We start from the raw sequence: 57,671 nt of genomic DNA, 5'->3' as shown, positions 1-57,671 counted from the left end.
AAAAGCCCAGGACCAGAATGCCGATCCGCAGCAGTTGGCCGAAGCGCAAGGCAAGCTCGACGCCGCGCAGCGCCAGGTGGACGCCCATGGTGGCCGCTGACCCGCAACACGCCCTGCAGCGTGTATTGCTGGCGACCCTGCCAGGCGTGGCGACACTGTGCTGGTTCTACGGCTGGGGCGTGCTGATCAATCTGGCGCTGGCCGGCGTATGTGCAGTGCTGGTGGATGCAGGTGCACAGCGCTTGCGGGGACGTCGCGTGAATGACCTGAGCAGCCTGGTCACGGCGACACTGCTGGCCCTGGCGCTGCCGCCGTATTGCCCCTGGTGGCTGTGCGTGGCGGCCGTTGCCAGTGGGCTGCTGCTGGGCAAGCACCTGTATGGTGGCAATCGCAACCCGTTCAACCCGGCGATGGTCGGCTATGCCTTGATGCTGATTGCCTTTCCGCAATCCATGAGCCACTGGCCCGCTGCCCATGGCCTGGACCTGCTGGCTGGCGTGCAGCAGGTGTTGGGATTGCAGGGCACTGCGCCCGACGCCTGGGCCCAGGCCACCGCGCTGGATACCCTGCGCACCAATAACAGCCTGACCATCGACGAGTTGTTCGCGCGCAGCCCGGCGTTTGGCGTGTGGGGAGCCAAGGGCAGTGAGTGGGTAGGCCTGGCCTACCTGGCAGGCGGGCTTCTGCTACTGCAACAACGGGTAATCAGTTGGCATGCCCCGGTGGGCATGCTGGCGGGCCTGTTTGTGAGCAGCATGCTGTTCTGGAACGGCTCGGGGTCTGACTCCCAGGGCTCGCCCCTGTTTCATCTGTTGAGCGGCGCCACCCTGCTCGGCGCATTTTTTATCGTCACCGAGCCGGTGTCCGGCCCTCGCCACCCAAGGGCGCGCCTGCTGTTCGGCGCGGGTGTTGGGGTGCTGACTTATCTGATTCGCACGTGGGGCGGTTACCCGGACGGTGTGGCCTTTGCGGTGCTGCTGATGAATTTGGCCGTGCCGGCCCTGGAGCGTTGGGTGGCGTCGACATCGTCGGCGGTGGACGCATGAACGCCGCCAAAGGCTGGGCATGGGCCGCGCTGATCGCCACGTTGGGGGTCGCGCTGCCTCTGGGCCTTCAACACCTCACCGGCGAGCAGGCCGCCCGCCAGGCCCAAACGCAACAAGGCCGGGCGTTGCTCGACCTGCTCCCCGATGCACACTACGACAATGCCCCGCTCGCTCACCCCTTGGCGATCGCCGTGCAGCCACTGGCCAACAGCCAGTTGCAGGGTGGCTACCTCGCGACGCTGTCCGGCCACCCCAGCGCGCTGCTGCTGCGGCTGCGCGCCGACGGCTATGTCGGGCCGATCGAGTTACTGGTCGCCATCGACCGCGACGGTCAGTTGCTGGGGGTCAAAACCCTGGTGCAGTCAGAAACCCCGAACATTGGCGGCCTTATCAGTGAGCACGGCAACCTATGGATGGCGGCGTTCAAAGGTCATTCACGTGATAACCCGCCGCCATTCGATCACATGGCCAGCGCGACCGTGACGTCCCGCGCCGTGACCCATGCGGTTCAGGACGCATTGCGCTATTTCGATGAGCATCGATCGTCATTGCTGGAGCGCGACGCCCATGAGTAAAACCGTTGGCCTGGCCCATGCGCTGATGCTCGTTCCGCTGCTCGGGGTGACGGACACACTGGCCAACGCCTTGAGTTTCCTCGGGGTGTACGCACTGATCGTAGCGCTTTACGCAGTGGCCATGGGCGCGGTGCGTACGCGCCTTGGCGCACCAGCGCGATGGGTTGCCAGCCTGATGCTGGCGGCCTCCCTGGTCAGCAGTGCGCAGGTGCTGCTGCAGGCATTCGCGCTGCCCGTGTATCTGCAATTGAGTGCCTACCTTGCGCTGATCAGCGTGCAGTGCATCGTGCTGGAATATTCAGGCTTTTTCACAGCAGGCCAGCGCAAGGCCCAATGGCGCTTGTTCGGCCTGTTTGGCGTGTTGATGGTCAGCATGGGCTTGTTACGTGCGAGCACCGTCACCACATTGATGCCCGCCGGGTTTATCCTGCTCGGGCTATTGCTCGCCGGGTATCAAGCCTGGGCCCATTATTCGAAACCGCGCTGACCGCCTGCAAGGAACCGACCGCCCCATGAATGCCGCAAAACGCCTGGAAATTTTCCGCAGGCTTCACGAAGACAATCCGGAACCCAAGACCGAACTGGCCTACACCACCCCGTTCGAGTTGCTGATTGCGGTGATCCTGTCGGCCCAATCCACAGACGTTGGCGTCAACAAGGCGACGGCAAAGCTATACCCCGTAGCGAACACACCCGAGGCGATCCATGCCCTGGGGGTGGAAGGGTTATCCGAATACATCAAGACCATCGGCCTGTATAACAGCAAGGCCAAAAACGTTATCGAAACCTGCCGTCTGCTGGTCGAGTTGCATGGCAGCCAGGTGCCGCAAACCCGCGAAGCCCTCGAAGCGCTGCCGGGGGTTGGCCGTAAAACCGCCAATGTGGTGCTCAACACCGCGTTCAGGCAACTAACGATGGCGGTAGATACGCATATTTTCCGCGTCAGCAACCGTACCGGCATTGCACGCGGGAAGAACGTGGTGGAGGTGGAAAAGCAGTTGATGAAGTTCGTACCCAAGCCGTACCTGCTCGATTCCCACCACTGGTTGATCCTTCACGGACGCTACGTCTGCCAGGCCCGCAAGCCTCGTTGCGGCAGCTGTCGCATTGAGGACCTGTGCGAATACAAGGAAAAAACCTCTGACGATTGAGGGATCATTGGTTTTCTCGATCAGGCGATTGAAAAAATCTTTTTTACCCGCCCATGGATTATCGTTATAAGGAGCGCCAACGGCAGTCTTAGCCCGGAGTTAACCTTATGAGCACTGGCAAAGAACAACTGGAAGTGGAAGACGACCTCGTTGAGTCGGATGAGGACGGGGCTGAAGCACCTGTGGCAGAGGTGGCCAAGACCAATTTGAGCAAACGCCGCACTATCGACAATCTTCTGGAAGAGCGACGCTTGCAAAAACAGCTGGCCGACTACGACTTCGACCTCTGACAGAGCCTGTAACGGCCGGAAGCCTCCCTGACGGAGGCTTTTTTGTGCCGGTTCACTTGAATCTCGCCCTCCTCCTATACCAGGCCGTTGCGTTGGGCCAACTCGATCAGGTCCACCAGCGAACGCGCATTGAGCTTGAGCAGCAAGCGTGTCTTATAAGTGCTGACGGTCTTGTTACTGAGGAACATGCCATCCGCGATCTCCTTGTTGGTTTTGCCCCGGGCCAGCTGTTGCAACACCATCATCTCCCGACCCGAAAGACGCTCGACCATATCGGCCTCGCTGGCGTTGCCCATGGTGGAGCGCACCGAATTGAGCGCCTGGTTCGGGAAGTAGCTGTAGCCGGAGAGCACCGCTTTTATGGCGCTCAACAACTCGGTCAGGTCCTGTTGCTTGCACACATAGCCGGCGGCGCCCGCTTGCATGCACCGCATGGAGAAATGGCCCGGTGCCTGGGACGTGAGCACCAACACCTTGAACGGTGCCGGCTGTTTGGCAGAAGACAGTCGGCAGATAACTTCCAGGCCATCGAGCTTGGGAATTCCAATATCCAGTATGACAATGTCCGGCATATGCTCCCGCGCAAGTTGCAACGCATCGACACCGTTATCGGTCTCGGCAACGACCTCATAACCATGACGCTCCATTAGCATACGCACAGCAAGACGAATGACGGGATGATCATCCACGATCAGCACTTTATTCATGAGAAAGTCCAATTTCGCTGTTCGAATTATTCAGAGCAAACACAATAGCCTAGTCGTTTCCTAGTTGGCATAGCATTCCCCCCCCAAGTATGAGTAAGCAGAGACGCAACCCACAACCAGCTAGGAATTAGCCTACAAAAAAAACGCTAACTCAGGTGTATCGAGTTTTATAGAGCCTTTCAGATCTTTCCGGGGCTGCACACGTTTTGAGTGAAATATCCAATGGATAAGGGGAAGGTGGTAAACGTAGCGCACACAAGTTTCAGGAAACGTCCCTTGCTTGCAGCGTCCTCGGTGACGAGCCGGCAAAAAAGGCCCACGTATTTCAGTTCCATTAGACACATTCATTAACACTCCTGATTTCCTACAGAACTTTCTATTTTTTATATTCACAAAACACTTTCTTGTGTGAATTTTCTGTAAGACATAGTTCCTATCCAGGTGTAAATAATTCATTCACACAGGCAAAACCCGACCATCATTCGCATTCAACTCTTTTTGCGCCCCCGGGCATCAGCAAACTTAAACATTTATAAACAAGAGGGTTTCCATTTATATACAGCCAAAAAAAAATGGCCCCTGAACAAGGGGCCATTTTTCACATCATTTGGAACATTCAGAACAACTTACGGCCCTTGTTGGCCGCAATGCGCATGCGCAGTGCGTTCAACTTGATAAAGCCTGCTGCGTCCGCCTGGTTGTAAGCGCCGCCATCTTCTTCGAAGGTGGCGATGTTGGCATCGAACAGCGACTCATCGGACTTGCGACCGGTCACGATCACATTGCCCTTGTACAGCTTGAGGCGCACAACGCCGTTCACGTGGGCCTGGGACGCGTCGATCATCTGTTGCAGCATCACACGCTCAGGGCTCCACCAGTAGCCGGTGTAGATCAGGCTGGCGTACTTGGGCATCAACTCGTCTTTGAGGTGAGCCACTTCACGGTCCAGGGTGATGGACTCGATGGCGCGGTGAGCGCGCAACATGATGGTGCCGCCCGGGGTTTCGTAGCAGCCACGGGACTTCATGCCCACGTAACGGTTTTCGACGATGTCGAGACGGCCGATACCGTGTTCGCCACCGATACGGTTCAGGGTCGCCAGCACGGTGGCCGGGGTCATTTCGACGCCGTCCAGCGCGACGATGTCGCCGTTGCGGTAGGTCAGTTCCAGGTACTGTGGCTTGTCTGGCGCGTTCTCCGGGGAGACGGTCCATTTCCACATGTCTTCTTCGTGCTCGGTCCAGGTGTCTTCCAGCACGCCGCCTTCATAGGAGATGTGCAGCAGGTTGGCGTCCATCGAGTACGGGGACTTCTTCTTGCCGTGGCGCTCGATCGGGATGGCGTGCTTTTCAGCGTAATCCATCAGTTTTTCACGGGACAGCAGGTCCCATTCACGCCAAGGAGCAATCACTTTCACGCCAGGCTTGAGCGCGTAGGCACCCAGCTCGAAACGCACCTGGTCGTTGCCCTTGCCGGTAGCGCCATGGGAAATGGCGTCGGCGCCGGTTTCGTTGGCGATTTCGATAAGGCGCTTGGCGATCAGCGGACGTGCGATGGAGGTACCCAGCAGGTACTCGCCTTCGTAGACGGTGTTGGCGCGAAACATCGGGAAGACGAAATCGCGGACGAACTCTTCGCGCAGGTCGTCAATGTAGATCTCTTTCACGCCCATGGCTTGCGCCTTGGCACGTGCAGGTTCGACCTCTTCGCCCTGACCCAGGTCAGCGGTGAAGGTCACCACTTCACAGTTATAAGTATCCTGCAGCCACTTGAGGATCACCGAAGTGTCCAGGCCGCCGGAATACGCGAGAACGACCTTGTTTACGTCGGCCATGCCATCACTCCACGGGGTTGTACGGAAAGCCGTCGATTCTACCGACCAAAACCGTGAATTTACAGGGGCGCGACAGCAAATGAAGATAAAGCGACAGATTATGTCGAGCGGGCGACCGATGGCCGCACGTTACGACGTATGGGCCGGGTTGCTTGGACCAACGGCCTGAGGCGCCGGTTTTTCGGGGGTTGCCACGCGCTCAAGCTGGATATTCACGCGACGGTTGCGTGCCCGATTGGCAGCATTGGTGTTGGGTGCCAGGGGGTAACTTTCGCCGTGGAAGCGCATGGTGATCTGCGATTCCTGGATACCGTTGGCCTTCAGGTAGTCCATCACCGCCAGCGCACGGCGGCGTGAGACGTCACGGTTGGTCAGGCGGTTGCCACTGTTGTCCGAATGGCCGTTCAATTCGACATGGTTAACCGTCGGGTCGGCTTTCATGTACGCAAGAATCACGTCCAGTTTCTTTTTGGCTGCCGCGTCCAGCTCGATACCGCCACCGGGGAAGCCGACTTCGGTCTGTTTCACTTGGTCGTAATTCATCGGCAACAGCTTGGTGGTGCACAACTGATAGTCGTTGTAGGCCTTGTTGAACTTCACCGGCAGCAGGCGGATTTCCGAATAACCGCCTTCGCGCCCGTAATGCCGCACCGTCGGGCTGCGCCCTTCCAGCAAGCCCGTAAACAGCCGGCCAGCCTGGGCTTGCGAGCTGTTAAAGAGTACATCGCCACTGCCAGCACGCACGGCGCCGAGGTTGATATCGCCCCGGCCCGGCTGCCAAGGGGCTGCCGCCGCCAACAACGTGGCCGAGCCCGCGCCCAGCGAACCGTTATAGGCTTTGAGGCGAAACGTCGCCTGCTCGCCGGCCCGACGCACGAACTCGCCCGAACCGAAATCGGTGATCGGCTGGGTAAGGCGGCACTCGAACTGGTCGCCGTCCACCTTCCACTCAATATTCTCCAGACGTGTCTGGAACGTGAGGGCCATCGCAGGCAGGCTGGCGAACACACTGAGCAGGGCTAGATAATGCTGGCGCACGGGAGGCTCCACTGGTTTCTACAACACTTCAAAGCGTCATACATCGATAAGGCATACGAAAGGCTATCGGATGCATCCGGCAAAACTTGATAGCGAGTGCCTGCAAGAGTCTTTTCCGGTAGCATTCCCACCAGATTGACCCGCCTGGAATCCCCAATGTCCGACCGCCTGACCCTGCTGCGTCCCGACGACTGGCATATTCATCTTCGCGATGGTGCTGCGTTACCCCAAACCGTGGCCGATGTAGCGCGCACATTTGGCCGCGCCATCATCATGCCCAATCTGGTACCTCCGGTGCGTAACGCCGCTGAAGCCGACGCCTATCGCCAGCGCATCCTCGCTGCACGACCGGCCGGCAGCCGTTTCGAACCGTTGATGGTGCTCTACCTCACCGACCGTACCCAGCCTGAAGAAATTCGCGCTGCCAAGGCGACCGGTTTTGTGCACGCCGCCAAGCTATACCCGGCTGGCGCGACCACCAACTCCGATTCCGGTGTGACCAGCATCGACAAGATCCTGCCGGCCATCGAAGCCATGGCTGAAGTCGGCATGCCGCTGCTGATCCACGGTGAAGTCACCCGTGGCGATGTCGACGTGTTTGATCGCGAGAAGATCTTCATCGACGAGCATATGCGCCGTGTGGTCGAGCTGTTCCCGACCCTCAAGGTGGTGTTCGAGCACATCACCACCGCCGATGCCGTGCAGTTCGTCAGCGAGGCCTCGGCCAACGTGGGCGCGACCATCACCGCGCATCACCTGCTGTACAACCGCAACCACATGCTGGTGGGCGGGATTCGGCCGCATTTTTATTGCCTGCCGATCCTCAAGCGCAACACCCACCAGGTGGCCTTGCTCGACGCCGCCACCAGCGGCAGCCCCAAGTTCTTCCTTGGCACCGACTCGGCGCCCCATGCCCAACACGCCAAGGAAGCCGCGTGCGGCTGTGCCGGTTGCTACACCGCGTATGCCGCCATCGAGCTGTACGCCGAAGCATTCGAACAGCGCAACGCCCTGGACAAACTCGAAGGCTTCGCCAGCCTTAATGGCCCGCGTTTCTACGGCCTGCCGGCGAATACCGACCGCATTACCCTGGTTCGTGAAGACTGGACCGCCCCTGCCAGCCTGCCGTTTGGCGAGCTGACTGTTATCCCGCTGCGCGCCGGTGAAACACTGCGCTGGCGCCTGCTGGAGGAAAGCAAGTGAGTGAAGACCATTACGATGACGACCAGGAACACAGCGGTGGCGGTGGTTCGCGCCACCCGATGGCTGAGCGTTTCCGTGGCTACCTGCCTGTCGTTATCGACGTAGAAACCGGCGGCTTCAACTGCGCCACCGATGCCCTGCTGGAAATCGCCGCAACCACCATCGGCATGGATGAGCAGGGTTTCGTGTACCCGGAACACACCCACTTCTTCCGCGTCGAGCCGTTTGAAGGCGCCAATATCGAAGCGGCGGCCCTGGAATTTACCGGGATCAAGCTCGATCACCCGCTGCGCATGGCCGTGAGTGAAGAAGCGGCGCTGACCGATATCTTCCGTGGTGTGCGCAAGGCGTTGAAGGCCAATGGCTGCAAACGCGCGATCCTGGTGGGCCACAACAGCAGCTTCGACCTGGGTTTCCTGAACGCTGCCGTGACGCGCCTGGACATGAAGCGCAACCCGTTCCACCCGTTCTCCAGCTTCGACACCGCCACCCTCGCCGGCCTGGCTTATGGCCAGACCGTGCTGGCCAAAGCCTGCCAGGCAGCCGGCATCGACTTCGACGGCCGCGAGGCCCACTCGGCTCGCTACGACACCGAGAAGACCGCCGAGCTGTTCTGCGGCATCGTCAACCGCTGGAAGCAGATGGGCGGCTGGGAAGACTTCAACGACTGATACTGGCCCGAACAAGCGGGCTTCTGTGGCTAGCTGGCTTGTTGTGGCAAGCAGGCCTCTGTGAAAAGCAGGCTTGGTGTGGCTAGCAGGCCTCTGTGAAAAGCAGGCTTGGTGTGGCTAGCAGGCCTCTGTGAAAAGCAGGCTTGGTGTGGCTAGCAGGCCTCTGTGAAAAGCAGGTTTGTTGTGGCGAGCGGGCTTGCCCGCGTTGGGCTGCGTAGCGGCCCCAGTAAGGCCGCCACGGTTTAACTGTTGAACCGCGGTATCAGGTTTTGGGGCTGCTTCGCACCCCAACGCGGGCAAGCCCGCTCGCCACAAGAGCCCGCTAGCCAAAAAAAACCAGCTGGCCACCACAAGCCAGCTCGCCTCCGAGTCAAACGCAGCGCATAAAAAAACCGGCCTTCTCAGGCCGGTTTTTTTGTACCTCGACGCGGGCTTACAGCTTGCCGGCGTTCTCGGTCAGGTAAGCCGCAACGCCTTCTGGCGAAGCGTTCATGCCTTTGTCGCCTTTTTTCCAGTTGGCAGGGCAGACTTCGCCGTGCTCTTCGTGAAATTGCAGCGCGTCGACCAGACGGATCAGCTCTTCCATGTTACGGCCCAGCGGCAGGTCGTTGATGATCTGCGAACGGACAACGCCCTTGTCGTCGATCAGGAACGCGCCACGGAACGCCACGCCGCCTTCAGACTCAACGTCGTAGGCCTTGGCGATGTCGTGCTTCATGTCGGCAGCCATGGTGTATTTGACTTTGCCGATGCCGCCATCATTGATGGCAGTGTTACGCCAGGCGTTGTGGGTGAAATGGGAGTCGATGGAAACGGCGACCACTTCAACGTTGCGCGCCTTGAAATCGTCCATGCGGTGGTCCAGAGCGATCAGCTCCGAAGGGCAGACGAAGGTGAAGTCCAGCGGGTAGAAGAATACCAGGCCGTATTTGCCTTTGATGGCTTCAGACAGTTTGAAGCTGTCTACGATTTCGCCATTGCCGAGGACGGCAGGTACGTCGAAATCCGGGGCTTGTTTGCCGACGAGTACGCTCATTGGATATCTCCTGATGTAAGGGTGACGATTGAAGTAAAACGACCGGCCTTGAGTCTGCCGCACGCAAGCGACAGCCCTGTGACGCAGTCACGCTTCGTGATGACCGACCATCATACACTGAAAAAACCGTTCGTCAGTGGGAGGGCCCTGAAGGTGAATGCCCTACGAATCTACTTTGACAATCATTCTCGTTAACATTAAGATCCAACGCACTCAAGCCTTAACCCGCGACGGTTCTCCCTTATGTATGTGTGCCTCTGTACTGGCGTCACCGACGGACAAATCCGCGAAGCAATCTATGAAGGTTGCTGCAGCTACAAGGAAGTGCGCGAAACCACCGGCGTTGCCAGCCAGTGTGGTAAATGTGCCTGCCTCGCCAAGCAAGTGGTACGGGAAACCCTGACGCAGCTGCAGACAGCCCAGGCCGCGCTCCCCTACTCAGCAGAATTTACACACGCTTAAATTGGCGTGTTTTAAAGAACCGGACTTAGTGTCCGGTTTTTTTATGCCCGTAATTCAATTAGTTAGCGCCAAGACGCGGAACACAAACATTCTTATTCCGATTAATTTTCATTTATTATTCAATAACTTAGGTTTGACACTAGAGAATTCGCCGCTCAAACTCCGCCTATATACAGCTATTACAGGGCAGGACCCCAGTCATGAAAGGCGACATCTCAGTCATCCAGCAACTCAACAAAATCCTTGCCAATGAACTGGTCGCGATCAATCAGTACTTTCTGCATGCGCGCATGTACGACGATTGGGGCCTGGAAAAGCTCGGCAAGCGTGAATACAAAGAATCCATCAAAGCCATGAAAGACGCGGACGCGCTGATCAAGCGCATCCTGTTCCTGGAAGGCCTGCCGAACGTACAGGACCTGGGCAAGCTGAACATCGGCGAGCACACCCAGGAAATGATCAGCAGCGACCTGGGCTTTGAACGCAAGAGCCACAGTGACCTCAAGGCCGCCATTGCTCACTGCGAAACCAAGGGCGACTTCGGCAGCCGTGAGCTGTTGGAAGATATCCTGGAAGATCAGGAAGAGCATATCGACTGGCTGGAAACCCAGCTTGGCTTGATCGACAAGGTCAGCCTGGAGAACTACCTGCAATCGCAAATGGGTGAATAACCCTTAGGCGACAGGTACAAAAAAGCCCCGCTCTCTTGGAGAAGCGGGGCTTTTTATTGCAAGCGAATTACGCGTCAGTCTTGGCTGCCGCGTTGGCCGCTGCGTCTTTGATCAGCGCTTGCAACGAACCATCAGCTGCCATTTCAGTGATGATGTCGCTACCGCCGACCAGCTCACCGGCCACCCACAGTTGTGGGAAAGTAGGCCAGTTGGCGTACTTGGGCAGGTTGGCGCGGATTTCCGGGTTTTGCAGGATATCCACATAAGCGAATTTCTCGCCGCACGCCATGATGGCCTGGGACGCCTTCGCGGAGAAACCGCACTGAGGAGCATTCGGAGCGCCCTTCATGTAAAGCAGAATGGTGTTGTTGGCAATCTGCTCTTTGATCGTTTCGATGATATCCATGGAACACCTCGGCTGGAACTTTGCGACTCACAGGTCGGCACGGTGGCGCATTGTAACGCAAAATCCCAGCGTGGTGCTCGGGCACCTTACGCAGCCGCCACCTGCACCGGCACCCCATTCAACGCCGCGTTGCCCGACAATTCGTCCAACTGCCGCTCGTCGGTCAAGTCATTCGCGCTCGCGCCCGGCTGCCCGCTGGCAATAGCCATCTGCACCCCCGGGCGGCCGTGCCCCCAGCCATGCGGCAGGCTGACTACGCCAGGCATCATGTCCAGGCTGGCCACCACCTCCACCTCGATCATGCCGATACGTGAACTCACGCGCACCCGCTGGCCATCGCTCAACTGCCGGTGGCTCAGGTCGTCGGGATGCATCAGCAACTGGTGCCTCGGCTTGCCCTTCACCAACCGGTGATAGTTATGCATCCAGGAATTATTGCTGCGCACATGACGACGGCCGATCAACAGCAGTTCGTCGGCCACCGGCAAGGGCTGCGCGGCAAACCGTGCCAAGTCCGCGAGGATCACCGCCGGTGCGGCCTGCACTTTGCCGTCTGCGGTTTTCAAACGGGCAGCCAAGTTGGGCCTGAGCGGTCCCAGGTCCATGCCATGCGGGTGATCCGCGAGCCTCTCGACCGACAGCTTATGCGCGGACGCATCACCGTACACACCCGCGCGCAGCCCCAAGTCGATCATCTGCGCCGGAGGCAGGGTCGGTTTGAGCGCGGCGCCGGTCTGAGCGGCAAACGCCTTGGCCAGACCGACGAAAATCTCCCAGTCGTGCAGCGCCCCAGCGGGCTTGGGCAGGATTGCGCGGTTGAAACGCGTCACGTTGCGCACCGCGAACATGTTGAACGTAGTGTCGTAGTGATCGTTTTCCAAGGCAGAAGTAGACGGCAGAATCAGGTCGGCGTATCGCGTCGTCTCGTTGATATACAGGTCGATGCTGACCATGAACTCCAGCCCGTCCAGCGCCTGTTCCAACTGGCGACCATTGGGCGTCGACAACACCGGGTTGCCCGCCACCGTCACCAAGGCGCGGATCTGCCCCTCGCCTGCGGTGAGCATTTCTTCGGCCAACGCCGACACCGGTAACTCGCCACCGTATTCCGGGCGCGCCGAAACCCGGCTCTGCCAGCGATTGAAATGCCCGCCGCCGGTAGACGCCACCAGGTCTACCGCCGGTGTAGTGCACACCGCGCCACCGACGCGGTCGAGGTTGCCGGTCACCAGGTTGATCAGCTGCACCAACCAATGACACAAGGTACCGAACGCCTGGGTCGAGACGCCCATGCGCCCATAACACACGGCCTTGTCAGCGGCGGCAAAGTCCCGCGCCAGCTGGCGGATCTGCTCGGCGGGCACTGCACACTGGCGGCTCATGGCGTCGGCGGTAAACCCGGCAATCGCCGCGCGCACATCGTCCAGGCCCTCGATCGGCAAGTGGCTGTCGCGGGTCAGGTGCTCGGCAAACAAGGTGTTTAGCACGCCGAACAACAGCGCCGCATCGCCACCGGGCCGCACGAACAGATGCTGATCGGCCATCGCCGCCGTCTCGCTGCGCCGTGGGTCGACCACCACCACTTTGCCGCCCCGCGCCTGGATGGCCTTGAGGCGCTTCTCCACGTCGGGCACGGTCATGATGCTGCCGTTGGACGCCAACGGGTTACCCCCCAGGATCAGCATGAAGTCGGTGTGGTCGATGTCCGGGATCGGCAGCAACATCCCGTGCCCGTACATCAGGTGGCTGGTGAGGTGATGGGGCAACTGGTCCACCGACGTGGCGGAGAACCGGTTGCGCGTCTTGAGCTGGCCGAGAAAGTAGTTGCTGTGGGTCATCAGCCCATAATTGTGCACGCTGGGGTTGCCCTGATACACCGCCACCGCATTCTGCCCATGGCGCGCCTGAATGCCCGACAGGCGTTCGGCTACCAGCGCAAAGGCGTCTTCCCACGCAATCGGCTGCCATTCGCTGCCCACACGCAACATGGGCTGGTGCAGGCGGTCCGGGTCATTCTGGATGTCCTGCAGGGCCACGGCCTTGGGGCAGATATGCCCGCGACTGAAAGTATCCAGCGTATCGCCCTTGATCGAGGTGATCGCCAGGCTGCCGTCGTCGGCTTGGGTGGTTTCCAGGGTCAGGCCGCAGATGGCTTCACACAGATGGCAGGCACGGTGGTGGAGAGTCTTGGTCATGGCCAGTCTCTTTATAGGGGCTTTGACTTCACTATGGGCCGCGACCCGCTCGGGCACCAGTAACGTTCGCCCCGTGAATCGACGGGCATCAGGCCAGGCCATGGCCAAGCGTGAGCAAATGTTTCAGAAACTTCACGTGCAGCCGCTGAAACCGACATAACCTGGCCTGGCCCCGCCCCCGCGCATTGCAAAAGGTTGCAACGCCAGTGTACAAATGGCCCGCTGCTGTCAGGAAATCGTCTTCAAAAGCGCTTTGGCGCCCTGCTTGAACGCCCTTAAAAACCGTAGCCCTATTGGTAAGACGCGACATTTAATTATAAGATCGCGCCTTCCCCTATTTCGTCGCCCCGTGCGGCTTTCGCCGCAGGTCTCGCCCGTTGTCACAATAAACAAGGCTTTGAGTATCTGCGGTCTGTTGCAAAAAGGTAGTTAATGATGAGCGCAAGGCACTTTCTCTCCCTGATGGATTGCACGCCCCAAGAGCTGGTCAGCGTGATCCGTCGAGGCATTGAGCTTAAAGACCTGCGTAACCGCGGCGTACTGTTCGAGCCTTTGAAAAACCGCGTACTCGGGATGATTTTCGAGAAGTCGTCGACCCGCACGCGTCTGTCCTTCGAAGCCGGCATGATTCAACTGGGTGGCCAGGCCATCTTCCTGTCACCGCGCGACACCCAACTGGGCCGTGGCGAGCCGATCAGCGACTGCGCCATTGTGATGTCGCGCATGCTCGACGCAGTGATGATCCGCACCTTTGCCCACAGCATCCTCACCGAATTTTCCGCCAACTCGCGCGTGCCGGTGATCAACGGCCTGTCCGATGACCTGCACCCCTGCCAGTTGCTGGCCGACATGCAAACCTTCCTGGAGCACCGTGGTTCGATCCAGGGCAAGACCGTGGCCTGGATCGGCGACGGCAACAACATGTGCAACAGCTATATAGAAGCGGCGATCCAGTTCGACTTCCAACTGCGCATCGCATGCCCGGAAGGCTATGAGCCCGACGCGCGCTTCCTCGAACAAGCCGGTGACCGTGTGACGCTGGTGCGCGACCCGCGTGACGCCGTGATCGGCGCTCACCTGGTCAGTACCGACGTCTGGACCTCCATGGGCCAGGAAGACGAAACCGCCAAGCGCCTGGCCCTGTTTGCGCCCTACCAGGTCACCCGTGCCCTGCTCGACACGGCCGCACCGGACGTGCTGTTCATGCACTGCCTGCCGGCCCACCGTGGCGAAGAAATCAGCCTCGACCTGCTCGACGACCCACGCTCCGTAGCCTGGGACCAGGCGGAAAACCGTCTGCACGCACAAAAGGCCCTGCTGGAATTCCTGGTCGAGCCGGCGTACCACCACGCATGAGCCAGCCATTACTGCTGAACCTGCGCAATCTGGCATGCGGCTATCAAGATCAACGGGTGGTACAGAACCTCAACCTGCACCTCAATGCCGGCGACATCGGTTGCCTGCTGGGCTCCTCGGGCTGCGGTAAAACCACCACCCTGCGCGCGATCGCCGGGTTTGAGCCGGTGCATGAAGGCGAAATCAGCCTGGCCGGTGAAGTCATCTCCAGCGCCGGTTTCACCCTGGCCCCGGAGAAACGTCGGATCGGCATGGTGTTCCAGGACTACGCGCTATTTCCCCACCTGAGTGTGGCCGACAACATCGCATTCGGTATCCGCAAGCATCCGCAAAAGGATCGCGTGGTCGCCGAGCTGCTGGAGCTGGTCAACCTCAAGAACCTGGGCAAGCGCTTCCCCCACGAGCTTTCCGGCGGCCAGCAGCAACGCGTCGCCCTGGCTCGTGCTCTGGCGCCCGAGCCCCAGTTGCTGTTGCTGGATGAGCCGTTCTCCAACCTTGACGGCGAACTGCGCCGCAAGCTCAGCCACGAGGTGCGCGACATCCTCAAGGCTCGCGGCACCAGTGCGATTCTGGTCACCCATGACCAGGAAGAAGCGTTCGCCGTGAGCGATCAGGTCGGTGTTTTCAAGGAAGGTCGGCTTGAGCAGTGGGACACGCCCTACAACCTTTACCACGAACCGCAGACGCCTTACGTCGCCAGCTTTATCGGCCAGGGCTACTTCATCCGTGGTCAACTGAGTTCACCGGAGTCGGTGCATACCGAGCTGGGCGACCTGCGCGGCAACCGCGCCTACACCTGGCCAACGGGTGGCGCGGTGGATGTGCTGCTACGCCCGGATGACATCGTCTACGCGCCGGACAGCGCGCTCAAAGCGCGGATCGTCGGCAAGACTTTCCTTGGCGCCTCGACCCTGTACCGCCTGCAACTGCCGACGGGCGCGCAGCTGGAGTCGATTTTCCCCAGCCATGCCGACCATCAAGTGGGCGCGGACGTGGGGATTCGTGTGGCCGCCGAGCATTTAGTCCTGTTCCAGGCCTGCGGCAGTACTGCCGCGCAAATTCCTCAGGCCGAATCCGGCGTGCGCCGCTACAGCCCGGCCAACTGATTATCTGAAAACACAAAGAACCAATGTGGGAGGGGGCTTGCCCCCGATAGCGCTGGGTCAGTTAGAGATAAGCTGACTGATACACCGCCATCGGGGGCAAGCCCCCTCCTACATTGGGGCTCATGCATTTCAAAGTCGATGTCAGGCCCGGCCAATCGGCGCGAATTTGGCCTGGGTATGCTCCGCCAGCACCGCCGCCGGCAGCTCCACTTCCAGGCCCCTCCTGCCGGCACTCACAAAAATCGTCGCGAACGGTTGGGCCGTCACATCGATAAACGTGCGCAGACGCTTCTTCTGCCCCAAGGGGCTGATACCGCCCAGCAGGTAACCGGTGGAACGCTGCGCCGCTGCCGGGTCGGCCATCTCGACTTTTTTCACGCCGGCCGCTTGAGCCAGGGCCTTGAGGTCCAGACTTCCGACGACCGGCACCACCGCCACCAATAATTCACCCTTTTCACTGCTGGCCAACAAGGTCTTGAACACCTGCGCCGGGTCGAGGCTCAATTTTTCCGCGGCCTCCAGGCCATACGAGGCCGCCTTGGGGTCGTGCTCGTAACTGTGGATGCGATGTTCGGCGCGAACTTTTTTCAACAAATCCAAAGCGGGGGTCATGGCCTCTCCGGGCGTGGCAAACGGACGGCCAATTCTAGGCCAAGCCCGCGCAAAACGCTCTAGTACGCCCCCTCTCCCGCCACACAGGCAGCGGCGCAAGTGTGATCATTCACCAGACCAATAGTTAGAAAGTGACCGGCAGTTCACTTTCGACCTTTGACAGCCGTGATTCTTGTCTATATTTTTTCGTTTCCGAATACTGTAGGAATAGAACTACAGTAATCGAGCAGTAAGCCGTGTCGCAGATGGGGATCTGCGTCACGGTGAAAATCGCGCATGGCCCGTTGAGGCCAATCGCCAGACAAGAACAACAATTGAGGTTTTCCATGACAACTGCTCTTCAACAGCCTTCACTTTCGAGCCAATGCATGGCCGAATTCCTGGGGACTGCGCTGCTGATCTTCTTCGGTACAGGATGTGTTGCTGCCCTCAAGGTCGCGGGTGCCAGCTTTGGCTTATGGGAAATCAGCATCATCTGGGGGCTCGGCGTCAGCATGGCGATCTACCTGAGCGCCGGTATTTCCGGGGCCCACCTCAATCCGGCGGTCAGTATCGCCCTGTGTATTTTTGCCGACTTCGACAAGCGCAAACTGCCCTTCTATATCCTCGCCCAAGTCGCCGGCGCGTTCTGCTCGGCGGCCTTGGTGTACACGCTCTACAGCAATCTGTTTTTCGATTACGAACAAACTCACCATCTGGTCCGCGGCACGCAAGCCAGCCTGGAATTGGCCTCGGTGTTCTCCACCTACCCCCATGCACTGTTGAGCACCGCCCAGGCGTTCCTGGTGGAAATGGTCATCACCGCGATCCTGATGGGCGTGATCATGGCCCTCACCGATGACAACAACGGCTTGCCACGCGGCCCGCTGGCTCCCCTGCTGATCGGCCTGCTGATCGCCGTGATCGGCAGCGCCATGGGCCCTTTGACCGGCTTTGCGATGAACCCGGCGCGGGATTTCGGCCCCAAACTGATGACCTTTTTCGCCGGCTGGGGTGAAATGGCCTTTACCGGCGGTCGCGATATTCCTTACTTCCTGATTCCAGTTTTCGCGCCAATTGTCGGCGCATGCCTCGGTGCTGCGGCGTATCGCGGGCTGATTGCCCGCCATCTGCCAAGCTCCGAACCTGCTATAGCTGAAATACCTGACACGGCTGTCAACGGCAAGACTCGTATTTCCTGAAAGCGCCAGCCTGGTCCCCTGCCCTTCGCGGCCCAGGCTGATTTCTGACTTCCTTATTTCTTCCAAGGCAATTCACATGACCGATATCGAGAATAAGAACTACATCATTGCCCTCGATCAGGGCACCACCAGTTCCCGCGCGATCATCTTCGATCGTGACGCCAACGTGGTCTGCACCGCTCAGCGTGAATTCACTCAGCACTACCCGCAGGCGGGCTGGGTCGAACACGACCCGATGGAAATCTTCGCCACTCAGAGCGCGGTGATGGTCGAGGCCCTGGCACAAGCCGGCCTGCACCATGACCAGGTCGCCGCCATCGGTATTACTAACCAGCGTGAAACCACGGTGGTATGGGACAAAATCACCGGCCGCCCGATCTACAACGCGATCGTCTGGCAGTGCCGCCGCAGCACCGAGATTTGCCAGCAGCTCAAGCGCGACGGCCATGAGCAATACATCAACGACGCCACGGGCCTGGTTACCGACCCGTACTTCTCCGGCACCAAGCTCAAGTGGATCCTCGACAACGTCGAAGGCAGCCGCGAGCGTGCGCGCAACGGCGAACTGCTGTTCGGCACCATCGACAGCTGGCTGATCTGGAAATTTACCGGCGGCAAGACCCACGTTACCGACTACACCAACGCCTCGCGCACCATGCTCTTCAACATCCACACCCTGGAGTGGGATGCGAAGATGCTGGAGATTCTCGACGTGCCGCGTGAAATGCTGCCGGAAGTGAAGTCCTCCTCGGAAATCTACGGCCGTACCAAAAGCGGCATCGCCATCGGCGGTATCGCCGGTGACCAGCAAGCGGCACTGTTCGGCCAGATGTGCGTTGAAGCCGGCCAGGCCAAGAACACCTACGGCACCGGCTGCTTCCTGCTGATGAACACCGGCGACAAGGCGGTTAAATCCAAGCACGGCATGCTCACCACCATCGCCTGCGGGCCGCGCGGCGAAGTGGCCTACGCGCTGGAAGGCGCCGTATTCAACGGCGGCTCCACCGTGCAGTGGCTGCGTGACGAGCTGAAAATCATCGCCGACGCCACCGACACCGAGTACTTTGCCGGCAAGGTCAAGGACAGCAACGGCGTGTACCTGGTCCCGGCCTTCACCGGCCTGGGCGCTCCCTACTGGGACCCGTATGCCCGTGGCGCGCTGTTCGGCCTGACCCGTGGCGTACGCGTGGATCACATTATTCGCGCAGCACTGGAGTCGATCGCCTACCAGACCCGCGACGTACTTGACGCGATGCAGCAGGATTCCGGCGAACGCCTCAAGGCCCTGCGTGTGGACGGCGGTGCGGTGGCCAACAACTTCCTGATGCAATTCCAGGCCGACATCCTCGGCACCCAGGTTGAGCGCCCACAAATGCGCGAAACCACCGCACTCGGCGCCGCCTACCTGGCCGGCCTGGCCTGCGGGTTCTGGGGCAGCCTGGACGAGTTGCGCGGCAAGGCTGTGATCGAGCGCGAATTCGAGCCGCAGCTGGATGAAGTGGCCAAGGAGAAGCTCTACGCCGGCTGGCAGAAAGCGGTCAGCCGCACCCGCGACTGGGAACCGCACGAAGGCGCTGAATAAGCCAACGTCGGGTTGTAACTGGCAGGGAGCAGATTCCTGCGTCATCATGGGCCACTTTTGTACGGCAGCCCAAAGGACGCCCCATGAATCTGCCTCCCCGCCAGCAACAAATCCTCGAACTGGTCCGCGAACGCGGCTACGTCAGTATCGAGGAAATGGCGCAGCTCTTCGTTGTCACCCCGCAAACCATCCGCCGCGATATCAACCAGCTGGCGGACGCCAATCTGCTGCGCCGCTACCACGGCGGCGCGGCCTATGACTCCAGTGTCGAAAACACCGCGTACGCCATGCGTGCCGACCAGATGCGCGACGAGAAACAGCGCATCGGCGAAGCCATCGCCGCGCAAATCCCCGATCACGCCTCGCTGTTCATCAATATCGGTACTACCACCGAATCCATCGCCCGCGCGCTGCTCAACCACAACCACCTGAAAATCATCACCAACAACCTCAACGTCGCCACCATGCTCAGTGCCAAGGACGACTTTGATGTCTTGCTGACCGGCGGTAACGTACGCCGGGACGGCGGTGTGGTGGGCCAGGCGAGCGTCGACTTTATCAACCAGTTCAAGGTCGACTTCGCCCTGGTGGGCATCAGCGGCATCGACGAAGACGGCAGTTTGCTCGACTTCGATTACCAGGAGGTGCGGGTTTCCCAGGCGATTATTGCCAATGCACGCCAGGTGATCCTGGCGGCGGACTCAAGCAAATTCGGGCGCAACGCCATGATTCGCCTGGGGCCGATCAGTTTGGTGGACTGTTTGGTGACCGATCAGCAGCCGGTGCCGGCGCTGGTGCAGTTGTTGAATGAGCATAAGGTTCGGCTGGAAGTGGTTTAGCGACTGCACTACCGCCATCGGGGGCAAGCCCCCTCCCACAGGTGACCGTGTTTCTAATGTAGGAATGCGGTCAAAATGTGGGAGGGGGCTTGCCCCCGATAGCAATCTATCTGGCCCCCCCTCCCCCAGGCCCATGTTCACAATTCTTCCTTTTCCCGCCCTTCGATGAGTTTTTTCAATCGAAGTCGGGTGGCTGTGCCCGCGTTTATCAGCTACCATTTTCGCAAATGAACATTAATGTTCGAATTCCAATACGAAAAAGATCGCGAGGCCAGCCGATGAACCCTTCTACCTTGCCTGCCCCACCGCTTGCCGAAGTCTATGACGTTGCCGTTATCGGTGGCGGGATCAACGGCGTCGGCATTGCAGCAGACGCAGCCGGGCGCGGTTTGTCGGTATTCCTTTGCGAAAAGGACGACCTGGCCAGCCACACCTCCTCCGCCAGCAGCAAACTGATCCACGGCGGCCTGCGTTACCTCGAACATTACGAATTCCGCCTGGTGCGCGAAGCCCTGGCCGAACGCGAAGTGCTGCTGGCCAAGGCGCCGCACATCGTCAAGCAGATGCGTTTTGTGCTGCCCCATCGCCCGCACCTGCGCCCGGCGTGGATGATTCGTGCCGGCCTGTTCCTGTATGACCACCTGGGCAAGCGCGAGAAGCTCGCCGGCTCTAAAAGCCTCAAGTTCGGTGCCGACAGCCCGCTCAAAAGCGAAATCACCAAAGGTTTTGAGTACTCCGATTGCTGGGTCGACGACGCCCGCCTGGTTGTGCTCAACGCCATGGCCGCCCGCGAAAAAGGCGCGCACATCCACACCCAGACCCGTTGCATCAGCGCGCACCGCAGCAACGGCATGTGGGAAATGAACATGGAACGCGCCGACGGCAGCCTGTTCTCGATTCGCGCCCGCGCACTGGTCAACGCGGCAGGCCCATGGGTCGCCAAGTTCATCAAGGACGACCTCAAGCTGACCTCGCCCTACGGCATCCGCCTGATCCAGGGCAGCCACTTGATCGTGCCGAAACTGTACGAAGGCGCGCACGCGCACATCCTGCAGAACGAAGACCAGCGAATCGTCTTCACCATTCCGTACCTGAACCACCTGACCATCATCGGCACCACCGACCGCGAATACACCGGCGATCCGGCGAAAGTTGCGATCACCGAAGGTGAAACCGACTACATGCTCAAGGTGGTTAACGCACACTTCAAGAAGCAACTGAGCCGCGACGATATCGTCCACACCTACTCGGGCGTGCGCCCGCTGTGCAACGACGAGTCGGACAACCCGTCGGCCATCACCCGTGACTACACCCTGGCGCTGTCCGGCGCGACTGGCGAGGCGCCGATCCTGTCGGTGTTCGGTGGCAAGCTGACCACCTACCGCAAACTCGCCGAGTCGGCGATGGCGCAACTGGCGCCGTATTTCACACAGATGCGCCCAAGCTGGACGGCCACGGCCAGCCTGCCGGGCGGCGAAGACATGACCACGCCTGAAGCCCTGGCCGACGCCATTCGTGCCAAATTCGACTGGGTGCCGAGCGAAATCGCGCGCCGCTGGTCCACCACCTACGGCAGCCGCACCTGGCGCCTGCTCGAAGGCGTGCAGTCGCTGGCCGACCTGGGTGACCACTTGGGTGGCGGCCTGTACACCCGTGAGGTTGACTACCTGTGCGCCGAGGAATGGGTGACCCAACCCCAGGACGTGCTGTGGCGCCGTACCAAGCTGGGCCTGTTCACCACCGCGCAAGAGCAGGACAACGTGCAGCGCTACCTGTCCAAGGTTGAGCAGAGCCGCAGAAAGATCGAAGCAGCCTGACAGGCATTTCCTACAAAAGCCCCTGTGCCGCAAGGTTCAGGGGCTTTTTTATGCCGGGCACTTTAGCCGGGGCTTTCATTCGGTTTTCCGAACGTCGCATGCCGGCCTATTCGGTTTGCCGGACCCATGCGTCGAACATCTCCCGTCACACAAAGTTAATATTCATATAAATCAGCTAGTTAAGCTTTTATTGGCAGCCTGGCACGACTCATGCTCTACACTCCTTGACGATTGCCTGAGACGCCTCAGGAGCCGTCACGGGCATTCGCAGTACAAGAGAGCCGCTTAACTGGCTTCATAAAAAAAACAAATGTCGAGGAAGTATTGATGCGCATCGTTCCCCATATCCTGGGCGCAGCTATCGCTGCTGCTCTGATCAGCACTCCAGTTTTTGCCGCCGAACTCACCGGCACACTGAAGAAAATCAACGACTCCGGCACCATCACCCTCGCGCACCGCGACAGCTCCATTCCGTTTTCCTACATCGCGGATGGTTCGGGCAAACCGGTTGGCTACTCCCACGACATCCAGGTAGCTGTCGTCGAGCAACTGAAAAAAGACCTGAACAAGCCCGACCTCAAGACCAAGTACAACCTGGTCACCTCGCAAACGCGCATTCCGCTGATCCAGAACGGCACGGCGGACCTTGAGTGCGGTTCCACCACCAACAACGCCGAGCGTGCCCAGCAAGTCGACTTCACCGTCAACATCTTCGAAATCGGCACCCGTCTGCTGGTCAAGAAAGACAAGGAAGGCAAGCCGTCCTACAACGACTTTGCCGACCTGAAAGGCAAGAACGTCGTGACCACCGCTGGCACCACGTCCGAGCGCATCATCAAAGCAATGAACGCCGACAAGCAGATGGGCATGAACGTCATCTCCGCCAAAGACCACGGTGAATCCTTCCAGATGCTCGAAAGCGGCCGCGCCGTTGCGTTCATGATGGATGACGCCCTGCTGGCCGGTGAAGAAGCCAAGGCCAAGAAGCCGGATGACTGGGTCATCACCGGTACTCCACAGTCCTTCGAAGCCTACGCGTGCATGGTTCGCAAAGGCGATCCAGACTTCAAGAAAGCCGTAGATGGCGCCATCACCGCCCTGTACAAATCCGGTGAAATCAACAAGATCTACAGCAAGTGGTTCGAGAGCCCGATTCCACCTAAAGGCCTGAACCTGAACTTCCCGATGAGTGACAAGGTTAAAGAGCTGATCGCCAACCCAAGCGACAAGCCAGCGCCTGACGTAAAAATCTGACACTGATCTAACCTTATCTCCTGAGGGGGGCAACCCTCCCTCAGGCGTCTGTAATTACCTGCTGGTTTTAACTTGGAACACTCGACCTGGCGGTTTTCGAGCCGATCGCGTGTGCCTGGCGTTCATCGCCGGGCGGGAAGGGATTTTCCCCAAGCGGGTGCTTGTACATCGATCGATCTCGAGGGGAGACCCTAATGAATTACAACTGGGACTGGGGCGTGTTCTTCAAGTCCACCGGCGTGGGCAGCGAGACGTATCTCGACTGGTACATCGCCGGTTTGGGCTGGACCATCGCCATCGCTGTCGTGGCATGGATTATCGCCTTGCTGCTGGGCTCCATTCTGGGGGTCATGCGCACGGTGCCAAACCGCATCGTGGCCGGCATCGCGACCTGCTACGTGGAACTGTTTCGTAACGTGCCGCTGCTGGTTCAGCTGTTCATCTGGTACTTCCTGATACCCGACCTGCTGCCGCAAAACCTGCAGGACTGGTACAAGCAAGACCTGAACCCGACCACCTCGGCCTACCTGAGCGTCGTCGTGTGCCTGGGCCTGTTCACCGCCGCCCGTGTGTGCGAGCAAGTGCGCACCGGCATCCAGGCGTTACCACGCGGCCAGGAATCAGCCGCGCGGGCCATGGGCTTCAAGCTGCCGCAGATCTACTGGAACGTGCTGCTGCCCCAGGCCTACCGCATCATCATTCCGCCGCTTACCTCGGAATTCCTCAACGTATTCAAGAACTCCTCCGTGGCGTCCTTGATCGGCCTGATGGAACTGCTGGCGCAAACCAAGCAGACCGCCGAGTTCTCGGCCAACCTGTTCGAAGCCTTCACCCTGGCCACGCTGATCTACTTCACCCTGAACATGAGCCTGATGCTGCTGATGCGCCTGGTCGAGAAGAAAGTCGCCGTGCCCGGCCTGATCTCCGTGGGGGGTAAATAATGGACTTTGATTTCAGTGGCATCATCCCCGCCATCCCCGGCCTGTGGAACGGCATGGTCATGACCCTGCAGTTGATGGTCATGGGCGTGATCGGCGGTATCGCGCTGGGGACGGTGCTGGCGCTGATGCGCTTGTCGTCGAGCAAACTGCTGTCCCGCGTGGCCGGCGCCTACGTGAACTACTTCCGTTCGATCCCGCTGCTGCTGGTGATCACCTGGTTCTACCTGGCGGTGCCGTTCGTGTTGCGCTGGATCACCGGCGAAGACACGCCGATCGGCGCGTTCACCTCCTGCGTCGTGGCCTTCATGATGTTCGAAGCCGCGTACTTCTGTGAGATCGTGCGGGCCGGCGTGCAGTCGATCCCCAAGGGCCAGATGGGTGCGGCACAAGCGATGGGCATGACCTATGGCCAGACCATGCGCCTGATCATCCTGCCCCAGGCGTTCCGCAAGATGACCCCGTTGCTGCTGCAACAGAGCATCATCCTGTTCCAGGACACCTCGCTGGTTTACACCGTGGGCCTGGTGGACTTCCTCAACTCCGCCCGCTCCAACGGCGACATCATCGGCCGCTCCAATGAGTTCCTGATCTTCGCCGGTGTCGTCTACTTCATCATCAGCTTTTCCGCCTCGCTGCTGGTCAAGCGTCTGCAAAAAAGGTTTGCCGTATGATCTCTATCAAGAACATCAACAAGTGGTATGGCGACTTCCAGGTGCTGACTGATTGCAGCACTGATGTCAAAAAAGGCGAAGTGATCGTGGTGTGCGGGCCATCGGGCTCGGGCAAGTCCACGCTGATCAAGTGCGTCAACGCGCTGGAGCCGTTCCAGAAAGGCGACATCGTGGTCGACGGCACCTCCATTGCCGACCCCAAGACCAACCTGCCGAAACTGCGTTCGCGCGTGGGCATGGTGTTCCAGCATTTCGAGCTGTTCCCGCACCTGACCATCACCGAAAACCTGACCATCGCGCAGATCAAGGTGCTCGGCCGCAGCAAGGAAGAAGCCACCAAGAAGGGCCTGCAACTGCTTGAGCGCGTCGGCCTGTCGGCACACGCCCACAAGCACCCAGGCCAACTGTCCGGTGGCCAGCAGCAGCGTGTGGCGATTGCCCGCGCCCTGGCCATGGACCCGATCGTCATGCTGTTCGACGAACCGACCTCGGCCCTGGACCCGGAAATGGTCAACGAAGTGCTCGACGTGATGGTGCAGCTGGCCCACGAAGGCATGACCATGATGTGTGTGACCCACGAAATGGGCTTCGCCCGCAAAGTGGCCGACCGCGTGATTTTCATGGACGCCGGCAAGATCATCGAAGACTGCCCGAAAGAAGAGTTCTTCGGCGACATCAGCGCCCGCTCCGAACGCGCGCAGCACTTCCTTGAGAAAATCCTGCAGCACTAAGCCCTACATAGCGCCAACTGTGGAAACCGGGCCAATGTGGGAGGGGGCTTGCCCCCGATAGCGGTGGATCAGCGATAGATAGACCGACTGACAGACTGCAATCGGGGGCAAGCCCCCTCCCACACTGGACCGCACAGGCCGGCAAGCTCTGGTTGACCCAAGGCATCTGTGATGAAATGCGACCCCAACCAATTTCGCGCCGCACCGCCATCACTTGCCGTGAAACCTCGCCTGATTCGCCAACTGTTCCTGCCGCCGTTGATCATCGCCCTGATGGTCGGCCTGGGTTATATCGGCTTCTGGATCAGTGAGTACTATGGCATCCGCACCCTCAGCGACACCGGCGAACGCCAGCTGGAGCTGCATGCCCGTACCGTCGAAAGCGAACTGAGCAAATACACCTACCTGCCCAGTCTGCTGGAACTGGAGTCCAGCGTTTCCAAGCTGCTGGCCGACCCCAACCAGGACACCCGCAAAACCGTCAACGATTACCTTGAAGGCCTGAACCGACGCAGTCGCAGTCGGGCCATCTACGTGATGGACACCACCGGCCGCGTGCTGGCCACCAGTAACTGGCGCGATGCCGACAGTTACCAGGGTGAAGACCTGTCCTTTCGCGCGTATTTCCAGAACGCCGTGCGCGGCCAGCCCGGACGCTTCTACGGCATCGGCAGTACCAACGGCGAACCCGGCTACTACCTGGCCCACGGCCTCGAGGAGCACGGCAAGATCATCGGCGTCGCCGTGGTCAAGGTGCGCCTCGAAGCCCTGGAAGAACGCTGGCAGCGCGCGCGCCTCGAAGCCTTTGTGAGCGACGAGAACGGCATCATCATCCTCTCCAGCGACCCGGCCCGCCGTCTCAAGGCCGTGCGCCCGCTGAGCGAAGAAACCAAAGACCGCCTGGCCCACAGCCTGCAGTATTACTGGGCGACGCTGAACGAACTCGAACCCCTGGCCCGTGAGCGCCTGAATGAAGGCACCGAGAAGCTGACCTTCCCGGCCAACAGCGAAGTGGTCAACGACGAGCACGCCGTCAGCTACCTCGCGCAAACCCGGCCGCTCAACGACACGCCGTGGAACTTCACCCTGCTCACGCCGCTCAACGACCTGCGCCGCGCGGCCATCAACCAGGGCATCCTGGTGGCCGTGGCCTTTGGCCTGGTGGCCTTCCTGTTGATTGCCTGGAACGAACGTCGCAAGGTCATCGCCACCCGCCTCGCCGCGCGGGAAGCCTTGCAGGAAGCCAACAGCCAGCTGGAGCGTCGGATTGCCGAACGCACCACCGACCTGCGCGCCAGCAACGAGCGGCTCAAAGGCCAGATCCGCGAACGCCGCCAGGCCGAGGAAACCCTGCGCCGCGCCCAGGATGAACTGGTGCAGGCCGGCAAACTGGCGGCCATCGGCCAGATGTCCACCAGCATCGCCCACGAACTGAACCAGCCCCTGGCCGCGCTGCGTACGCTGTCGGGCAACACCGTGCGTTTCCTCGAGCGCGGCGCCCTGGACACGGCCAGCGCCAACCTCAAGACCATCAATGAACTGATCGACCGCATGGGCCGCATCACCGCCAGCCTGCGCTCCTTTGCCCGGCGCGGTGATGACCAGGGCGAAGCCAGCCTCGGCAAGGCCGTGGACGCCGCGTTCCAGGTGCTCGGCGCGCGCCTGGACGGCCTGCCGCTGAGCGTGCATCGCGAGTTCAGCAGCGTGCAATTGCAGATCGACCAGACGCGCCTGGAACAGATCCTGGTCAACCTGATCGGCAACGCCCTGGACGCCATGCAGGCGCAGCCGGCCCCTGAGCTGTGGCTGCAAGGCAGCATCGCCGACGGCAAATACCGCCTGCTGGTGCGCGACAACGGCCACGGCATCGACCCCGAGGCCCGCAAGCATTTATTCGAACCGTTCTTCACCACCAAACCCGGCGAACAAGGCCTGGGCCTGGGCCTGACCCTGTCCGCCAGCCTCGCCGCGGCCACCGGCGGCAACCTCGCCGTGGAACACCCGGCCAGTGGTGGTACGGCCTTTGTCCTGTGCCTGCCGCTGGTGAGCACTCAACAAGCTGAGTCGACATGAATACAGACGCTACAGACAACCTCACCGTGCTGATCGTCGAAGACGACCCCCATGTACTGCTCGGCTGCCAGCAGGCGCTGGCGCTGGAAGACATTCCCAGCGTGGGCGTGGGCAGTGCCGAAGAGGCGTTGAAGCGTATCGGCGAAAACTTCGCGGGTATCGTCATCAGCGATATCCGCCTGCCGGGCATCGACGGCCTGGAGCTGCTCACGCGCCTCAAGACCCTGGATAAAAGCCTGCCGGTGGTGCTGATCACCGGGCATGGCGACATCTCCATGGCCGTCGGCGCCATGCGCAGCGGCGCCTATGACTTCATGGAGAAACCCTTCTCCCCGGAACGTCTGGTGGATGTCGCTCGCCGTGCCCTGGAGCAGCGTGGGCTGGCGCGGGAAGTCTGGTCGCTGCGCCGCCAACTGGCCGAGCGCGACTCCCTGGAAGGCCGCATCATCGGCCGCTCGCCGGCCATGCAGAACCTTCGCGAGCTGATCGCCAACGTCGCCGATACGTCGGCCAACGTATTGATCGAGGGCGAGACCGGCACCGGCAAGGAACTGGTCGCACGCTGCCTGCATGATTTCAGTCGGCGTCATGCCCATCAGTTCGTCGCCCTGAACTGCGGCGGCCTGCCGGAGAACCTGTTCGAAAGCGAGATTTTCGGCCACGAGGCCAACGCCTTTACCGGCGCCGGCAAGCGCCGCATCGGCAAGATCGAGCACGCCCACGAAGGCACGTTGTTCCTCGATGAAGTCGAAAGCATGCCGATCAACCTGCAGATCAAGCTGCTGCGGGTGCTGCAGGAACGCACCCTGGAACGCCTGGGATCGAACCAGAGCGTGGCGGTGGATTGCCGGGTGATTGCTGCCACCAAGTCCGACCTCGACGAACTGAGCCGCGCCAACCAGTTTCGCAGCGACCTGTATTACCGGCTGAACGTGGTCACGCTGGAGCTGCCGCCCCTGCGCGAACGCCGCGAAGACATCCTGCAACTGTTCGAGCACTTTCTGCAGCAGTCGTCCCTGCGCTTTGATCGCGCCGCGCCGGAACTCGACAACCAGACCGTGTCGAGCCTGATGAGCCACGACTGGCCGGGCAACGTGCGCGAACTGCGCAACGTCGCTGAACGCTTTGCCCTCGGCCTGCCCGCCTTCAAGAAAAGCGGCGCCAGCGGCAGCGGCCATGGCCTGGCCTTTACCGAAGCGGTGGAAGCCTTTGAACGCAACCTGCTGGTGGACGCGCTGCAGCGCAGCGGCGGCAACCTGACCCAAGCCAGTCAGGAACTGGGGATGGCCAAGACCACCCTGTTCGACAAGGTCAAGAAGTACGGCCTGAGCCACTAAGGAGCGCAGCGTGGATCTGCTATTGAAGGCCGCCCTCGGCGCGGCGGTGGTGTTGATACTGGCCGCGTTGGCCAAGACCAAAAACTATTACATCGCGGGGTTGGTGCCGCTGTTTCCGACCTTCGCCCTGATCGCCCACTACATCGTCGGCAAGGGCCGTTCGGTGGACGACTTGAAGACCACCATCCTGTTCGGGATGTGGTCGATCATTCCGTACTTCGTGTACCTGGCGACGCTGTACGTGATGGTCGACCGCATGCGCCTGGAAGCCTCTCTTGCCGTAGCGGCCGTGGCGTGGTTGATGGCGGCGACGGTGTTGGTCAGCGTGTGGGTTCGCGTGCACGCCTGACCCCTGGCCCGCCCCTTGCATTCACCCTGCAAAGCCCATTCGGCTGGAGTTCATGAGCGATGAGCCCAGTGTCTGAACGGGCGCTGCCATGGGTGAAACCGCTCCGTGAACATTCTTGACCTCGACCACAGCCTCACCAGCCAGACGCCGATTGCCCAGCGCCTTGCCAGTGGCCAGGCCACCCGCCTGGACTTGCTGGACCTTGGGCCGAAATTGCGCCTCTGGTCTACCGAAAAAACCTATCAAAACTTTGCCCGACGCCTGGCCACACGGCCTCGCCCCAGCGGTGCGCGGCCGGAGATCTTCTTTGTCGGTTCCGGCGATTACCACCACCTGACGCCGGCGTTTCTCGCCGACCTCAAGGAGCCGATCAGCCTGATCCACTTCGACAACCACCCCGACTGGGTGCGCTTTGCGCCCAGGCGTCACTGTGGTTCGTGGGTCAATCGCGCATTGAAGCTGCCGGCGATCAAACGCATCGTCACCCTGGGCCCGTGCAGCGATGACCTGCATAACCCGCAACTGCGCGGCGGCAACCTCGGCGCCCTGAAACGCGGGCACTTGCAGCTGTTTCCCTGGCAGCATCCACCGTCGAAAGTCTGGGGCCGGGTGGGCGACGGTGCCGGCCACCAGCAGCAGGAAAACCACCTGCACTGGCGCAACCTGGCGGAGCTGGACTGGGCCGCGTTTCTCGACCAGATGATCAGCAGCCTGCCCACCGAGGCGATCTGGATCACCCTCGACAAAGACGTGCTGGCCAGCGAAGACGCGGCCACCAACTGGGACCAGGGCGGCATGCGCCTGAGCCACTTGCTGCAAGCCCTGCGGGCCCTGGCGGCACGCAAGCGCATCATCGGGATCGACGTGTGTGGCGAGTTCGCCACGCCGGCTTTCAGCAATGCGTTCAAACGCTGGGAAGCCAAGTCCGACCAGCCGCCGCCGGAACGCTGGAGCGCCCAGGACCTGCAGCGCAACGCCGCGACCAATGAAGCCCTGATCGACCTGTTTGAGGAGCTGTTCCCATGACCCTGACCGTGGTGCTGCTGGTGGCGTTTTCCATCGTGCTCGATGTAATCGGCCAGCTATGTTTCAAGCTCGGCCTCGACCGTTTGCCGGAGCTGGAAGGCGGCTTTCGCCTGAATGCCTTCTGGGGCCAGGTGTTCAATGCGCCGTTGTTGTGGGCCGGGATCGGCGCGTATGTGATTGAGTTTTTCGTTTGGCTCGAAGCCCTGTCCCGTGCGCCGTTGAGCCTGTTGTTCCCGGCGGCGGCACTGGCTTATTGCGGCGTGGTACTGGCGGGCAAGGTGGTGCTCGGCGAAACCGTCAGCCGCCGCCGTTGGCTGGGCACAGGGGTGATTACGTTGGGCGTGATGTTGGTGGCAATTGCAGGGAGTCAGGCATGAGTACGCAAACGATGCATACCGGTTGGTTGCACGGGCGCCTCGGCACCGTGGTGCTGTGGGCTTTGCTGATCTGCACCGAGAGTGCCGGGCAGCTGTTTACCAAGGTGGCCGGGGACCAATTGGGGCAGATGGACTTCAGTTGGTTGTGGCTCGCCGAGGTGGCGCGTAACCCAGGGATTCTGGCGGCGATCGCCTGCTACATCGGGGCGTTTTTCGTGTGGATGCTGATCCTGCGGCGCAGCAGCCTGTCCCTGGCCTTTCCCCTGAGTTCACTGGTGTTTGTGGTGGTGTTGCTCGGCTCTTGGCTGGGGCTGGGGGAGCATATCAGCCCGCTGCACTGGGTGGGCGTGGCGGTGATTATCGGCGGGATCGCGCTGTTGGCGGAGGGCGAGGAAAACTGATAGCGAGCATGAAATGCAGGCAAATGTGGGAGGGGGCTTGCTCCCGATGAGGGAGTGTCAGTTGATAAATACTTAACTGACCCACCGCCATCGGGAGCAAGCCCCCTCCCACATTTGATCTCCACACATCATTTGATCTGCACACATCATTTGATCGCCATGCATCAGGTGAATCAGTCGAAGGTGTAGCTGATCGCCGTCTGCACCTGGCCCTGGTTCACGTTGCCGGTCTGCTTGACGATACTGCTGTTCGCCGCCGAGCCCACCAGGTGCACCCAGCTGGCGCTGGTCAGCAGCGACCAGTTGGGCGCCAGCGGGAACGCAAAACTCTGGCTCAGCGTGACATTCTGGAACCCGCCGCTGGCGTTGTACGGCTTGAATCCCGTGGCCGCCGCCTCGTTATCGTCCACGCCGAAATAGGTCTGGGTCTGGCGGGCATCGGCGAAATTGGCCGCTAGGCCGCTGCTGCCAATAACTCCGCCGCCCAGCGGGTAGCCGAGTTCACCGCCGACCTTGCCGAGCGCGCCACTTTGCGCATGCCCGCCGCCCACCGCCTGGCCCAGCCGCGCGTAGACCCGCCAGAAATCAGCCGGCGCGTATTGCACAAAGCCGCCCACCTCGGCCATGTCCGACACATTGCGCAGGCCTTGCAGCGAACCGTTGGAGGTGCGCCCCTGCAAGTAATTGATATACGGGCCGGCGGTCACGCCATGGCTATTCAAGGCGTTCCAGGTCAGGCCGTCATCGGTGCTCAGGCTGACGTTGCCCCAGTCCAGATCCAGGTAAGGCACCGGGCGCGTTTCGTAGCGACTGCCGGTCGGGTCATGGGGTTGATAGCTGATGCCCGCGCCGACGTCGCCGGTGATCGGGGCCGCCAGCACGCTACCGGACACGCCCCACAGCCCGCTTAACGCAACAAATACAGCAGAAGTGAGCTTGAGCATGGGTCGGTTTCCTTGGCTGGGCATACGCGCATGAACGCGCGAAGGGCTGCCGCCGCGCAAGCACTCATGTTGTTTGTAGCAAGCTACAAAAATTGTAGCTCCCACGACACAAATTCCCCGCCACACCGAGCGAAGCCCCAGCCCCGCTGGGCGCAGGCCACTTGGCACAGTCCCTGCTCTACCCCTTCTGCAAGCGCACAGAGCGCGCTCCTACAAGGGTAAACGCAATGATCCACTGGCATATCGTGTGTGACTTCGATGGGACCATCACGCCCACCGACGTCATCGACAACGTCCTCCAACGCTTCGCCGGTCCCGAGTGGGAAACCATCGAACAGGAATGGCTGGATGGGCATATCGGTTCACGCGAATGCCTGAGCCGCCAACTGGCGCTGATCAAGGCGACGCCGAGCGAACTGCTGGCGTATTTCGACAGCGTCGAGATCGACCCGGATTTCCCCGACTTCGTCGATCACGTGATCGGCCTGGGCGCCTCCCTCGAAGTGGTCAGCGACGGCATCGAGCAAGGCATCGCGCGGATCCTGTCACGCAACTACGTGACCTTGCTGCCGATAATTGCCAACCGCCTGCGCCAGGTCGACCAGAACAGCTGGCGCATCGACTTCCCGTACGCCAGCGACGCCTGCCGCGCCGCGTCGGGCAACTGCAAGTGCAAATCCACCCCACGCAACAAGCGTGTGCTGGTGATCGGCGACGGCAAGTCCGACATGTGCGTGGCCGCCACCGCCGACTTCGTGTTCGCCAAGGGCAGCCTCGCCGACTACTGCGTGGCCAACCACATCCCTCACGCGCGCTTCGACACCTTCGCCCAACTCCCTGAATTGCTGGCGCTGCTCCCTCAGGGCATCGCCGCCAACGCCAACGCTTTTGCTGCCGACAACCAGGAACTCTTCCACCATGTCTGATATCCGCATCGCTACCGCCGACGACCAGATCCTTCTGGATAAAGAAGCCAAATACTGCTCCTACGGCGACACCGTTCACTACATCGAGCCGCCGCGTATTTTCAGCCGCTGCGAAGGCTCCTACGTGTGGGACACCGAAGACCAGGCCTACCTCGACCTGCAAATGTGGTACTCGGCCGTCAACTTCGGCTACGCCAACCCGCGCCTGAACAACGCGCTGAAACAGCAGATCGACACCCTGCCGCAAATCGCCAGCCAGTACCTGCACAAGGGCAAGATCGAGCTGTCGGAAATGATCGCGGTCGACGCCAAAAACAAGTTCGGCCTCGACGGCCGCGTGCACTTCAACGTCGGCGGCTCGCAGTCCATCGAAGACTCGCTGAAAGTGGTGCGTAACGCCACCAACGGCAAAAGCCTGATGTTCGCCTTCGAAGGCGGCTACCACGGGCGTACCCTCGGCGCCTCGTCGATCACCTCCAGCTACCGCTACCGTCGCCGCTATGGCCACTTCGGCGAGCGTGCGCAGTTCATCCCGTTCCCGTATCACTTCCGTGGCCCTAAAGGCATGACCAAAGAAGAATACGGCAGCCACTGCGTGCAGCAATTCGCGCGTTTGTTCGAGACTGAATACAACGGCGTGTGGGACCCGAAAGTCGGCCAGAGCGAATACGCCGCGTTCTACGTCGAGCCGATCCAGGGCACTGGCGGCTACGTAATCCCGCCGATGAACTTCTACCGCGAACTCAAGCACGTGCTGGACCAGCACGGCATTCTGATGGTCTCCGACGAGATCCAGATGGGCTTCTACCGCACCGGTAAACTCTGGTCGATCGAGCACTTCGACGTGCAACCGGACGTGATCGTGTTCGGCAAGGCACTGACCAACGGCCTCAACCCACTGGGCGGCATCTGGGCCCGTGAAGAGTTGATCAACCCGAAAATCTTCCCGCCAGGCTCCACCCACTCCACCTTCGCCTCCAACCCGTTGGGCACTGCGGTAGGCCTGGAAATGTTCAAGATGACCAACGAAGTCGACTACGGCGCGATGGTCATGGCCAAGGGCAAATACTTCCTCGAAGGCCTGCAAGACCTGCAAAAACGCTTCCCGATCATCGGCGACGTCGACGGCCTGGGCCTGGCCCTGCGCTGCGAAATCTGCGGCCCGGATGGCTTCACGCCAGACAAGGCGACGCTGGACTACATGGTCGAAGAAGGCATGAAAGGCGACATGGTGGTCGACGGCCAGAAACTCGGCCTGATCCTCGACGTGGGCGGTTACTACAAAAACGTGATCACCCTGGCCCCATCCCTGGAAATCAGCTACCCGGAAATCGACCTGGGTCTCAAGCTGCTCGAGCAGTTGCTGGTTCGAGCGACTAAACGGTGAAGGCCGCTGAGATCGACCTCGGCGAAGGTTCAGCCGGCTTCGTTCTCGGTGAAGGTCCGGTCGGGGTCTTGTTGATCCACGGCCTGACCGGCACCCCGACGGAATTGCGCCAGGTCGCCAAGGGCCTGGCCAAGGCGGGCAACTGCACGGTGTATGTGCCGACCCTGGCCGGGCACTGCGGCGACAACAGCGACCTGCAGGCGACCGGCTGGCGCGACTGGTACGAAGGCGTGCGCAAGACCTTCGTACAGGTGCGGCAGCGGCATGCGCAGGTGTTTGTCGGAGGCTTGTCCATGGGCGCGGTGATGTCGATGTACATGGCCGCCGAACACCCTGGGCAAGTGGCCGGGCTGCTGATGTATTCCACCACCTTGAAGTACGACGGCTGGAGCATCAACAAGCTGGCGTTTCTCACGCCGTTGCTGATGAGGATCCCGTTCGGCGTGCACCTTTGCAGCTTCGAAGAAAAACCGCCCTACGGCATCAAGAACGAACGCCTGCGGGCCATCGTCGAGCGGCAGATGAAGGAAGGCGAAAGCAGCGAAGCGGGCTTGCTGACCATGGAGGGCATCACCGTGCGCGAGTTGCACCGGATGAACGCGGTGGTCAAGAAACGCATGCCCGAGGTCCGGGTGCCGGCCCTGGTGGTGCACTCCATCGAGGACGACATCACCAGCCGCTGGAATGCCGACTATGTAGAACGCCACCTCGGCGGGCCGGTGACCAAGATCCTGTTGGACAACTGCTACCACATGATCACGGTGGACCTGCAATACCGTCGGGTGATCGAGTTGAGTACCGACTTTGTGGAGCTGAATACCCGTCTCGCAAACGCCGCCTGATTGGTTGGCGAACGGGCTTATGTGGAAAGCGGGCTTATGTGGGAGGCGGTTTTCTGTGGCAAGTGGGCTTCTGTGGCGAGCGGGCTTGCCCGCGTTGGGGCGCGAAGCGGCCCCAATAAGATCACTCCATACTTTCAGATAGATAGGCGGTGAATGGTTTTAGGGCTGCTTCGCAGCCCAACGCGGGCAAGCCCGCTCGCCACAAAAGCCCGGGTGCCGCATAAGCCCTTGCCACAACAAACCTGCTTGCCAGATAAATCTGCTCACGACTAAGGGAACTCTGTGATTACCACCCAAGCCTTCCCAACCATCCGGGGCATCCAGCGTAGCGCCTGGAACGACTGCTTTCCCGGTGCCCTGGAGGACTGGGACTATTACGTCGCCGTGGAAAACGCCAGCATCGCTGATTTCCAGTGGCGCTACCTGGCGGTGTATGAAGAGGACACGCTGGTGGCCGTGGCCCCGGCGTTCATCACCCATTACCGGCTCGACACCACGGTGTCGGGCGCCGGCAAGCGTTTGACCGCACGCCTGGAACGGCTGTGGCCGGGGCTTTTGCAGGTGGGGTTGTATGCCATCGGCTCGCCGGTGGCCGAGCGCTGCGACGCCGGGTTCGCAAGCCACGTGCGCGAGACGCGTCGCGCGTTGCTGCTCAAGCAGCTGTTGCACGCTGCGCGCCAGGATGCCGATGCATTGGGTATCGGCTTGCTGGCGGTCAAGGACGCGCCGAGCGATGACCCGCATTGGGTCGACAGTTGCCACGGCGCCGGTTTCCAGAGCATGCCGAGTCTGCCCACGGGCGTGTTGCCGCTGCCCTACGGTTCGGTGGACGCCTACCTCGGCTCGCTGGGCAAGTCCACGCGCAAGGACCTGCGCCGCAAACTGCGCGCAGCAGGGCCACGCGTAGAGTGGCGGCGCAACATCGACGACGTGTTGCCCGACATCATGCGCCTGTATGAAGCGACCCTGGCGCGTGCCGAGCTGCAGTTCGAGCGGTTGCCTGCCGGCTACTTCACCGGGGTGCTCGAACGCCTTGAAGGGCGCGCCGTGTGTGCCCTGTACTGGGTCGACGAGCACGTCGTGGCGTTCAACCTGCTGCTGGTCGACGAACATCGGCTGGTGGACAAGTTTTTCGCGCATGACGTCGCGTTCACCCGCGACTACAACCTGTACTTCCGCAGTTGGCTGACCAACGTCGACTACTGTATTGAACACAAGATTGCGCTGTATGAGTGCGGGCAGGCCGGGTATGCCAGTAAGCTGCGCCTGGGCTGCGAGTTCCAGGGCAACCGTGTGTATTTCCGGCACCGCAACCGGCTGGTCAACGGCCTGCTCAGGCTGGTAAAACTGTTTATTCGACCGGATCGTTCCGACCCTGCCATGGCTGCTGCGATAAGCGAAACCTGATGATCACCAAGACCCGCCAGAAAGCCCGCCCCTTTGCCATTTCCCGCTGGAGCGTCCAGCGCAAGCTGGTGCTGGCGTTCTGGTTAGTCAGCGTAATCCCGACCATGATCGCCGCAGAGCTGGCGGCCACCACCCTGTCGCAGATCTTCGACAGCAACGTGCGCATCTGGCTGCAGGAGTCGACCAAGATCGTCAAGGACGAGATCGGCGACATCCTTCACGACAACGCGCGCATGGCCAAATTGTTCCTGCGCTACACCAGCCCACCCTCCAACAAGATGGCCGCCCGGCATGACCGCCTGACCGCCGACATCGCTGATGCCACCGATATCGACGTGGTCGCGCTGATCCGCGCCAGCGACAAAAAAGTGGTGTTCAGCACGGCCTCCGACGACATCGTCAAACAGATCAGCCTGACCAGCAATGCGGTGCTGCAGACCGTGCAGGTGGCCGGCGTCAGTACCGGCATAGTGGTTTCCACCTTCGAGACCACCCAGGATGGCGTCGACTATTTATTGCTGGTGGCGACCTACCTGGACAGCAGTTTCCTCACCAGCGTGGCCGATGTGCATTCCCTCGACCTGCGCCTGTACCTGGCCAACCCCGACGGTTTCTCGGAAATTTTCTCGACCCAGCGCTTTGAAGATCACCCGTCGCGCATCCCGAAAAATGTCGAGACGTCAATGCGCAGCACCAAGCAGCCCAGCGAGCAGTTCACCAATAACTACAGCGGTTTGTACTGGCCGATCTTCAATGATGACGGCGACTTGCAAGGCGTGATTTTCAGCGGCCTGCTGCGCCACACCAGCCTGGTGGGGCTGGTGAACCAGAGCAATCTGTTCGTGCTGATTTTCCTGGTCAGCTCGGCGCTGTCCCTGGCGGCGGGAGTGCTGGTCTCACGACGCCTGACCAAGCCGTTGCGGGATTTGTCCCAAGGTGTGGGGGCAGTGATTTCGGGCAACTACGAGCACCGCGTGCAGGTTACCGGCGGCGACGAGTTGGCGCAGTTGAGCAGCACCTTCAACCACATGACCGAGCGCCTGGGCGAGCTGCATCACCTCGAAGCGCAGCTACGTCGGCGTGATCGCCTGCATGCCCTGGGCGAAGTCGCCATGGGCCTGGCCCACGAGATCCGCAACCCGCTGGGCATCATCAAGACCGCCACGCAATTGCTGCACCGCCGCGCCGACCTGCCAGAGGCCGACAAACGCCACCTGGAATACGTGATCAGCGAAGTCAGCCGCATCAATGACCTGATCACCGAGTTCCTCGACTTTGCCAAGCCCAACCCGCCCTTGCGCGTGGTGCAGCCGGCCCGCCCGCTGGTGGAGGAGATCCTCGGTTTTTGCGCGCCGGAACTGGCCAGCCACAGTATCGAAGCGCAGATCGACGACCAGTCGCCGGGGGCGACGATTTACGCGGACGCCAAGCAACTCAAGCAGGCGTGCCTCAACCTGATTCTCAACGCCATCGACGCGATGCCCCAAGGCGGTCGCCTGACCCTGGGCATTCGCAGCGAGGCTGACACCACGATTATCAGCGTCGGCGACAGCGGCCAGGGCATCCCGGCGCAGATGCTCGAGCGCATCTTCACGCCCTTCGTCACCACCAAGGCCTCCGGCACCGGTTTAGGCCTGGCCAAAGTCTATTCGATCATGGAAAGTCACGACGGCAGCATCGAATGTGCCAGCGAGAACGATGCAGGCGCCACCTTCAGCCTGTACATTCCGCCGATGGGCGAAGACGACGAGGACAGTCATGACGCATAACATTCTGGTAGTCGACGACGAACCCAAGCTCTGCGACCTGCTGGCCTCGGCCCTGGGCCACAGCGGCATCGAGGTGTTCATTGCCGGCAACGGCCTGCATGCGCTCAAGGTGCTGGAGCAGGAAGACATCGACCTGGTGATCAGCGACTGGCGCATGCCGGGCATGGACGGCCCGGCCCTGCTCGCGGAGATAAAACTGCGCTACCCGCAGGTGCCGGTGATTGTGATGACCGCCTACAGCACGGTGAAAAACGCCGTGCAGTCGATGCGCAACGGTGCCTATGACTACATCGCCAAGCCATTCGATATCGACGAGCTGGACATCACCGTGGCCAAGGCTTTGCAGTTTCGCGACATCATGCGCGACAACGCACGCATGCGCGCCGAGCTGGACGCGCACGCGCAGTTCGACAGCCTGGTGGGCGACAGCCCGGCGTTTCGCACGGTGCTGCAAGCGGTGGACTCGGTGCGCGACAGCAGCGCCACGATCCTGTTGACCGGCGAAAGCGGCACCGGCAAGGAAATGGTCGCTCGCGCCATCCACAAACACGGCAGCCGGGCCGACAAACCCTTCGTCGCGGTCAACTGCGCGGCCATCCCCGAAGGCCTGTTGGAAAGCGAAATGTTCGGCCATCGCAAGGGCGCCTTTACCGGCGCCGTGGCGGACCGGATCGGGCGCTTTCAACAGGCCGACAAGGGCACGCTGTTTCTTGATGAAGTGGGCGACATGCCGCTGGCGTTGCAGGCCAAGATTCTGCGGGCGTTGCAGGAGCGGGTGATCGAGCCGGTGGGCGACCCGCGCGAGCGCAAGGTGGATGTGCGGGTGATCGCCGCGACCAACAAGAACCTGTTGGAAGCGGTGGCCAACAAGGAGTTTCGCGAGGACCTGTATTACCGCCTCAACGTGTTCCCGATCCCGCTGCCCGCCCTGCGCGAGCGTGTGGAAGACATCGCGCCCCTGGCCCGCCACTTTGCCCAGACCCTCAGTGCCACCGCCGGCAAGCGCATCACCGGCTTCAGCCCCGAGGCGTTGCAGGCGATGGCGGCGTACCACTGGCCGGGCAATATCCGCGAGCTGCAAAACTGTGTGGAGCGCGCAACCATCGTCGCCGCCTCGCCGGTGATCGAGGATATCGACCTGCCGGGGTATCTGTTTGCCTCCAAGCCAAGCGAAGGCGGCGTCACGGCGATCCTCAGCGATGGCCCAGGCGTTCCCCAGGACCTGGACGCGGCGCTGGCGGAGGTCGAGAAAGCCTACATTCTGGCGGCGCTGCACGAGAGCAACGGCGTGCAGGCGGCAGCGGCACAGAAGATCGGAATTACCGAACGCAGCTTCTGGTATCGCCTGAAGAAGCTGGGCATTCAAGTAGACAAGATCGTCCGCTGACACCCCACAAAACACTGTGGCGAGCGGGCTTGCCCGCGTTGGGCTGCGCAGCGGCCCCAGAAGATTTAACCGCGGTGTGTCAGGCTTAACCGGGGCACAGGTTTTGGGGCGGCTTCGCCACCCAACGCGGGCAAGCCCGCTCGCCACGAAAGCCGCTTGTGCTTAGGCTTTGCTCTCACGAATGATCTGGCGAATCGCGCCCACGAACGCTTCGGCTGGCTGGCCACCGCTTACCGCGTACTGGTCGTTGAACACGATGGTCGGCACCGAGGTCACGCCACGGGAGATCCACAATTGCTCTTGCTCGCGGACCTCGGCGGCGTAGTCGTCACTGGCGAGAATCTGGGCCGCGCGCTGGATATCCAGGCCGACGCTTTCGGCGATGATCGCCAGGGTGGCGGGATCGGAGGGGTCCTGCCCGTCGCTGAAATACGCTTTGAACAGCGCTTCCTTGAGGTTGTACTGCAAGCCTTCCAGCCCGGCCCAATGCAGCAGGCGGTGTGCGTCGAAGGTGTTGTAGATACGGCTCTGGCCATCGGTGCGAAAGGCAAAGCCCAGCGCGGCGCCCATGTCGCGGATACGTGCACGGTTGGCCTGGGATTCTTCAGCCGTGGAGCCGTATTTTTCGGTGATGTGCTCGACGATGTTCTGGCCCTCGGCGGGCATATTCGGGTTCAGCTCGAACGGCTGGAAATGAATCTCGGCCTGCACCTCGGCGCCAAGCTGGTCGAGGGCGTCGGTCAGGCCGCGCAGGCCGATGATGCACCAGGGGCAGGACACGTCGCTGACGAAATCGATTTTCAGGGGAGTACTCATGGTAGGCAACCTCGCTGGCAGTGAATGCGCCACAAAGGTTGCACGATACACCAACTTTACAAGACCTTCGAAGGCGGGCCCTGATCGATCTGCGCCCAATGCGCGGCATCTTCGCGATGGGCTTGCAGGTACGGCAGCACCGCCGTCAGCAGCGGCGCCTTGAACGCCTCCTGGAAACGATGCGCCATGCCGGGGATCAGCTTCAATTGACTGCCCTGGATATGCGCCGCCAGGTGCACGCCGTGCATCACCGGCAATAACGGGTCGGCAGTGCCATGCACCACCAGCGTCGGCACGCGCAGCTGGTTGAGCAACGGTACGCGGCTTGGCTCGGCAAGGATCGCCATGATCTGACGCTTCACGCCCTCGGGGTTGAAGGCGCGGTCGTAGGACAGCGCCGCCTGGTGCAGCAAGGCTTGGCGATCATCCTGCACGTTCGGGCTGCCCAATGCCGCGAGTAAGTCGGCCTGTTGCTCCAGCGCCACTTCACGATTCGGTGCGCCCCGCCGCGACAGCAACTGCACCAGCGCGGCACTTGGCGCCGGCAGGCCTTCGGCACCGGAACTGGTCATGATCAGCGTCAGGCTCTCGACCCGCTGCGGCGCCATGGCCGCCAGGTGCTGGGCGATCATGCCGCCCATGCTCGCGCCCAACACGTGGAATTGGCGGACCTGCAACGCGTCCATCAAGCCCAGGGCATCGTCGGCCATGTCGGTCAGCGTGTAAGGCGCCGCCACCGGCAGGCCGAGCTTGTAGCGCAGCACCTCAAAGGTCAGGTTGGCGCTGGCCGGAGCCTGGCGCCAGGTGGACAGACCGACGTCCCGATTGTCATAGCGGATCACCCGGAAACCTTGCTCACACAGGGCCACAACCACTTCGTCCGGCCAGTGGATCAACTGCCCGCCCAGGCCCATCACCAGTAGCAAGGCAGGGTCGGACGCACGCCCGATACTCTGGTAGGCGATGCTCACCTGAGCCAGGTCGACCGTTTGGGTCGCAACATTGACATCACATCGAGAAGCCGCAAAAGACGGCAGGCCGAACAGTAGAGCGGCCAGTAAAAACACCACGCGCATGAAAAACACCGAAACGCAGAACCCCAGTAGAGCGCGAGTCTGATGAAGTTTGTTCAAGCGCGCTGCCACAGTTACGTGACAGTTTGATGAAGAGTGCCCAGTGGTCACGGTCGACACGGCCTGCAACATGAGACAAACTCACGCTATTCAACTTCGTCACAAATTGTCTTCATGGAGAGCCCGTGCTCGAGATCCGTCACCTCAAGACCCTGCACGCCTTGCGCGAAGCCGACAGCCTGGTGGAAGCCGCCGAACGCCTGCACCTGACGCAGTCGGCGCTGTCCCACCAGTTCAAGGAGCTGGAGGAGCGCCTGGGCATGCAGTTGTTCGTGCGCAAGACCAAGCCGCTGCGCTTCACCAGCGCCGGCCTGCGCCTGCTGCAACTGGCCGACGCCACCCTGCCGCTGCTGCGCGGCGCCGAGCGTGATATCGCACGGCTGGCGGGCGGCACCGCTGGGCGTCTGCACATGGCGATCGAGTGCCACAGCTGCTTCCAGTGGCTGATGCCGACCATCGACCAGTTCCGCGATGCCTGGCCGGAAGTCGAGCTGGACCTGGCTTCGGGTTTTGCCTTTGCGCCGCTGCCGGCCCTGGCCCGTGGCGACCTGGACCTGGTGGTCACGTCCGACCCGCAAGAGTTGCCGGGCATCACCTACGTGCCGCTGTTCACCTACGAAGCCATGCTGGCCGTGGCCAACCAGCACGCGCTGGCGAACAAGTCGTACATCGTGCCGGAAGACCTGCTGAACGAAACCCTGATCACCTACCCCGTGGAGCGTGACCGCCTGGACATCTTCACGCGCTTCCTCGAGCCTGCCGACGTGGAACCGGCCCAGGTACGCACCTCGGAGCTGACGGTGATGATGATGCAACTGGTCGCCAGCGGCCGTGGCGTATGCGGTATGCCCCACTGGGCGTTGCATGAATACAGCTCGCGCGGCTACGTGAAGGCCAAGCGCCTGGGTGAGAAAGGGTTGTTTGCGACGCTGTACGCGGGCATTCGTGCAGACATGCTGGATGCGCCGTATATGCGCGACTTCCTGCTGACGGCCAAGGACACGTCGTTTTCGACCCTCGATGGGGTCAGCGCGGTGCGCTGAGCGCCGCTCCCACGGTGAATATCAGGGGTGCTGCAATTCACGCCACATGTGGATCTTGTCGAAATACTCGACGCCCACCCGCACCGCCAGCGGTTCCAGGCCGTACTGGATAAACCCGCAGCGCTGGTACAGCGCAAAGGCCGCGGCGTTGCCGGCGGTGACGGTCAGCTGGATCACTTTCAGGCGCGGGTGCTGGCGCGCTTCATCCAGCGCCGCCTCGACCAATCGACGGCCGAGGCCTTGGTGTTGATAAGCCTGGTTCACGTACATGCCGAACAAGGTCACCTTGTGGCGCGCCTTTTCCCGAGGCTCGAACGCCAGGCCGACAATGCCCGCCAGCGCATCGCCGTGGAAAGCGCCCAACAGCCGATCCAGTGGCGTGTCGAGGCGCTTTTGCCACCAGCTCAATGGCATCGCCGCACGCTCCGCCACGCTGGAGGTGAACGCCTGGGGGTACACGCCATACGCCTCCAGCATCAACGCCCGATAAGCCTCGGCGTCGCTGGCCCCCAGGGTGCGGATGATCATGCCGTCAGCGATTCACGATAAAACGGCAGGATCAGATCCCGCGTCAACGGTGCCAACTGCAGGCCGCCGTCGCCGGCCGGGTCGATCCAACGCACTTCTTCGATCTCTGCCGCGGGGCTCACCGGCACGTCGATCTGCACCTGGAACAACTCGGCTTCCACGGTAAAGCCTGGCTCATTGGCCGCCGGGGCTGAAAACGTGCCGAGGTAAATGGCGTCGCTTGGCTCAATCTGCAGGTTCAGTTCTTCGTACAGCTCACGGGCCAGGGCCTCGGCAGGTTGTTCACCCGCGTCGATCTTGCCGCCCGGCTGCATGAAGGCCTGGGTGCCGCGCTTGCGTACCAGCAGGGTCTGGCCGTCGCTGCCGATCAGCAGGGCGGCAGCGATACGGAGGGTGGAGGGCATGAACAGTCTTCCTTGGAGGCAAAGACGCAAGCATCACATGTCAGCGGGCATGTCGCAATTATGCGTGGGAGCGTTCAGCTTGGGATCACGGCCTGGTCCTTGATGAACACGCTGTAGCGCGCGCCCTCCATGGTTTCGAAGGCAATCAGCTTATCCACCAGCGGCAGGTTCAGCACCTTGCCGGCGTTGAGCAGCAGCATGCCGTTGTCGGCGTTGAGGTTGCGCGCCAGCACCATGCCTTCCTCCAATTCGCGGGTGCCGAGCACTTTGACGTTGGGGTCGCCCAGGGTCACGTCATGGAGGTAGGTGGCGCACACGCGTACAAAGTCCTCGACCATCACCGGGTCATACAGCCGCCCGGCGTACTTGCGGATGTACAGCAGCGCTTCGTCGCTGTTCATCTGCCGCTCCAGGATCAGGCCTTTTTGCAGCTCGATAAAGTCCACCGCCAGTTTGAGCAAGCGTGAGCCGGCAGGGATCGCGTCGCCCTTGAGGTGGTCGGGAAAACCACTGCCGTCCCAGCGCTCCTGATGATGGCGGATCAGCCGCGCGGCATCTTTCATCGGCTCCAGGGTCATCAGCAACGACTCGCTCTGGGTCGCATAGGCGCGATAGCGCTCGCGGTCAGTGCTGTGCAGCAGGTCCGAAGGCGAGGCCATCATGCTGTCGCTCCAGCTCAGCTTGCCGATGTTATAGAGCGCGGCGGCCATGGTCAGGTCGCGGTTGCTGGCGCAGTCTTCGCCATGGGCCACGCACCAGGTGCGCACCAATTCGATGATCTGCCGGTTGGTCTGCTTGGCGCGCGGCAGGCGCAGGTTGGCCAGCAACGAGAACACTTCGGTGCCGGTGGCGTAGCTGTGTTTGAGTTCTTCGTAGGCCAGGTCGAGCATATCGGCGGTTTGCTGCAGCTCACTGGTGCGCGAGGCCACGCGTTTTTCCAGGGTGGCGTTGAGTTGCTTGAGTTCCTCGTTCTGCCGCTGGATCAGTTGCTCCAGACGCCCGCGCTCGCGCTCCGAATGCTGATGAGCCAGGGACTGGCGCAGGGCGAGCAGTAATTCTTCATCCTTCCAGGGCTTGCTGAGGTAGCGGTAGATCTCGCCCTCATTGATGGCTTTGATGATCAGGGTCAGGTCGGTTTCGCTGGTCAGCAGGATGCGCACCGTGTGGGGATAGTGCTGGTGGATATGGGCCAGCAAGGAAGCGCCGTCCATGTCCGGCAGGCGCGCGGCGCTCATCACCAGGTCGACGGGTTGGGTGGCGAGGATGGCCAGTGCATCAGCGGCGCAGATGGCGCTGTGCAGTTCGAAGGGTTCCAGGTGCAGCAACTGCGTGAGGCTGTGCAGGACGTCGGAGTGAGCGTCGATCAGCAAGACCACGGCACGGTCGGCATCGGTAAAGGTCACTGACTCTCCCATGGGACACCTCGGATCGTCGGTATGCATTCCTTAGAGTTGTAAGTCACGGCCTCCTTGGCGATTACTGAGGAGTTTAGTCGGTTTTAAACAAAATAATGGCTTTACGACATCAATGCATAAAAAAGCCGCTCCAGAAACAGGAGCGGCTTTCGAGGTGAAGCGTGCTGCCCTCACGCCTCGGCTTTTTTCGGGGTTGAGCCGAACGAGGCAAAACGCTTGTTGAACCCGGCGATACGGCCCTCGGCCTGGGTCTTGCGTTGCTGGCCGGTGTAGATCGGGTGCGAAGCGCTGGAGACGTCCAACGGGATGTAGGGGTAGGTGTTGCCGTCGCTGTGTGTATGGGTGCGGTCGCTGTCGGCAGTGGAGCCGATCAGGAAGAACACATCGGCGGCAGTGTCGTGGAACAGCACGGTGCGGTAGTCGGGATGGATACCAGCTTTCATAAGGCCTCCGGGGCATCTGGGTGCATTTCAAGTGTTATACAGTAACGCAAATCATGCACCCAAACGAGAACCGATTGCAATAAGCATAGACCATAAGGTTTTCCTGGCCCTTCGTGGCGAGCGGGCTTGCCCGCGTTGGGCTGCAAAGCAGCCCCCATCAAGCCCCTGCATTTCTCCCTGACGAGCCATGAATACGGCTTGCCCGCTCGCCCCACGCTGCCTGTCGGGTCGACTCGTAACGCAGGGGTTGCGCGCGGCCACTTGATGCTCAGCGGTTGCTCCAGCAAGCTAGGCAACAAATCCCAGTCGGCGCTGTTCTCGATCTTTCTACAGGCGCACAACGCCTGGCCGATGAGTCCGAACCCAAGGAAAACCGTATGAGCCTGTCGCTACTCAGCCGCTACGCGTTCTTTGCCGTGTGCGTCATTTTCACCCTCGCCAGCCTGCCCTTTATCCAGCATGAATGGCTGTGGCCCATCACCCTGGTCACTGGCGCACTCAGCCTGATCGGCCTGTTCGACCTGCTGCAAAGCCCCCATGCGGTACGCCGCAACTACCCGATCCTGGGCAATATCCGTTACCTGGTGGAAGCCATCCGCCCGGAAATCCGCCAGTACCTGCTCGAATCCGACAGCGACGCCCTGCCCTTCTCCCGGGCGCAGCGCTCGCTGGTGTATTCGCGCGCCAAGAACGAAACCGCCGACAAACCCTTCGGCACCCTGATCGATGTGTACCAGTCGGGCTTCGAGTTTATCGGCCACTCCATGCGCCCCGCGCCGCTGAGTGACCCCAGCGCATTTCGCGTGATGGTCGGCGGCCCACAGTGCACACAGCCGTACTCGGCCTCGGTGTTCAATATCTCGGCGATGAGCTTTGGCTCGCTGAGCGCCAACGCGATCCGCGCGCTGAACCAGGGCGCCAAGCTTGGCAACTTCGCGCATGACACCGGCGAGGGCAGCATCAGCCCCTACCACCGCGAAAACGGCGGCGACCTGACCTGGGAGCTGGGCAGCGGCTACTTCGGCTGCCGCACCAGCGACGGCCGCTTCGACCCGGAGCGCTTCGCCGTGCAGGCGCAGAACCCGCAAGTGCGCATGATCGAGATCAAGATGAGCCAAGGCGCCAAACCCGGCCATGGCGGGATCCTGCCCAAGCATAAAGTCACCCGGGAAATTGCCGAAACCCGCGGCATCCTGATGGGCGAAGACTGCATCTCGCCGTCACGCCACAGCGCGTTTTCCACACCGATCGAACTGATGCAGTTCATCAAGCAACTGCGCGAGCTGTCCGGCGGCAAACCGGTGGGTTTCAAGTTCTGCCTGGGTCACCCGTGGGAGTTCATGGGCATCGCCAAGGCCATGCTCGAAACCGGCATCCTCCCGGACTTTATTGTGGTCGACGGCAAGGAAGGCGGCACCGGCGCCGCGCCCGTGGAGTTCACCGACCATATCGGCGTGCCGCTGCGTGAAGGCCTGCTGTTTGTGCACAACACCCTGGTGGGCCTGAACCTGCGCGACAAGATCAAGCTGGGTGCCAGCGGCAAGATCGTCAGCGCGTTCGATATCGCCAGCGTGCTGGCCATCGGCGCTGACTGGGCCAACTCGGCGCGCGGCTTCATGTTTGCCATCGGCTGCATCCAGTCGCAAAGCTGCCACACCAACAAATGCCCCACCGGTGTCGCCACCCAAGACCCACTGCGCCAGCGCGCGCTGGTGGTGCCGGACAAGGCCCAACGCGTGTTCAACTTCCACCGCAACACCCTCAAGGCCCTGGCCGAGATGCTCGCGGCGGCGGGCCTGGACCATCCTTCGCAGCTGTCGGCCAAGCACTTGGTGCGGCGCATGTCGGCGACCGAAATCAAATTGTTCTCGCAGTTGCACGTGTTCTTGAAACCTGGCGAATTGCTCACCGGCGACGTCAACGGCGAGTTCTATTCACGCATGTGGCAGATGGCGCGGGCCGACAGTTTTGAACCGCATGAAAGCGCTGCCGCCTAAAGGGAATTGATCATGTTGAAAGTCATCGCTGAAGATTTCATCAAGCCAGAACACCTGGAAACCGTGCGCCCCTGGTACGCCGAACTGGTGGAAAAAACCCGCCTGGAACCGCTGTGTATCGCCTACGATCTGTTTGTCGATCAAAAAGACCCGGGGCACTTTATTTTTATCGAGCAATGGCCCGATCAAGCCGCCCTGGATGCACACTGCCAGACGGAACACTTCACCCGTCTGGTGCCGCAGATCAACGCCTACCAGGCCAAACCCTGCCGGGTGTTGTTGATGGATGCGTTCTGAAAATACCCACACCGCGCTGAACCGGACCACCGACGGCATTGATCACACAAGGAGATTCACATGCCGTTACTGGACTTCGCCGACATCGCAGGGCAGTTGCCCACCACTTGGAAATCCACCTGCCTGGGCCAGGTCGGCCCGGCGCGGGTCAAAGTGCTGCGCATGGATGAGCAGGCACACGCTGAGGAAACCCATGACTACAACGAAGGGCTGCTGGTGATCAGCGGGTGCTTGCGCCTGAGCATCGGCGGCAGTGAAACCCGCGTGGAGGCGGGCCAGATGTACCTGGTGCACGCCGGCATCGCACATGCCGTGCTCGCCGGCAGCCAAGGTACGCTTGTGATCATTGACGTCTAGAGACATCCAGTAATACCCAACCTTTGCAATTGCTTACAAATACGGCCAACCTGCGCGCGCCCGACGTGCGGCGTACGACTACTTGCTCGCTCGCCTGTCATTACTAAACCTTTTGTTCAAGAGCCCGCTGCCATGCTGAACGGACGCGACCCACGCATCGATTTTTTTCGGGGCCTGGCGTTGATCTTCATTTTCTGGGATCACGTCCCCCACAACCCGCTGGGCCAGATCACCCTGCGCAATATCGGTTTCAGCGACGCGGCAGAGGTGTTTGTGTTCCTCGCCGGTTACGCCTCGGTACTGGCCTACGGCAAGATCATGCAACGCGACGGCTACTGGATGGCCTCACTGAAAATCCTGCGTCGCGCGTGGGTGTTGTACGTGGTGCATATCTTCTTGCTGGCGATGCTGATGGGCATCGTGTTCTTCGCCAACAGCCATGTGGAAACCCGCGACCTGGTTGAGGAGATGGGCCTGACGCACTTCGTCACCCACCCGCAACAGGCCCTCACCGACGAACTGCTGCTGCGCTTCAAGCCGAACCTGATGGACCCGTTGCCGCTGTACATCGTGCTGCTGGCGGGCTTGCCGCTGGTGTTGCCGCTTATGCTGCGCAAGGCCTGGCCGGTGGTGGCGGTGTCGGCCACGGTGTATTTCCTGGCGCCCTGGATGGGCTGGAACCTGCGCGCGATTGCCGACGGCGTGTGGTACTTCAACCCGGTGACCTGGCAGTTCCTGTTCATTCTCGGTGGCGCCGCAGCGATTCATGCCGGGCGAGCGCGGCCGGTGGAACACCGGCCACTGCTGCGCCAGCCGTTGTTTCTGGCGGCGGCGCTGTACACCGTGCTGGCGGGGGTGCTGACGCTGTCGTGGCGCTGGCCCGAGGTGCACGACGCGCTGATGCCGTCGGCCCTCAGCAACCTGTTGTACCCGATCAGCAAGACCGACTTGTCGCCGCTGCGCCTCCTGCATTTCCTGGCCCTGGCCTACGTCACCGCCAAGCTGTTACCTACCAGCGGTTGGACGCAGAACTGGCTGGGGCAGCAAACCTGCCGCATGGGCCGTTTTTCCCTGGAGGTGTTTTGCCTGGGCGTGCTGCTCGCGCCGCTGGCGGACATGGTCAACGCCATGGCCCACGATGCCGTGGCCATGCAATTGCTGACGGCGATGATCGGCGCCGGGTTGATGGCAGCGCTGGCGGCGTGGCTGGAATTCAACAAGCGGTTGGACGCGGAGCAGGCCAACCGGCTGCGCAAACCCGGCTTAAATAGTTAGCCCCGGAGCGGCTCGGCGCGGTGTTTCCATTGACCTTCCACTCATCGTGAAAGGTCGCAACACATGTCGACTCACCAATTGCTCAACGGTATGTCGGGGAACCTGCAGTCCAGCACCCTCTGGTCGCAGCAACAGGCCCTCGAGCTGATCCAGCACAACGTCACCCAGGCCATGAGCAGCCTGTCAGCGGAACAGCGGCGCCTCTACGTTACCTTGCAACGCCAGGCCCTGGCCGCCCTCAAGGCGGTCGAGGAGGAGAGAGTGCGCCTGGAAACGTCGTTCAAAACCCTCGGCCTGGCGCAACTGCGCAGCAAGCTCGGCGGACGCGACCCCGAGCAGTATTACCTCTACACCACCTACCTGGAAAAACGCGAGCAACCCTTCCCCTGGGAACCGCATATTCAGGAACTCGGCTACCGATCGCGTCGGGCCTACGACGACTGGCAGTACAAGGAACACACCCGGCGCATGAGCCTGTGGGAAGCGGCGTGCCTGAACTTCGGCTTTACCCACTCGATCCCCCAGGACTCCGGCTTCAGCCTGGTGGAGGCCAGTGAGGTGGTGGGCCCCGACGGCGATAAAAGCCTCAAGGCGCTGACCTTTATCACTGTGGCGCGGGAGCTGAACCTGGGGGGCCAACTCAAACGGCAGACCGAAACCGCCCTGGCCGCCGACGGCAAGCTGCGCCAGTTGATCGGGGCGGCCACCCTGGCCAGCTTTCGGCTGGACGTGCTGGAAGCCTACCGCGACCGCACCGCCAGCGGCGTGACGCAGCCGATATACGACCTGCTCACTGCCGCACTGCTTGAAGGAGGCGCCCAACCGCAGTTCGACACCCTGAGCCTGCTCGCCGGCACGACGCCCCTGGGCGCGGTGCTGGTGGTGCCCTGGGAAACCCACTTGCCCCTGCCGCTGATGCTGATCAAGGTCGCCAGCCTCGGGGTGCTGTCCTACTTCCCCTATCGCCCCTCGGGGGCGCTGCAGTACCACATCGACAGCCAGGCCGCCGAATCGGCATTTCGCCAGGCCTTGCACGACAGCCATGAGCAACAGGACTTGGGCTGGTTTGCCCGGCAATTACCCCTGGTCGGGCTGTCGCTGTTCCGGCACCTGATCACCCAGGAGCCGCGCCCCGAGGGCATGACCTGGCTGGCGGGCGCACTGTATGACGGCTTTCACAAGGCGTTCCCGAAAACCACCTTGGACACGGTGAGGTTCAGCACCGATATCAAGGCCGAGCGCACGCAAACCCTGGTGCAAACCCTGACGTACCGGCATATCCAGCGCTACCAGGCCAACCTGCAAGTGCTCGCTACCACCAAGACGGCCGCCGACTGGCAGGCCCTCAAGGACGGCGCCGCCGCAATCGCCGGGGAAATCCTCAACCTGTTGCTGATCCCGCTGCCCGGTGGCGTCACCGGCATGAACCGCATCATGCTGACCGCCGTGTTCGGCTCGCTCGCCTACAGTTTCACCGTGGCCGTCAGCGAGGCCGCCAAAGGTGATACCAGTGGGTTCGCCGCCTCCCTGAGCGATATCGCCGACCTGGCCATCAGCGGCCGTTTGATGATCACCGCCGGCCAGGCCCATCGGCGCCGGGTTCTGCAAAACCTTCAAGCATTGGGCAACCCCCGCAAAGTCACCACAGCCGACGGCATCGATAAACTCTGGACACCAGACGCCCGCCCCTACGCAATCGACAATCAATATTTGCTCAACGGCAAGAGCGCCGACGCACTGGGCATCTACACGGTCAATGGTCGCCAGTATGCAAAACTGCGGCAGAACTCAACAACGCTGGTAGTGGAAGTCGTGCTGGACCCACAGGCCCAGCGTTACGGGCTCAAACACCACAACGGTGACCATCACACCCCCTCGATCGTGTTCGAGCCAACGCTCCAGGCCTGGGTGTTCGACCTGCACAACGCCCACACCTTCAGTGACCTGCAATTGCTGCAACGCATGCTGCCCAACGGCTCCACGATCACCCCCGACGTCGACCTGGAAAACATGCTGCGCAGCACCTGCACCACCCGTACCACCCTGGACAATATCTGGACCAGCCAGACACCGGCGCCGCTCAACCTGATCGAGGGCGTGCGGCGCCTGCAAGTCGACCGGGTGATCCAACAGATCATCGACGATTTCCATCAACGCGCCAGCCTGCCGGTCCATGCCGACAGCAGCGTGTTTTGCCTGCTGACCCAGCTGCCGAACTGGCCTTTGGATACTGTGCTGAACGTGCATGATCACTTGGGCGAACTGATCGAGAGTTATGCCCCGGCCAACGCCTCGACGAGCCCCGCCCACCGCATCGACCTCAAACGCCGGGAGGATGGCAGCTACGTCGCCCTGGACGATCCTGGGCTGGCCCCCACGGTCGAAGAACACTTGATGCAACTGATCATTCGTGGCCAACCCGGCGCATCCACTCTCGGCAAGGACGACCTGCCAAGTCGCTCGGAGACCGGTCGTATCGCCCTGGTACGCGAGCAGGTTGCCGCCCTGGCCAGGGCCGAACGCCCGACCTTGTTCAGGGCCCTGTTCGACTACGCAGACCGCGAACAGAATGACCTCAGCGTGCCGGCCGACATCCGCCGCTTCCTGCCCCGCAAGACCTCGGCGCCACTGGTCACTGTCACGCCGCTGCTGAAAAAACTGCGGGAGCTGAACCCTCCGCTGTCCGCCGCAAACTTGCAACAAATCCTGGAGATTTACCCGCTGTCTCCTGAGCAGCAACAGGCATTTCTCCGCGCCGGCACCTTGCCCACCGCCTTCGCCGACCAGCTCGACCATCACCGCACGGCGCTGCGAATCGACGCCGTCATCGACGGTCTGTACCATCCCCGCACCTTTAATCAGGACATCGACCTGTGGGCGCGCGAGTTTGCCTCGGCCTTGGTGCGCAAGACCCTCAAGCGCGACTTCGTGGTCACCGAAGTGGTCGACGGAGTGATCAGCAAGCCCTACGAATCCAGTGGTCCCGATGACCTGACGGTGGAACTGCGTCACTACGGCAACGGCCACTATGAGGCCTACGACCTGCATAACGCGTCGACGATTGCCGTGACGCCGCTGATCGACAGTTTCTACCTGGCCGTTGGCGCGGTACTGCAACCCCATGAGCGGCAATTGCTCGGCATGCAAGGCGTCACGGATGCCAAAGGCCTGCGCAAGACCCTGGGGGACTTCATGAGTAACCAGCGCAGCCCCGAAGGCTATGTCAGCCTGGCCAACGGTTCCCTGGTGCAATACGAACATCGCCTGGTTGTGGCGCCCCAGACCCAAACGGCGGCAAATGGCATCGTGCGCCAGGACGGCAAGGAATACCTGCCGCTGTTCGGGTCGCTGTACCGCATCATTTTCGATAAGAACCTGCTCAAGTGGCGGCTCAAGCACCCGGACAAAGTCGGCGTCGACACCCCACTGCTCGAACACAACAACGACGGCGCCTGGCGCCTGGCCAGCGAGAACCCGATGCACTGGGAGGACCAGCGTCTGTTCCAACGCCTGGGGCGCAACCAATATGATTTCCCCCAGGCCACCGCGAAGAATATCCTCGCCCTCACCGACACCTCGGCCCAGGCGCTGCGCCAGGTACACCGCACCGGCCAACCCGCGCCGCCGCTGCTGGCCGATACCTGCAAACGCTTCACGCTCGAACAACAACTGCAGCACCTGCTCGACACCATGCGCACCGACCCGACGTCGCGCACCGCTCAGCCTGCCGCGCAGTTGCTGATCCTGCTGGCGCTGCCCGGCTGGCCCGACAGCCATACCCTGCAAATCACCGACAGCCAGGGCCAGGTACTCAAGCAATATCCGCCTGGGGCGACTCGGCGCATTACCGTGCCAATCAGCGAGGTCAGTTACCTCGACGGCAAGCTGCTGCCGACGCTGGTACAAGACACGCACATCACGCAGGGCCTGCTGGGCGAATTGCCGGTGTCGGTGGATGAGCGGCTGTTCAAGTTGGTGAAGAAAATCGTCACCTATGCCAACAGCAATATGGGCAGTTTGTTCGATTCGTTTTATGCCATGAGCGAGGACAAAGTCAGCGACCCGCAAAAACGCTTCAAGCGCCAGCACCCGGCGCTGCCGAACAGCCTGATCAATGCCATCCTCGACCGCGCCACGCCCCAGGAACTCAAACAACTGCGCGAACACGACCGGGTCGGTTTGCGTCTGACGGAACAGGCGCGCCTGTCGGCTGCCGACGTGCGCCTGAATCGGGCGTACGAAGGGCTGTTTCTGAATGCCTTGAACAATCCGGACAGTGAAAAAATCACCCTGCACCTGCTCAAGTCAGTACCCGGCTGGCCCGCCACAGCACGCCTGGATATCCATCAAGGCAGCCTGCAGGGCACGCCTATCGCCAGCGCCGGCCACCTGAACGGGGCGCTGCGCAAAAAGCTGCTGAAGACCTCGTTGGGTTACCAGGCCCAAGGCAGCGACCACCCGCCGGGGCCGCTCCTCGAAGCGCTGGTGCTGACCCTCACCGCCACCGAGCGCACAGCGCTGGGCGCGGCCCACGAAATGCACAGCGACCCCTTGCGCGAGCAGATCGCCCAACTGGCCTTGAGCAAGCGTGTGGAGATCAAGGCCCTGCTGGGCTTGCCGCATTTGCAACCCTGGCTGCTGCCGCCCATGCAGGTCAACAGTTCGTTCATCGCCTACCCACTCTGGAGTTGGTTGTGGCCGTTTGGCGGTACCCGGCCACCGGACCTGATCGCCAAGGTCAAGGAGTTGTACCCCAGTTTCAGCACCACCCAGGCGCGGGACTTTCTGGGTGCGCTGGGCCTCAGCGAACCCGCCGCCCTGCTTGAACTGGAACGGCGCCAGGCCGAGTACGCAGCCCTTGAGACCGAACTGCGGCGCTGGGCAGACGCGTCCTACCCGGGCCACGATGACCCGCGCCAGCTCGACACTTACTGGGACCGCGCACCGCGCCTGATGATCATGCAAAAACTGCTGGCCGCCTGGCGCCGGGAAAGCCCAAGCACGTTGTACTTGCACGGCCTGTTCGACACGCCCTCACTGGTGCTGCAGCTAGATGCTCAACCGCTGCCGCCGCCCAGCGTCATCACCCATCCTGACGCCTTCGCACATATCGAGCATCTGCAGATCACCGGGGACCGTTTTCCAGTTGAGGCTGACGGGTTCCTGCGGCGTTTTTCCAACCTCACCAGCCTCAAGCTGGACTACGAGATGACAGCACTCCCCAGCAGCATCACCGAGATGACCCAGCTCACCCATCTGGACCTGAGTGACAACCTTATCCAACTCGATCAGGGCGCCGTCGAGCGGCTGGCCGGCATGGTCAACCTGCGTCGCCTGCTGCTCAACCGCAACCGCCTTGGCCTGGCGCCGGACGTCACCCGCATGACCCACCTGACCCACCTGCAACTCGAAGTGGCAGGCATCAGCCAATGGCCAACGGGCTTCTGGAGCCTGCCTAACCTGGAATACCTGGCTTTGCAGGAAAACCAGCTCACCAGCGTTCCGGATGAGGTGTTCACCCAACGGCACCCGCGCAACCTGAACCGACAGTTGTACCTGCATGGCAATCCGTTCCCCGAGGAGGTTCAGCGGCGCATCCACCAACACCGGATCACGCACGGCGTACGCGTGGGCCCACTGCCGGGCCTGGCTCACGTGGCGCCGCCGACGGGCGGCATCGACGACTGGCTGGCCGGCATTCCCGGCACTGAACAGGGCCAGCGCCGAACCGTGTGGCAACAGCTGCTCGACAGTGAAGAGGCCCAGCCAGACGACGCCTTTCGGGTGCTCGCCGACTTGACCAACACCTACGCATATATCCATTCGCCGCAAACCCGCGAGGCCCTCACCGCCCGAGTCTGGGTGCTGCTGGACGCCATGGCGCAGTCGGCACAATTGCGCAACAACGTCTTCCTCAACACCTACGGTGCCGGCGACTGCGGCGACAGCGTATTGCTGGCGTTCACCAATATGGAGTTGGAACATCGCATCCATCAAGCCAGGTCCATGCCCAGCAGCCGCGAAGCAGACAAGGCACTGTTGGAGCTGGCCAAGGGCGTGTTTTACCTGCGCCAGCTGGATCAGTTTTCCTATGATTTCAACCGCAGCCGCGAACAGGCCGGGCTGGAGGTAGATCGCGCCGAAGTGACCATCTACCTGCGCTACAAATTAGCCACGGAGTTCGACCTGCCCCTGCACCCGATGGAATTGCTGTACACCGTCGAGGGGTATGTGACCGGGGAAGTCATCCAGAGGGCACGCAACACCCTGACGCTCGCGGCTACCACCGGTGCGCTACAGGAAATGTTGCTGAGCGAAGAGTTCTGGATTGAATACCTGACCCACTGCCTGCCGGAACCTTTCGTGACCATTCGCGAGGTCGCCCGCGTGGAAACCCAAAAGCTCGACAAGGAGGTGGTGGACCGGCAATCGGACACTTACCTGGAAAGGCGCCAATCGATTGCCGACCATGAAGTGGCCGAGCGTCAACGCCTGATCCGGCAATTGACCCTGGCGGTGCAAATCGGCCAGAGCCGCCCCTGAGGCGAGCCGGTACTGGCGCAGGCCAGTACCGGCCACGTGTCACGCGGCGTGCGTTTCAGCCTGGCTGGCCTGGGTCGGTTGCAGCTTGAAGGTGTAGAACAACACCGTGAGCAACACCAGGAACACCGGGCCTACATACAGCGCAATCCGGGTGTCGGGGAAGTACGCCATCAGGCCCACCACCAGCACCAGGAACGCCAGCGCCAGGTACGAACTGACCGGGTACAACCACATGCGGTACTTGAGGTTTTTTTGCTCGGTCGGGCTCAGGCTCTTACGGAACTTGAGCTGGGCCAGCAGGATCATCACCCAAGTCCAGATCGCGCCGAAGGTGGCGATGGAGGTGACCCAGACGAAGACTTTTTCCGGCACCAGATAGTTGAGCAACACGCCGAGCAACAGCGCGAAAATCGACAGCAGCAGTGCCTTGCGTGGCACCCCGTTACGCGAGGTGGTGCCAAAGGTCGCCGGGGCCTGGCCGTTCTGCGCCAGGCTGTAAAGCATGCGACCGGTGCTGAAAATACCACCGTTGCACGAGGACAACGCCGCCGTGATCACCACAAAGTTGATGATCCCGGCGGCGGTCTTGATACCCAGGCGCTCGAAGGTCATCACGAACGGGCTGCCCTGGGTGCCGATTTCATTCCACGGGTAGATCGACAGAATCACGAACAACGCACCGACGTAGAACAGCAGGATGCGCCAGAACACCGAGCCGATGGCGCGGGGGATGGTCTTCTGCGGGTTCTTCGCTTCACCGGCGGTGAGGCCGATCATCTCGACTCCCAGGTAGGCGAACATCACCATTTGCAGGGACATCAACACGCCCTGCACGCCATTGGGCATAAAGCCGCCGTGGGCCCAGAGGTTGGAAACCCCCAGCGCGACCCCGTCATTGCCGAAACCGAACGCGATGATGCCCACGCCGCCGATCACCATGGCAATGATGGTGACGATCTTGATCAACGCAAACCAGAACTCGAACTCACCGAACGCCTTGACCGCGATCAGGTTGATGGTGCCCATGCTGACCAGCGCCGCCAGGGCCCAGATCCAGCGGGGGGTATCGGGGAACCACACGCCCATGTACACGGCCACGGCGGTGATTTCCGCGACGCAGGTCACCAGCCACAAAAACCAATAGTTCCAGCCGGTGAGAAAACCCGCCAACGGGCCGAGGTAATCCTGGGCATAGCGGCTGAAGGAGCCGGCGACCGGGTTGTGCACGGCCATTTCACCAAGCGCGCGCATGATCACCAGGATCGCCAGGCCACCGATGATGTAGGACAGCATGATCGCCGGGCCGGCCATTTCAATGGCCTTGGCCGAGCCGAGAAACAGACCGACACCGATACAGGCGCCGAGGGCCATCAGGCGAATATGCCGTTCGCCGAGTTCGCGTTTCAGCGGGCCGCCTTGAGCGGTGTCGCCGTGGGGCAGGTGATTGCCAGCGGGCATAGAGTACAACCTCGTCTTGTTATTGGAGATGAGCCACCGAGTCTCGCAGGCCGCAGCCGGTAAGCCACGACGCCTTGATAGCGGGCCTGCCTTATGGGCAAACCCGTCTGGCCAAGCCAGATCAGCGGGGTGTAAGGGCGGCGAGTATTGCACGGTAATGGTGCATCGTCATGCGGGCTTGTGTGGCAAGCCGGCTTGTTGTGGCATGCGAGCTTGCTGTGCATGCGAGCTTCTGTGGCGAGCGGGCTTGCTGTGCATGCGAGCTTCTGTGGCGAGCGGGCTTGCCCGCGTTGGGGCGCGAAGCGGCCCCAAAAAGGTTAACGCGGTGTGTCAGGTAAAACCGGTAGGCATTAAGAGGGGCT

Annotated in this window: 52 protein-coding genes and 1 pseudogene; 38 read left to right on the top strand and 15 right to left on the bottom strand. The window is 61.4% G+C overall.

Annotated elements, in window-relative coordinates; translation table 11 throughout:
- The first annotated feature begins 86 nt into the window (after positions 1-86).
- The 5 genes from GIW02_RS07480 (at position 87) to GIW02_RS07460 (ending at position 3,062) form a co-directional block, all read left to right on the top strand.
- Complete coding sequence (locus tag GIW02_RS07480; RefSeq protein ID WP_236415968.1) at positions 87-1,046, top strand: RnfABCDGE type electron transport complex subunit D; 960 nt, start codon at positions 87-89, stop codon at positions 1,044-1,046.
- Entirely contained in the window at positions 1,043-1,621 is a 579-nt protein-coding gene (locus tag GIW02_RS07475; protein WP_236415966.1) for an FMN-binding protein, read from the top strand. The genes GIW02_RS07480 and GIW02_RS07475 overlap by 4 nt, the downstream gene beginning before the upstream one ends.
- The gene (locus GIW02_RS07470; protein ID WP_236415964.1) at positions 1,614-2,108 is read left to right on the top strand and encodes an Rnf-Nqr domain containing protein; all 495 of its coding nucleotides are present in this window, start codon (positions 1,614-1,616) and stop codon (positions 2,106-2,108) included. The genes GIW02_RS07475 and GIW02_RS07470 overlap by 8 nt, the downstream gene beginning before the upstream one ends.
- Positions 2,109-2,133: 25 nt before the next feature.
- Positions 2,134-2,772: an endonuclease III gene (nth, locus tag GIW02_RS07465; protein ID WP_236415962.1), complete on the top strand. Its 639-nt coding sequence runs from the start codon at positions 2,134-2,136 to the stop codon at positions 2,770-2,772.
- A gap of 107 nt (positions 2,773-2,879) precedes the next feature.
- Positions 2,880-3,062, top strand: a complete 183-nt coding sequence (locus GIW02_RS07460; protein WP_101267028.1) for a PA3496 family putative envelope integrity protein — start codon at positions 2,880-2,882, stop codon at positions 3,060-3,062.
- A 74-nt stretch (positions 3,063-3,136) separates the two neighbouring features.
- Here GIW02_RS07460 and GIW02_RS07455 read toward each other — a convergent pair whose 3' ends face one another.
- From GIW02_RS07455 to GIW02_RS07445, 3 genes are all read right to left on the bottom strand, one after another.
- On the bottom strand, positions 3,137-3,769 hold the full coding sequence (locus GIW02_RS07455; RefSeq protein WP_122539733.1) for a response regulator: 633 nt from the start codon (positions 3,767-3,769) through the stop codon (positions 3,137-3,139).
- A 616-nt stretch (positions 3,770-4,385) separates the two neighbouring features.
- Positions 4,386-5,603, bottom strand: coding sequence for an argininosuccinate synthase (locus GIW02_RS07450; protein ID WP_003231410.1), 1,218 nt, complete (start codon positions 5,601-5,603; stop codon positions 4,386-4,388).
- A 129-nt stretch (positions 5,604-5,732) separates the two neighbouring features.
- Positions 5,733-6,641 (bottom strand): OmpA family protein, encoded by a 909-nt coding sequence (locus GIW02_RS07445; protein WP_236415960.1) that lies wholly within the window; start codon positions 6,639-6,641, stop codon positions 5,733-5,735.
- Positions 6,642-6,797: 156 nt separating this feature from the next.
- On the opposite strand from GIW02_RS07445, the gene pyrC reads away from it, so the two are divergent.
- Positions 6,798-7,844 carry a dihydroorotase gene (gene pyrC / locus GIW02_RS07440; RefSeq protein WP_177016329.1) on the top strand — a complete coding sequence of 349 codons (1,047 nt, stop codon included), beginning with the start codon at positions 6,798-6,800 and terminating at the stop codon, positions 7,842-7,844.
- The gene (gene rnt / locus GIW02_RS07435; protein ID WP_236415958.1) at positions 7,841-8,515 is read left to right on the top strand and encodes a ribonuclease T; all 675 of its coding nucleotides are present in this window, start codon (positions 7,841-7,843) and stop codon (positions 8,513-8,515) included. The genes pyrC and rnt overlap by 4 nt, the downstream gene beginning before the upstream one ends.
- Positions 8,516-8,948: 433 nt before the next feature.
- Here rnt and GIW02_RS07430 read toward each other — a convergent pair whose 3' ends face one another.
- Positions 8,949-9,551 (bottom strand): peroxiredoxin, encoded by a 603-nt coding sequence (locus GIW02_RS07430; RefSeq protein ID WP_003172097.1) that lies wholly within the window; start codon positions 9,549-9,551, stop codon positions 8,949-8,951.
- A gap of 243 nt (positions 9,552-9,794) precedes the next feature.
- Here GIW02_RS07430 and GIW02_RS07425 point away from each other — a divergent pair, with 243 nt between their 5' ends.
- Together GIW02_RS07425 and bfr are read left to right on the top strand one after the other, a co-directional pair.
- Complete coding sequence (locus GIW02_RS07425) at positions 9,795-10,013, top strand: bacterioferritin-associated ferredoxin (RefSeq protein WP_010564137.1); 219 nt, start codon at positions 9,795-9,797, stop codon at positions 10,011-10,013.
- A 200-nt stretch (positions 10,014-10,213) separates the two neighbouring features.
- Complete coding sequence (gene bfr / locus GIW02_RS07420; protein ID WP_012722487.1) at positions 10,214-10,684, top strand: bacterioferritin; 471 nt, start codon at positions 10,214-10,216, stop codon at positions 10,682-10,684.
- A gap of 67 nt (positions 10,685-10,751) precedes the next feature.
- On the opposite strand, the gene grxD is transcribed toward bfr, so the two are convergent.
- Complete coding sequence (gene grxD / locus GIW02_RS07415; RefSeq protein WP_010212745.1) at positions 10,752-11,090, bottom strand: Grx4 family monothiol glutaredoxin; 339 nt, start codon at positions 11,088-11,090, stop codon at positions 10,752-10,754.
- An 86-nt stretch (positions 11,091-11,176) separates the two neighbouring features.
- Positions 11,177-13,285 (bottom strand): molybdopterin oxidoreductase family protein, encoded by a 2,109-nt coding sequence (locus GIW02_RS07410; RefSeq protein WP_236415955.1) that lies wholly within the window; start codon positions 13,283-13,285, stop codon positions 11,177-11,179.
- Between the two features lie 435 nt (positions 13,286-13,720).
- Between GIW02_RS07410 and argF the strand changes: the two genes are divergently transcribed.
- Both argF and GIW02_RS07400 read left to right on the top strand, forming a co-directional pair.
- On the top strand, positions 13,721-14,641 hold the full coding sequence (argF, locus tag GIW02_RS07405; protein WP_236415954.1) for an ornithine carbamoyltransferase: 921 nt from the start codon (positions 13,721-13,723) through the stop codon (positions 14,639-14,641).
- On the top strand, positions 14,638-15,747 hold the full coding sequence (locus GIW02_RS07400; protein WP_236415951.1) for an ABC transporter ATP-binding protein: 1,110 nt from the start codon (positions 14,638-14,640) through the stop codon (positions 15,745-15,747). Before argF ends, GIW02_RS07400 begins: the two co-directional genes overlap by 4 nt.
- 141 nt (positions 15,748-15,888) lie before the next feature.
- Here GIW02_RS07400 and ybaK read toward each other — a convergent pair whose 3' ends face one another.
- Positions 15,889-16,359, bottom strand: coding sequence for a Cys-tRNA(Pro) deacylase (ybaK, locus tag GIW02_RS07395; RefSeq protein ID WP_169376649.1), 471 nt, complete (start codon positions 16,357-16,359; stop codon positions 15,889-15,891).
- A gap of 326 nt (positions 16,360-16,685) precedes the next feature.
- Here ybaK and GIW02_RS07390 point away from each other — a divergent pair, with 326 nt between their 5' ends.
- From GIW02_RS07390 to GIW02_RS07325, 14 genes are all read left to right on the top strand, one after another.
- Positions 16,686-17,540, top strand: a complete 855-nt coding sequence (locus GIW02_RS07390) for an MIP/aquaporin family protein (protein ID WP_236421812.1) — start codon at positions 16,686-16,688, stop codon at positions 17,538-17,540.
- A 76-nt stretch (positions 17,541-17,616) separates the two neighbouring features.
- A complete protein-coding gene (glpK, locus tag GIW02_RS07385) occupies positions 17,617-19,122 on the top strand; it encodes a glycerol kinase GlpK (RefSeq protein WP_236419823.1) in 1,506 nt (501 codons plus the stop codon).
- Positions 19,123-19,205: 83 nt separating this feature from the next.
- Complete coding sequence (locus GIW02_RS07380) at positions 19,206-19,961, top strand: DeoR/GlpR family transcriptional regulator (RefSeq protein ID WP_017526345.1); 756 nt, start codon at positions 19,206-19,208, stop codon at positions 19,959-19,961.
- Positions 19,962-20,239: 278 nt separating this feature from the next.
- On the top strand, positions 20,240-21,778 hold the full coding sequence (gene glpD, locus GIW02_RS07375; protein ID WP_236418423.1) for a glycerol-3-phosphate dehydrogenase: 1,539 nt from the start codon (positions 20,240-20,242) through the stop codon (positions 21,776-21,778).
- 327 nt (positions 21,779-22,105) lie between these two features.
- Complete coding sequence (locus GIW02_RS07370; protein ID WP_236418424.1) at positions 22,106-23,032, top strand: glutamate/aspartate ABC transporter substrate-binding protein; 927 nt, start codon at positions 22,106-22,108, stop codon at positions 23,030-23,032.
- A gap of 194 nt (positions 23,033-23,226) precedes the next feature.
- Positions 23,227-23,973, top strand: a complete 747-nt coding sequence (locus GIW02_RS07365) for an amino acid ABC transporter permease (protein WP_105696370.1) — start codon at positions 23,227-23,229, stop codon at positions 23,971-23,973.
- Entirely contained in the window at positions 23,973-24,644 is a 672-nt protein-coding gene (locus GIW02_RS07360) for an ABC transporter permease subunit (RefSeq protein WP_236418425.1), read from the top strand. Before GIW02_RS07365 ends, GIW02_RS07360 begins: the two co-directional genes overlap by 1 nt.
- A complete protein-coding gene (locus GIW02_RS07355) occupies positions 24,641-25,375 on the top strand; it encodes an amino acid ABC transporter ATP-binding protein (protein WP_049709764.1) in 735 nt (244 codons plus the stop codon). The genes GIW02_RS07360 and GIW02_RS07355 overlap by 4 nt, the downstream gene beginning before the upstream one ends.
- A gap of 171 nt (positions 25,376-25,546) precedes the next feature.
- A complete protein-coding gene (aauS, locus tag GIW02_RS07350) occupies positions 25,547-27,448 on the top strand; it encodes a two-component sensor histidine kinase AauS (RefSeq protein ID WP_236418426.1) in 1,902 nt (633 codons plus the stop codon).
- The gene (gene aauR, locus GIW02_RS07345) at positions 27,445-28,785 is read left to right on the top strand and encodes a two-component response regulator AauR (RefSeq protein ID WP_268935593.1); all 1,341 of its coding nucleotides are present in this window, start codon (positions 27,445-27,447) and stop codon (positions 28,783-28,785) included. The genes aauS and aauR overlap by 4 nt, the downstream gene beginning before the upstream one ends.
- Positions 28,786-28,795: 10 nt before the next feature.
- Positions 28,796-29,134 carry a GlpM family protein gene (locus GIW02_RS07340; protein WP_056858829.1) on the top strand — a complete coding sequence of 113 codons (339 nt, stop codon included), beginning with the start codon at positions 28,796-28,798 and terminating at the stop codon, positions 29,132-29,134.
- A 105-nt stretch (positions 29,135-29,239) separates the two neighbouring features.
- Entirely contained in the window at positions 29,240-30,160 is a 921-nt protein-coding gene (locus GIW02_RS07335; RefSeq protein ID WP_236418427.1) for an arginase family protein, read from the top strand.
- Positions 30,157-30,537 carry a DMT family transporter gene (locus GIW02_RS07330; protein ID WP_236418429.1) on the top strand — a complete coding sequence of 127 codons (381 nt, stop codon included), beginning with the start codon at positions 30,157-30,159 and terminating at the stop codon, positions 30,535-30,537. Before GIW02_RS07335 ends, GIW02_RS07330 begins: the two co-directional genes overlap by 4 nt.
- Positions 30,534-30,938: a DMT family transporter gene (locus GIW02_RS07325; RefSeq protein WP_236421811.1), complete on the top strand. Its 405-nt coding sequence runs from the start codon at positions 30,534-30,536 to the stop codon at positions 30,936-30,938. The genes GIW02_RS07330 and GIW02_RS07325 overlap by 4 nt, the downstream gene beginning before the upstream one ends.
- Before the next feature lie 173 nt (positions 30,939-31,111).
- On the opposite strand, the gene GIW02_RS07320 is transcribed toward GIW02_RS07325, so the two are convergent.
- Positions 31,112-31,882, bottom strand: coding sequence for a MipA/OmpV family protein (locus GIW02_RS07320; protein ID WP_236421810.1), 771 nt, complete (start codon positions 31,880-31,882; stop codon positions 31,112-31,114).
- A 227-nt stretch (positions 31,883-32,109) separates the two neighbouring features.
- Between GIW02_RS07320 and GIW02_RS07315 the strand changes: the two genes are divergently transcribed.
- From GIW02_RS07315 to GIW02_RS07290, 6 genes are all read left to right on the top strand, one after another.
- A complete protein-coding gene (locus GIW02_RS07315) occupies positions 32,110-32,808 on the top strand; it encodes an MtnX-like HAD-IB family phosphatase (protein ID WP_236417770.1) in 699 nt (232 codons plus the stop codon).
- Positions 32,801-34,195, top strand: a complete 1,395-nt coding sequence (locus tag GIW02_RS07310) for an aminotransferase class III-fold pyridoxal phosphate-dependent enzyme (RefSeq protein WP_236417768.1) — start codon at positions 32,801-32,803, stop codon at positions 34,193-34,195. The genes GIW02_RS07315 and GIW02_RS07310 overlap by 8 nt, the downstream gene beginning before the upstream one ends.
- On the top strand, positions 34,192-35,037 hold the full coding sequence (locus tag GIW02_RS07305) for an alpha/beta fold hydrolase (protein WP_236417766.1): 846 nt from the start codon (positions 34,192-34,194) through the stop codon (positions 35,035-35,037). The genes GIW02_RS07310 and GIW02_RS07305 overlap by 4 nt, the downstream gene beginning before the upstream one ends.
- A gap of 282 nt (positions 35,038-35,319) precedes the next feature.
- Complete coding sequence (locus GIW02_RS07300) at positions 35,320-36,444, top strand: GNAT family N-acetyltransferase (protein WP_236417764.1); 1,125 nt, start codon at positions 35,320-35,322, stop codon at positions 36,442-36,444.
- Complete coding sequence (locus GIW02_RS07295; RefSeq protein ID WP_236417763.1) at positions 36,444-38,213, top strand: HAMP domain-containing sensor histidine kinase; 1,770 nt, start codon at positions 36,444-36,446, stop codon at positions 38,211-38,213. Before GIW02_RS07300 ends, GIW02_RS07295 begins: the two co-directional genes overlap by 1 nt.
- Positions 38,203-39,600 carry a sigma-54-dependent transcriptional regulator gene (locus GIW02_RS07290; RefSeq protein WP_236417761.1) on the top strand — a complete coding sequence of 466 codons (1,398 nt, stop codon included), beginning with the start codon at positions 38,203-38,205 and terminating at the stop codon, positions 39,598-39,600. Before GIW02_RS07295 ends, GIW02_RS07290 begins: the two co-directional genes overlap by 11 nt.
- Before the next feature lie 162 nt (positions 39,601-39,762).
- On the opposite strand, the gene GIW02_RS07285 is transcribed toward GIW02_RS07290, so the two are convergent.
- On the bottom strand, positions 39,763-40,416 hold the full coding sequence (locus GIW02_RS07285; RefSeq protein WP_236417759.1) for a DsbA family oxidoreductase: 654 nt from the start codon (positions 40,414-40,416) through the stop codon (positions 39,763-39,765).
- A gap of 56 nt (positions 40,417-40,472) precedes the next feature.
- Positions 40,473-41,492: an alpha/beta fold hydrolase gene (locus GIW02_RS07280; RefSeq protein ID WP_236417775.1), complete on the bottom strand. Its 1,020-nt coding sequence runs from the start codon at positions 41,490-41,492 to the stop codon at positions 40,473-40,475.
- 182 nt (positions 41,493-41,674) lie between these two features.
- On the opposite strand from GIW02_RS07280, the gene metR reads away from it, so the two are divergent.
- The gene (metR, locus tag GIW02_RS07275) at positions 41,675-42,592 is read left to right on the top strand and encodes a transcriptional regulator MetR (RefSeq protein ID WP_236417757.1); all 918 of its coding nucleotides are present in this window, start codon (positions 41,675-41,677) and stop codon (positions 42,590-42,592) included.
- A gap of 21 nt (positions 42,593-42,613) precedes the next feature.
- Here metR and GIW02_RS07270 read toward each other — a convergent pair whose 3' ends face one another.
- The 4 genes from GIW02_RS07270 to GIW02_RS07255 all read right to left on the bottom strand — a co-directional run bounded on the left by GIW02_RS07270 (position 42,614) and on the right by GIW02_RS07255 (position 45,382).
- Positions 42,614-43,120: a GNAT family N-acetyltransferase gene (locus tag GIW02_RS07270; RefSeq protein ID WP_236417755.1), complete on the bottom strand. Its 507-nt coding sequence runs from the start codon at positions 43,118-43,120 to the stop codon at positions 42,614-42,616.
- Positions 43,117-43,524, bottom strand: coding sequence for an NUDIX hydrolase (locus GIW02_RS07265; RefSeq protein ID WP_236417752.1), 408 nt, complete (start codon positions 43,522-43,524; stop codon positions 43,117-43,119). The genes GIW02_RS07270 and GIW02_RS07265 overlap by 4 nt, the downstream gene beginning before the upstream one ends.
- A 74-nt stretch (positions 43,525-43,598) precedes the next feature.
- Positions 43,599-44,939, bottom strand: coding sequence for an HD domain-containing phosphohydrolase (locus GIW02_RS07260; protein WP_236421809.1), 1,341 nt, complete (start codon positions 44,937-44,939; stop codon positions 43,599-43,601).
- A gap of 170 nt (positions 44,940-45,109) precedes the next feature.
- Positions 45,110-45,382 (bottom strand): type B 50S ribosomal protein L31, encoded by a 273-nt coding sequence (locus tag GIW02_RS07255; protein WP_236419622.1) that lies wholly within the window; start codon positions 45,380-45,382, stop codon positions 45,110-45,112.
- A gap of 255 nt (positions 45,383-45,637) precedes the next feature.
- Here GIW02_RS07255 and GIW02_RS27215 point away from each other — a divergent pair.
- From GIW02_RS27215 to GIW02_RS07230, 6 genes and pseudogenes are all read left to right on the top strand, one after another.
- Positions 45,638-45,763, top strand: a pseudogene (locus tag GIW02_RS27215) (hypothetical protein); the annotation flags it as partial.
- Complete coding sequence (locus GIW02_RS07250; protein ID WP_236419624.1) at positions 45,760-47,379, top strand: FMN-binding glutamate synthase family protein; 1,620 nt, start codon at positions 45,760-45,762, stop codon at positions 47,377-47,379. The pseudogene GIW02_RS27215 and the gene GIW02_RS07250, both read left to right, overlap by 4 nt.
- A gap of 12 nt (positions 47,380-47,391) precedes the next feature.
- Entirely contained in the window at positions 47,392-47,676 is a 285-nt protein-coding gene (locus tag GIW02_RS07245) for a putative quinol monooxygenase (RefSeq protein ID WP_236419626.1), read from the top strand.
- 60 nt (positions 47,677-47,736) lie between these two features.
- Entirely contained in the window at positions 47,737-48,033 is a 297-nt protein-coding gene (locus GIW02_RS07240) for a cupin domain-containing protein (RefSeq protein WP_236419628.1), read from the top strand.
- Between the two features lie 132 nt (positions 48,034-48,165).
- Positions 48,166-49,308 carry an OpgC domain-containing protein gene (locus GIW02_RS07235; RefSeq protein WP_236421808.1) on the top strand — a complete coding sequence of 381 codons (1,143 nt, stop codon included), beginning with the start codon at positions 48,166-48,168 and terminating at the stop codon, positions 49,306-49,308.
- A gap of 63 nt (positions 49,309-49,371) precedes the next feature.
- Positions 49,372-55,851, top strand: coding sequence for an NEL-type E3 ubiquitin ligase domain-containing protein (locus tag GIW02_RS07230; RefSeq protein ID WP_236421807.1), 6,480 nt, complete (start codon positions 49,372-49,374; stop codon positions 55,849-55,851).
- Positions 55,852-55,890: 39 nt separating this feature from the next.
- Here GIW02_RS07230 and GIW02_RS07225 read toward each other — a convergent pair whose 3' ends face one another.
- Complete coding sequence (locus GIW02_RS07225; protein ID WP_236419566.1) at positions 55,891-57,309, bottom strand: amino acid permease; 1,419 nt, start codon at positions 57,307-57,309, stop codon at positions 55,891-55,893.
- Positions 57,310-57,671: the final 362 nt, after the last annotated feature.

Source organism: Pseudomonas syringae, assembly GCF_021606685.1.
GTDB classification, from domain to species: domain Bacteria; phylum Pseudomonadota; class Gammaproteobacteria; order Pseudomonadales; family Pseudomonadaceae; genus Aquipseudomonas; species Aquipseudomonas syringae_R.
The sequence above is the reverse complement of the archived record's forward strand: the minus strand, read 5'-3'. Positions and strand labels throughout refer to the sequence as shown.

Coding starts and splice junctions, on each gene's coding strand:
- GIW02_RS07480 (WP_236415968.1), top strand. CDS start 87: ATGGTGGCCGCTGACCCGCAACACGCCCTGCAGCGTGTATTGCTGGCG.
- GIW02_RS07475 (WP_236415966.1), top strand. CDS start 1,043: ATGAACGCCGCCAAAGGCTGGGCATGGGCCGCGCTGATCGCCACGTTG.
- GIW02_RS07470 (WP_236415964.1), top strand. CDS start 1,614: ATGAGTAAAACCGTTGGCCTGGCCCATGCGCTGATGCTCGTTCCGCTG.
- nth (WP_236415962.1), top strand. CDS start 2,134: ATGAATGCCGCAAAACGCCTGGAAATTTTCCGCAGGCTTCACGAAGAC.
- GIW02_RS07460 (WP_101267028.1), top strand. CDS start 2,880: ATGAGCACTGGCAAAGAACAACTGGAAGTGGAAGACGACCTCGTTGAG.
- GIW02_RS07455 (WP_122539733.1), bottom strand. CDS start 3,769: ATGAATAAAGTGCTGATCGTGGATGATCATCCCGTCATTCGTCTTGCT.
- GIW02_RS07450 (WP_003231410.1), bottom strand. CDS start 5,603: ATGGCCGACGTAAACAAGGTCGTTCTCGCGTATTCCGGCGGCCTGGAC.
- pyrC (WP_177016329.1), top strand. CDS start 6,798: ATGTCCGACCGCCTGACCCTGCTGCGTCCCGACGACTGGCATATTCAT.
- GIW02_RS07430 (WP_003172097.1), bottom strand. CDS start 9,551: ATGAGCGTACTCGTCGGCAAACAAGCCCCGGATTTCGACGTACCTGCC.
- GIW02_RS07425 (WP_010564137.1), top strand. CDS start 9,795: ATGTATGTGTGCCTCTGTACTGGCGTCACCGACGGACAAATCCGCGAA.
- bfr (WP_012722487.1), top strand. CDS start 10,214: ATGAAAGGCGACATCTCAGTCATCCAGCAACTCAACAAAATCCTTGCC.
- grxD (WP_010212745.1), bottom strand. CDS start 11,090: ATGGATATCATCGAAACGATCAAAGAGCAGATTGCCAACAACACCATT.
- GIW02_RS07410 (WP_236415955.1), bottom strand. CDS start 13,285: ATGACCAAGACTCTCCACCACCGTGCCTGCCATCTGTGTGAAGCCATC.
- argF (WP_236415954.1), top strand. CDS start 13,721: ATGAGCGCAAGGCACTTTCTCTCCCTGATGGATTGCACGCCCCAAGAG.
- GIW02_RS07400 (WP_236415951.1), top strand. CDS start 14,638: ATGAGCCAGCCATTACTGCTGAACCTGCGCAATCTGGCATGCGGCTAT.
- ybaK (WP_169376649.1), bottom strand. CDS start 16,359: ATGACCCCCGCTTTGGATTTGTTGAAAAAAGTTCGCGCCGAACATCGC.
- GIW02_RS07390 (WP_236421812.1), top strand. CDS start 16,686: ATGACAACTGCTCTTCAACAGCCTTCACTTTCGAGCCAATGCATGGCC.
- glpK (WP_236419823.1), top strand. CDS start 17,617: ATGACCGATATCGAGAATAAGAACTACATCATTGCCCTCGATCAGGGC.
- GIW02_RS07380 (WP_017526345.1), top strand. CDS start 19,206: ATGAATCTGCCTCCCCGCCAGCAACAAATCCTCGAACTGGTCCGCGAA.
- glpD (WP_236418423.1), top strand. CDS start 20,240: ATGAACCCTTCTACCTTGCCTGCCCCACCGCTTGCCGAAGTCTATGAC.
- GIW02_RS07370 (WP_236418424.1), top strand. CDS start 22,106: ATGCGCATCGTTCCCCATATCCTGGGCGCAGCTATCGCTGCTGCTCTG.
- GIW02_RS07365 (WP_105696370.1), top strand. CDS start 23,227: ATGAATTACAACTGGGACTGGGGCGTGTTCTTCAAGTCCACCGGCGTG.
- GIW02_RS07360 (WP_236418425.1), top strand. CDS start 23,973: ATGGACTTTGATTTCAGTGGCATCATCCCCGCCATCCCCGGCCTGTGG.
- GIW02_RS07355 (WP_049709764.1), top strand. CDS start 24,641: ATGATCTCTATCAAGAACATCAACAAGTGGTATGGCGACTTCCAGGTG.
- aauS (WP_236418426.1), top strand. CDS start 25,547: ATGAAATGCGACCCCAACCAATTTCGCGCCGCACCGCCATCACTTGCC.
- aauR (WP_268935593.1), top strand. CDS start 27,445: ATGAATACAGACGCTACAGACAACCTCACCGTGCTGATCGTCGAAGAC.
- GIW02_RS07330 (WP_236418429.1), top strand. CDS start 30,157: ATGACCCTGACCGTGGTGCTGCTGGTGGCGTTTTCCATCGTGCTCGAT.
- GIW02_RS07325 (WP_236421811.1), top strand. CDS start 30,534: ATGAGTACGCAAACGATGCATACCGGTTGGTTGCACGGGCGCCTCGGC.
- GIW02_RS07320 (WP_236421810.1), bottom strand. CDS start 31,882: ATGCTCAAGCTCACTTCTGCTGTATTTGTTGCGTTAAGCGGGCTGTGG.
- GIW02_RS07315 (WP_236417770.1), top strand. CDS start 32,110: ATGATCCACTGGCATATCGTGTGTGACTTCGATGGGACCATCACGCCC.
- GIW02_RS07310 (WP_236417768.1), top strand. CDS start 32,801: ATGTCTGATATCCGCATCGCTACCGCCGACGACCAGATCCTTCTGGAT.
- GIW02_RS07295 (WP_236417763.1), top strand. CDS start 36,444: ATGATCACCAAGACCCGCCAGAAAGCCCGCCCCTTTGCCATTTCCCGC.
- GIW02_RS07290 (WP_236417761.1), top strand. CDS start 38,203: ATGACGCATAACATTCTGGTAGTCGACGACGAACCCAAGCTCTGCGAC.
- GIW02_RS07285 (WP_236417759.1), bottom strand. CDS start 40,416: ATGAGTACTCCCCTGAAAATCGATTTCGTCAGCGACGTGTCCTGCCCC.
- GIW02_RS07280 (WP_236417775.1), bottom strand. CDS start 41,492: ATGCGCGTGGTGTTTTTACTGGCCGCTCTACTGTTCGGCCTGCCGTCT.
- GIW02_RS07270 (WP_236417755.1), bottom strand. CDS start 43,120: ATGATCATCCGCACCCTGGGGGCCAGCGACGCCGAGGCTTATCGGGCG.
- GIW02_RS07265 (WP_236417752.1), bottom strand. CDS start 43,524: ATGCCCTCCACCCTCCGTATCGCTGCCGCCCTGCTGATCGGCAGCGAC.
- GIW02_RS07260 (WP_236421809.1), bottom strand. CDS start 44,939: ATGGGAGAGTCAGTGACCTTTACCGATGCCGACCGTGCCGTGGTCTTG.
- GIW02_RS07255 (WP_236419622.1), bottom strand. CDS start 45,382: ATGAAAGCTGGTATCCATCCCGACTACCGCACCGTGCTGTTCCACGAC.
- GIW02_RS07250 (WP_236419624.1), top strand. CDS start 45,760: ATGAGCCTGTCGCTACTCAGCCGCTACGCGTTCTTTGCCGTGTGCGTC.
- GIW02_RS07245 (WP_236419626.1), top strand. CDS start 47,392: ATGTTGAAAGTCATCGCTGAAGATTTCATCAAGCCAGAACACCTGGAA.
- GIW02_RS07240 (WP_236419628.1), top strand. CDS start 47,737: ATGCCGTTACTGGACTTCGCCGACATCGCAGGGCAGTTGCCCACCACT.
- GIW02_RS07235 (WP_236421808.1), top strand. CDS start 48,166: ATGCTGAACGGACGCGACCCACGCATCGATTTTTTTCGGGGCCTGGCG.
- GIW02_RS07230 (WP_236421807.1), top strand. CDS start 49,372: ATGTCGACTCACCAATTGCTCAACGGTATGTCGGGGAACCTGCAGTCC.
- GIW02_RS07225 (WP_236419566.1), bottom strand. CDS start 57,309: ATGCCCGCTGGCAATCACCTGCCCCACGGCGACACCGCTCAAGGCGGC.